Genomic DNA, 57,174 nt, shown 5'->3' on the forward strand with positions numbered 1-57,174 from the left:
GTCGCTGCCGCGCAAGCTCGACCAGGTCGCGGTCTGCCAACTCCTCGATCAGCGCCTCGAACAGCTTCGGCGTCACCATGTAGAAGGCAGGACGATTGTGGTTGAGAACCGCCACGGGCTTTTCCCCGGCCGTACGCAGGACCTGTGCGGGGTTCTTCTTGAACTCGGACATGCTGACCGAGAAATCGGCATAGATCGCATCCACAGCCACCTCCTTTAAAGAGCTACAAATATAGCTCCGTTTATAGCTCAAATAAAGGCGAGAATCGAGAAAAACGGGGGCAGACCCCGATTATCCCTTTAGCCGTCAGCCTTGCTCGCTATGGCTCAGATCAAGGCGAGCATCGGGGACGCCCCCCGCCGAACGACGACGCGTCACGCCTTGACCGCGCTGTCGTCCCGTCGTTCCAGATACGAGGCCAGCGCCTCGAAGAGCCGGTCGGTGCGTCCGCTCTCGTCTACATGTGGGAAAATCGGGGACAGACCACGATTAACCCATCCCGATCAAGCCTTCCCGCCCCTGTGCTCGTCAGGACCACCGCCGATGGGGTGCCGAAATGTGGAATGCCTTGTTCAACCTGTTCGTCGCGGCGGTCGTCGCGCCCGCGGCAGCGCTGATCGTGATCGCCTGGAGCGGAAAGCTCGGCTGGCCGCCGCTGCCGGGTTTGATCGTCGCCGTGGCGGCAGGCCTGGGCATCATCAGCGATCGAATCCGCAAGCCATGAGCCGCTGACCGCGATGCACCGGGGCGGCGTCCCATCGTCCCGCGTGGCTGCACGCACGCGCCGACCCCGCGCAGCACTTGAGAACTTCGCCGCAAACACGTTCAATACCGGCCTTCCGAGGCCGCCCCTCCACGACACGCCGACGCGACCCGCCTCGGCCACCGCCAAGCCTTCCGCGCCCACAAACCGCCGCGAGCATCCATGAGCATCCAGACCGTCCCCACCCGCCCCTTCCCCGGCCAGCGCCCCGGCACCTCCGGCCTGCGCAAGAAGGTCGCCGTCTTCCAGCAGCCGCACTACCTCGAGAACTTCGTGCAGGCGGTGTTCGACACCCTGCCCGGCCACGAAGGCCAGACCCTGGTGCTGGGGGGTGACGGCCGCTTCCACAACCGCGTCGCGGTCCGCACCATCCTGCGCATGGCGGCGGCCAACGGCTTCGCCCGCGTGCTGGTGGGCCGGGGTGGGCTGCTGTCGACGCCGGCGGTGAGCGCGGTGATCCGCGGTCGTGGCGCCTTCGGCGGGCTGATCCTGTCGGCCAGCCACAACCCGGGCGGACCGGAGGGCGACTTCGGCATCAAGTACAACGCCGCCAACGGCGGCCCCGCGCCGGAGAAGCTCACCGAGGCGATCTACGCGCGCAGCACGGAGATTGCCGAGTACCGCATCGAGGACGCGGGCGCGGACATCGACTTCGACACCCTCGGCACGCGCACCCTGGGCGGCATGACCGTGGAGGTGATCGACCCGGTCGCCGACTACGCCGAGCTGATGCAGCAGCTCTTCGACTTCGACGCCATGCGCGCCTGGTTCGCCGCCGGCCACCGCATGCGCTTCGACGCCATGAGCGCGGTGAGCGGGCCGTACGCGCGCGCGATCCTCGAAGGCCAGCTCGGCGCCCCCGCCGGCACCGTGATCAACGGCGAGCCGCTGGAGGATTTCGGCGGCCACCATCCCGACCCCAATCCGGCGCACGCCGCCGAGCTGATGGCGGCGATGTCCGGCCCCGGCGCGCCCGACTTCGGCGCGGCCTCGGACGGCGACGCCGACCGCAACATGATCCTCGGCCGCGACTTCGTGGTCACCCCGTCCGACAGCCTGGCGGTGCTCGCCGAGCACGCCACCCGGGTGCCCGGCTATCGCACCGGGCTGGCCGGCATCGCGCGCTCGATGCCGACCTCGCGCGCCGCCGACAAGGTCGCCGCGGCGCTCGGCATCCCCTGCCACGAGACGCCCACCGGCTGGAAGTTCTTCGGCAACCTGCTCGACGCCGGCCAGGCCACGCTGTGCGGCGAGGAGAGCTACGGCACCGGCTCGAACCACGTGCGCGAAAAGGACGGCCTGTGGGCGGTGCTGTTCTGGCTCAACCTGCTCGCCACCACCGGGCGCTCGGTGGAAGACCTGGTGCGCGCGCACTGGGCGCGCTTCGGCCGCCACTACTACTCGCGCCACGACTGGGAGGGCATCCCCAGCGAGCGCGCCGACGCGCTGATGGCCGAGCTGCGCGCGAGCCTGCCCGCGCTCGCCGGACGCGACTGCGGCGACGGCCTGCGCATCGCCAGCGCCGACGACTTCGCCTACACCGACCCGGTCGACGGCTCGGTCAGCACCCGCCAGGGCGTGCGCCTGCTTTTCGCCGACGGCAGCCGCATCGTGTTCCGCCTGTCGGGCACCGGCACCGAGGGCGCCACGCTGCGCGTGTACCTGGAGCGGTTCGATGCCGACCCGGCCCGCCACGACCAGCCGGTGCAGCAGGCGCTCGGCGCGCTCATCCGCATCGCCGACGAGGTCGCCGGCATCCGCAGGCACAGCGGCATGGAAGGGCCGACGGTGGTGACCTGACGGCCAGCCGGCGCTGCCTCGCACCAGTCTGTTCACAAGGCGCCGCGCAACTTCCGGCACTGTCTGGACGGTGCGATGCGCGGCGCTTCAGCGCGCGGCACCGTCTCAACGACGCCTGCGCCACATCAACGCCGCTGGTGCCGGGCCGCAGGCGGCGCCGGCGGTGGCGAGAAGCGCGGCCGGAAGACGAACAGTTCGCCGCCGTTCGCGTTGGCGGTCCACAGGCTGCCGTCCGCACCGAGCGCGAGCGCGAGGTTTTCTTCCGGCCCGTCTGCGAAGCGCTGTCCGACGAACAAGGCCCGCCCGTCGGGCGCAAAGCCGTGGAGCGTGCCGCTGCACCAGAAGAAGAGGTTGCCTGCGCCATCCATGACCGGATTCGAGCTCGCGCACAGCCCGTCACCGAAGCGCCGGCCGGCATCGCCCGGCCCGAATCCACGCACGTTCAGCGTGCCATCCTGGACGAAGCACACGCGGCCGTCGGGCGCCAGCACCGGCTGCGTGCTCGTCCCGCCGCTCGCCTGCCAGCGCGGCGCGCGCCCGGCGAAGGCCCACACGGTTCCCGTGCCGTCCTCCGCGTCGTAGCCGGAGAAGATCCACTCGCCCGCGCGCATGCCGGCCACCGGCAGGTGATGCCTCCAGCCGGACCCGGCTGCGCCGTCGCCGAAGGCGAGGCGCTCGGCCTCGGCGGGGTCGTGCAGATCGACGAGCACCGCGCCCTCGCCGTTCGGGACCGCCACGTATCGGCCATCGATGCTCAGCGCCGGGCTGCCCGGCGTGATTGTCCCCGCATCCTCGTGCAGTCCGAAGAACAGGAAGGGGCGCAATCGCGCGTCGAGGCCGAGCACGCCATCCACGCCATCCCCGAGCACGAGGTAGAGGCTGCCGTCCTCGCCCACGGTCGGTTTGGTGAAGGGCGCCAGGCGCACCGGCATCTGCGGGGCGAGCTCCGGTAGCACAAAGCGGTGGCGCAAGGCGCCGCGGGCCTCGAGGTCCCAGGCGCGCACGGCATCCTCGGTGACCAGATAGAGCAAGCCCTGCGGGCCGATGACCGGCGCGCGCTGCACGACCCCGCCGCCGATCTCGCTCGACCACAGCAAGGCCCCCTTGCCATCGAGCACGACCAGAAAATTGCGCTTGCCCCGCTGCACTGCGATCACCTGATCGCGCCACAGCAGCGGACGCTCTGCGAGCAGGCCGGGGCCGGCGTCCTCGCCGACGGCGGGCAAGGGCAGCGCTTGCAGTTCGAAACCGCTCGGGCCGTGCGCCGGGTTGGAATCGCCACGGCCGCTGTGGCCGGCGTCGTGCTGCGGCTGGTGCCAGCCCTTCGTGGCTGCGGCCGCCGCCGCGTCGGGCGCGTACTGGATGACCAGGCGGGGCGCACTCGAGGCGTGCCGAATCGTGTCCTCCGCCGGCGCCCGGCCGTGCAGCAGGCTGCTCGCCCTGGCGGTGGCGGTGTAGAGCTCGAGCTCCAGGCGACGGGCCGGCGCCGCGGCCGCCTCGGCGACGGCCTCGCACAGGCGGCCGTTGTCGGGGTTCAGGGACACCGGACGGTCGGGTCTCAGGTCGCGCAGCGCGGCGAGCGGACGTGTCTCGCCCACGCGCCGCACCGCCAGCTCGACCACGGCGGCGACCGCCTCGTGCTCGCGCACATATCGCACCTCGCTCGCCACCACGCGCAGCACGCAGCGCCGCATCTGCGCCGCCGACAAGCCGGCGGGCAGGCTGCCGAGGTCGAAGGCCAGCCTCACGCCATTGCCGGGCAGAAGCCAGTAGTGCTCCCCCCCGATCGCCGCCAACGCAGCGGTCGCCGCCTCGGTCGTCGATGCAGGCTGGGGATCGAGCGCCTCGAGGAGGGTCGTGGAGACCGCCGAGCTGCCCGCAAACGCCACGCTCCCCGGTTTCGCCGCAGCCACCGTGCGCTCGGCCGCCGGCAGCATGGCGGGCACCAGCGCAAGCAGCGCCAGGCAGATGTGCAGTGATCGCAGCTTCATCCCGTCCTCCCCTTGCGCATCCCGGAGGCGTCGCGCCTAGGCCGGGAAGTACAGTCGCAGCGCACGGTCCGCCGCGCATTCGTTCTCCGCGGCGTGCAGGTGGACCACCAATGCGCCGGCGCGTAGCGCCTGCACCTGGACATCCTCGATCTCCGCCGGAACCAGGCGCTGCAGATCCCCGCAGGGCAGCACCGCCCAGCGCTTGGCGGGCGCATCCACCAGGCGCAGCGCGATGGCCTCGACCCGCTCGGCGTCACCGCCATCCGGTTCGCCGCAACGGTCCAGCCATGCGAAGACGTGCAGACTGCACCCGTCGCTCACCAGCGCGGCGGCAAGCACCCGCCCGTCGATCAGGTCACCGAGCAGGAAGCTGCGCTCCCAGCGCTGGCCGTCGAAAGACCACAGGTCGAAACACTCGCTGCGTTCCTGGTCGGACTCCCGCCCCGGTTCGCAGCCCTCCTCCGCGGCACGCTTCGATCCTGTCCTGCCGAACAGCCACACCCGCCCACCATGAACCGCCGGCTGGGCGGCGCCGCGCGGACGCTCGCGCGGCCCCCCCGCTGGCTGCTCCTTCCAGTCCAGGGCCGGCCCCGCGGCGTTCTCAGCAGGCTTCTCGTCCTCGGCAAGCTTCTGCGTCGCCGCCCAGGCGTCGTCGAGCGGCGCGCCGGCGGAGTCGATGCCGCCGAACACCCACAGGCGTTCCTCGAAAACCGCCACACCGTGTGCCCGCCGGGCGCACCAGGAGGCCTCGCCGTGATCCCGCCAGCGCGGTTCGCGGGCACCGACGTCGAGGCTCCAGACCTTGTTTCCGCAGCGCCCCTCCGCGCCGGACATGCCGCCAAAGAGCCACAGGCGACCGCGGAACAAGGCCCCGGGCAAGCGCTCGCAGCCAGGCGGGAAGGCCACGAACGGGCCTGCCCCCTCAGTTGCCACCGCAGTTGCCCCCTCGGTCACCCCCTGCGCACCCACCGGCTCCCAGGGCCCCAACGCATGGTGCGTGCGACACAGCAGCACGCGCGAGCCGCCCACCCCGGGCAACGCGACGCTCGCGTACAACTTGCCGCCGGCAATTCCGAACAGGCGCAGCGGCACCGCTTGTGCGCTCGTATCGGCGAGGGCGGGCATGGCCAGCCTGCGGCCCTCCCGCGTCGCCAGCACGCAGGGCCAGCGCTGCCAGCCCGGCCGCAAGGCGCGCACGCGCAATCTCGCCTCGTGACGCTCGCCCGCTCCGTCCCAGCCCCGCAGCACGAACTCGGCATCCGCAACCCCCACCACGACGCGCCGCCCCCCTTCGTCCGGGACACCTTCGGCGATGCACAGGCCGTCACGCAGCAAGCTCAGGCCCGCCAGCCCGCAGGTGCGCCAGCGCAGCTCGACGACGTCGCCGGGCAGGTTCACCGCGGCCTGGTCCGGCACGCAGGCAAAGTCGAGCACGCCCGCGGCCGATGCACGCTTGGCGAGCCGCAGCGCAATCGCCGCCGTGGCGGCCGCATCGCCGCTCGCCTGCAGCCCGAGCGCGAGCGCCGCAAGGCCGGGCTGCGCGTCCGAGACCGCGCCCGACAGGACCACCTCGAGGGCGTCGCCGGGCCGCAGCAGGACTTCGCCGCGGCGCAGCAACCATAGCTCGCAGCGCTCCGGCCGCTGCGGCGGCAGCCGCCACTGCGCCACCCAGCCCGCCGGCGCCTGGCAGGTCCAGCGCCGCAGTTGCGCCGCGCTCCGCACCAGGTCGCCCTCCCCGCCGCCGACCCCGCCACGCAGGACGAGCGCCGGCCAGCGCGTGCGCGCAAGCGCCGCGTCGCCGCGGTAGTCGATCCGCAGCGTCAGCCGATTGGCTGCCGAACGCGCGCCGACGACGAAGTCGCCCAGGCTGTCGAGGCGGGCCAGCAGCCCCATGGCGTCGTCCGTCATGCCCGCCTCCGCAGTCGCAGCGCCACCTCGGCGATGCGGCACGCCGGTGGCGAGTCGCGGTCCGAGGTGGCGAGCCGACGCCATGCGCGCAGGCGGTAGCGGCCGGCCTGCGGATGCGCCAGCACCCAGGTCGAGGGCAGGGGCGCCACCGCGGTGCACAGCAGGACGCGCCCGTCCGGTGCGCTCAGCTCGATGGCGTCGGCGCCGCTCACCGTCCACACGAGCGTGGCGGGCACGCCCCTGGGAAGCTCGAAGCCCTCCGCCGCATCCTGCGCGGCCCCGCCCGCCGACGCGGCGGTCGCAGCTTCGACCACCCCGAAGCCGTCGATCGCCAGCGCGACCGCTTCGAGCCGCAGCCAGCCCTCGGCCAGCGCGAGCCCGGACGGGAAGGCGACGCTGCCGCTCGCCGCGGTGTCGATGATCTCGCGCTCCTCGCGCACGCCCACGCGCGGGTGATGGTTCCACGACCACTGCCCATAGAGGTCCGACGGCCGCGGCATGCGCAGCTCGTCGCGCGCACCCAGCACCGGGCCGGTGAAGAACATCAGCGAACGCGCACGCACGCGCTCGCACGCGCCGGGCGGCCGGAAGCTCGCGCGCGGGAGGACCGCGCTGGTCACCGTGAAACCGCGCTCCGGGTCCATCAGGAGGATGAGCTCGAGCGGGCGCTCGATGCTGACCACGGGCTGGGCCCGGTCGCGCAGCTCGGGCCTTCCCCCGCCGGTGCGCAGGCCCCAGGCCGGGTGGAAATGCCCCGGCTCGTCGGCCAGGAAGAAGCCCGCGAGCCCGTCCCCCGCGCTGCCGTCGAAGTCACCCAGGCGCAGCGGAAACTCGATCGCCCCGACTCCGCCACAGTGGCCTCCACCCTGAACACTCGCCGGGTCGTGGGCAGGTGCGCCATCGAGCTCGAGCCGCAGGCGCGCGCGCAGCAGCGCCAGCGGCCGTCCGACGAGAAGCCCGACAGCGGGGTCGTCGGCGTCGGGCAGGAGTTCGCCCGCCGCCTGCTGCAAGGTGTCGAGCAGGTCGGCGAGACGCGCCCCGCTCGCCCCCTGCCAGCGCAGCAGCTCGCGCACGACTGCACGGACGACCGGATCGGCGCCGCTTTCGGCCAGAGGATCGGCCGGGTCGAGCATGGCCTCGCCCTGCGCCTCCGCTGCCGTGGCGGCGTGCGGACCGCGCGTCGTGACCCAGCGGAAGCCGTCGATCCGGCGGGCGCGTCCACCGACGCCGTGCGCGTCCGCCTTGCCGCGCATCGCCTGCAGGGCCCCGAGCAGATTGCCCGCGCCGTCGAGCACCACGAGCGTGCCACCGACCCGATCGGGAAGGATCCAGCCGCACGGCTCGCCCTCGCCGGGCTCCTCTGCGGCATCGTCCTGCTCCCGCGCGGTTCCGCCCGGCTTGCTGCCCTCGTCGCACCCACTTGCAGGCCATTCCACCACCAGGCGGGCGGCCTGCACCAGACGCGGCTCGAACAGCGCAGCCCCGCCGGGCCCGCGCAGGCGTTGCGGCAGCAGCACCGGAAGGGCACCGCCGCCCTCGGGCCGCAGCTCCATGAACTGGCCGAAGGCGTCGATCACCCGCAGGCGCTCGATGCGCAGCAGGCCGGCGCGCAGCGGCAGCAGGCTCGCGTTGCGCAGCGGCGACAGCCATTCTGCAGCCTCGAGCTGTGCGGCATGCGGCGCGGGACGCAGCGGCCCCGCCGGGCCGTCGGCCTCGAGCGGGGGAAGTTCAGGTCGTGCGCAGCGGGCGAGCAGGCCGTCCATCAGGCCGTCGAGGTTCTGCCCGAGGACGTCGATCGCGGCCACCTCCATTCCGGCCTTGGCCAGGCGGCGCCGCAGCGCGTCGGCCACGCCGGGGGTCATCAGCGAGGTGCCGGTGAAGACGTGCTCGCGCCCGGGGACCGCCTCGACGCTGCGCTCGAACCCGTTGCCGCGCGCATCGAGCCGCCACCCCGCGAGCGCCTCGGCCCCCTCCCCGGCCCCGGCGAGCTCGCTCCACGACACCCGCCACTGCAGCAGCAGCGGCAGCCAGGGGTTGCCACACCAGCGCGTGCAGGCGATCGCCGCGGGGGCCAGGTCCGCGCTGCCGGGAGCGCCGGTTCCGGACCCGCCGGCGGGTGGCGCGTTCGAGGGGCCGGCGTCGGTTGCATCTGCACGGGGAACGACTGTCCCGTCTGCACGCGCGATGCGCATCGCCTCGCGCAGCAGGCCCGCCGCGGGTGCCGGAATGCCACGGCGCTGCAGATCGAGACCCGCCATCGCGCCGATCACGGCCTCATCCTTGGCGGCGGCAGGGCCGCCCTCGGCGAGGCGGGTACTGGTCCGGCAGTGCAGCCGACCATCGGCGCGATGGCGACCGTCGGTGCCATGTCGCCCGGGGTCGGCAAAGGCCGCTCCGGCGAGCAGCAGGACCGGGTCGCGCGGGCGATGGAAGCGCACACCGTCGACCCGTCGCAACTCGTGGCCGGGCAGCAGGCACTCGACCAACGCGCGCACGCGCTCGAGCGGACGCCCGCGCGGCATGCCCTGCGCATCGACCCGCTCGGCGAGGCGCTCGCGTTGCAAGGCGATCCTCGCGCGCAGCACGGACTCCTCGGCGCGCCAGCGCTCGACCGCCTCGGCGTCGCAGTCGAAGCTGGCCAGGCCGCGCTGGTACCAGGCGAGGTAGAACGCCTGCCCGAGGCTGTCCAGCTCGCGCGCGACGGCGTCGGCCGCGCGCTGCTGTCGCTCCAGGGCGGCGAGCGCACGCCGCACGATGCCGGGGATGGCCTTGCGTGCAGGGCGCCCGGCACGCAGCGGGGCCGGCTCGCGCTCGGCGATCTCCCAGCCGGAGGCGCGCGACAGCGGCTGAAAGCGGCGCACATGCAGTTCGTGGGCGAGGCGCTCGGCCCCGCCCGGATGCTCGAGCAGCGGATCCAGGTCGTGCTGCAATGCCTCGAAGTAGGCGGCGTGCTCGGCCGGCACGCCGGGCTGGGCGCCGAGCAGCGCCGCCATGGCCTCGGCGCCGTCCTCGCCCAGGGCCGCGCGGAAGGGGGCATCGCGCGGCGGGCCGCCGTACACCGCTGCCGGGCCGCGCCAGCGCAGCCCGGCGAGGAGGCCATGGCACAGGATCTGCCCCGGCAGGTGGTGCCAGGCCGTGTCGAGCTCGGCCTTGCGCGCCTGCGCCTGGCGCCGCGCCTCGACATACTCGCTCGCGAGCCAGCGCGCCGCGTCGCGCGGCACGGCACCGCGGCGACGCTGTGCGACGCGGCGGGCGTGCGCGCTGGCCTGCAGCGCCCGATCCTCTGCCTCGAGCCGCTCCTCGTGCTTGACCAGGAGTTCATCGAGCCCCGGATACACCCATGCGCAGCCCTCGAAGAAGGCCTTCCATGCATCCCAGTCGCGCGCCGAGCGCGCCTTGTCCAGGCAGACGGCGAGCGGATCCTCGTCCTTGGCGGCGGAGCACCAGCCGAGCACGAGGTAGTGGAGTTCGCCCTCGTGCAGGGCGCACACCTCCCCGTCGTGGAAGCCGAGCACCCCGCGCCCGTGCGGGAAGCTCGCCGCGAACACCGGATCGCCATAGCCGAGCGCGGTGATGCCGGGCTGGCGCACGGGGTGGTGTTCGGACCAGGCCTCGAGCGGCACGCAGCGCCCCAGGTGCACGAGCAACTCGTCCGGCCCGAGTGGCGCCGACGCGTCGGCGACCCTGCGCGGCCACGCACGCCCCGCGCGCACATCGACCAGCGTGTCGCTCTCGACCACCCAGCCCCGGCACGCGGCATCGGCAGCCCCGAAACGCAGCACGAGCCAGCGGTTGGGAATCGCCGGCATGCGCTGCCCGACGGCCTCGCCCTCGCCCGACTCCGGGGCGTGGGTGAGGCCGTCGGGCAGCGACCAGTGCAGATAGACCCCGGGTGCGAGCGCTTGCGGCGTCTCCTGGAAAGGCTCGCGGGCGAGCAGGCTGCCGAGGCAGGGCCCCCCCTCGGCGAGCGCGGAAAAATCGGCCGCGAGATCGATCGCCGCACTCGCCGCGCCCACCGCGAGCGCCTCGACGTTCATCGGTACGAGCAGGAAGGGACGGTAGGGGTCAGCCGACACGCGCGCCTCCGGCAACGATCTGGAAACGGAAGGCCCCCGCCGCCTCGATCATCTGCATCGCAAAGGCGCCGGGGCCGAAGGGCTGCGCGGCGACGACTCCGTCGGGCACGGCGCCGCCAGCGGCGGCAGGTGCGGAGGCGGACGCGGTCGGCACGACGCCGGGCGCAGACACCGAACGGAGCACACCGGCGAGCGCATCGATGTCGATCACCCCCGGGGCCCCAAGGACATTCGCGCCTGGCTCCGGCACGCCGCGCATCGGCACATCGATCGGGCGCCCGACGAGCGCCGCGCCGGTCTGCGGGTTGCGCCGCGTGCGCGTGAAGCCACTGCCACCGACCGTCGGGCTGAGCCCGAAGTGCAGGCCCTCGCGCGGCTGGCGGATCTCGACCGTGTCCGGCATGCCGTTGAAGAGCGCGAGCATGACGTCGTCGGCCAGCTGCTCGATGCGCAGCGCAGGCAGCTTGTTGCCCCCCTGCCACGCCTCGACCTCCAGGCCGCGCCAGCCCTCGACCACCGCCGAGCGCAGCAGGAAGCCACCGAGCGGCCAGTCCAGGCCGGCAGGCGACGCTGTCGAGACCTTTTCCGAGGCTTTTGCCGAGGCCGTTGCGCGCCCCTCGCATTCGGCACGCAGGCGCGCGCGCACGCTCGCCGCGGCGCGTCCGGCCTCCCCCGCGGCGCCCACCTCGATGGGCAGGTCGGTCTCCGCGGCGGGATCGCCCACCGTGGGCGACAGGCAGAAGCGCATCACCCGGTTGACCAGAAGATCGCCGCAATCCGCGTTGCCCACGCTGCATGCCCCCTGCACCAGCGCCTGGATCCAGTTCGGGTCGAGGAAGAAGAAGCGCAGGGTCTCCGGCGGCAGCATGTCCTCGTCGGGCACCAGGTTGTGCAGCGGCACGCCGTAAAGCAGCACCAACCGGCCGAGCCAGGCGCTGGCCTCGGCGAGCATGGCCTCGAGTTCGGTCGCCCGCAGCACCGGTGCTGCCACGGGCGCCGACGCCGCGGGCACGATGGGGGTCGGCCCCGGCCCGAGGCCGGCACGTCCGGCCCCGACGCCAGCCTCGATCGCCTCTGCGCAAGCCAGCGCAAGCGCCTCGCGCAGCCGCCCGGGCCGCCCGCCATCGTCGGGCTCGCCGCGCACGCCCGCGCAGCGCACGAGGCTGGCCAGGCGGGCGGCGTGGCGCAGCTCGGCGAGCCGCCGCCGCAGGCCCAGCCGCGCACGCTCGAGCGCGAGCACGAAGCCGCGGTTCTGCAGTGCGAGCAGGCGACCGAGCTGCCAGGCACCGGCGTAGGCGGTGTCGAACATGCCGCACTCGGGGTCGTAGCGCAGGAGCTCGTCGCTGCAGCGCACCAGCCGCTGCACCAGGCGCGGCTGCGGGTATTCCAGAGGCACGAGCGGACCGCGATACCAGGACACCGTCCGCTCACCGTGGCGGAGCCGATGATCGAACGCAGCGTAGCCGCGGGCGAGCGCGCCATGCACCAGCGCGGCCGGCGTCGGAGCCTCTCCGGGCAGGCGCGCCGGCGCCGATTCGGCCGCCAGGGCCGGCTCGGGCAGTGGCAGGTGGAGCCAGGCGTCGACCCCGGCTGCCGTCCTTTCGGTCCCCGCTCCCTCGCTCCCGGCGCGCTCGCCCGCGATCCGTGCGCGCTCGAAGGCCCCCGCATCGAGCCCGCGCATCCGTGCCTTGAAGTCGCCCTTGCCGACGCACTCGAAACGCCAGCTCGCGAGCACCGCGAGGCGCACGCTGGTGTAGCCGTCGAGGCGGCTGAAGTCGGCGAGCACATCCGCGAAGCCCTCCAGCGAGACCAGGAAGGCATGATGCGCGCCCCCCGCGGCCGGCATGCGATTGCCGATCGCCACCGCATACCAGCCCTGGTCGTGCCCGCGGAAGATCTCCTTGTCGCCGGTGTCGATCAGCCGGGCATGGGCCAGCCAGGGCAGGTCTGCATCCCGGGGTGCGATCGCGGCGAACAGATTCGCCGGCAGGTCCAGCGCCTGGCAGCGCTCGCCAGCGTGGCGGGCCAGCAGCCGCTCGTGGTCGGCCCCCTCCTGGCCGAGTGCGGGGACCCGGATCCGGGCAGGATTCCGGCCCTGCGGGTCGCGCGCGAAGAGCAGGCTGTCCTCCTTGCCGTCCGCACCGCCGCACACCGGCAGCGGACGAGGCGGGACACAGGCTGCCACCGCCCTGCCCTCGCCCTGTTCCACGCCGGCGAGCAACTCGTCCTCGCCGAGCAGCAGCACGGCGAGCCAGGGTCGTGGCGGATCGCCCTGCGGCCCCCCGTCGAGCGTGCGCTCCCAAGGCAGCGTGCGGCGGGTGAACACCACGTGTGGCAGCGCGTCGGCGAAGGCGCCGGCCGCACCCGGCGGTGGATAGGTGGCGTGGATGTCCGCCGGCTCGAGGCGGAAGCGCGGCCCATCGACGCTGAACAACAGTTCGGACGCATAGGGCACCGAGTGCATCGGCAAGGGAACGAGGGGGGCCGCGCGTACCTCCTGATTCATGCGCAGGCGGTAGTCGCCCGCCGCGAGCGCGGGCAGGCAGGCATCGGCGAAGCGGATCTGCCCGGGCCCGACACTTGACGACGGAACGGCGGCGGTCTCTTCCACGACAGCGGAATCTCCCATATCGAGGCGATCAGATCTCGGCGAACATGCGCGGCACGTCCTGGCCGATCCGCGCCATCAGGGGCTCGACGTCGAGGACGTGCTCGGGCGCCGCGGCGAGGATGGGCAGTTCGGCGTCGGCGCTCAGCTTGCGCACGCCGCGGCCGGCGTTGAGGCAGTCCACGATCGCCCTGCGGCGCTCGACCACGACGCCCGCCATGAGGGTGTCGCCCAGCCTCGCCGCGCTCCCGGGCAGGGCCGTCGCCGGGCGGAGCGCACCGACATCGCTGCAGGGATACTCGACCCGATCGTACGCGAAGGTCTCCAGCTCGAGCGCCGGGCCGACCCTTGTGTCCGGATCGACCCGGCCGCGTAGTTCGATGCCCACCGGCGCGCCGTCGATGAGGGTTTTCCCGGACAGGATGTCGATGCCGGGCGGGCGCGGACTCCACAGCGCGCTGGGGACACTGACGGTGAGGGGCGCGAGGTCGAGTTCGGCCTGCGCGTCTCCCCGGACGCTGCCATCCGGGTGGAGCGCCTCGAGCGTGAGCTCGATCCGTGAATGAAAGCGCCCCAGGCCCATCGGTTGCACGCCCAGCTGCGGCCAGGTACCACCCCCGCGCGGGTGCAGCTCGCGGCCGTCGAAGCGCAGCTCGGTCGCCGGCACGCTGCTCTGGCAGCGCAGGTGCAGGCGATGCGCCTGCAGCACCGGGCGCCGGGGCGCGCTGCCCGGGGGCGCGGCGGGCGTATCGAGCAGGCCATCCACGACCGCGATGCGGGTGACGTCGGGGTTGCCGAGGAAGCTGTGCGCAAACGAGCGCTCGGGGTCGTCCGACTCCCAGACCATCGGCGGCGGCAGGCTCTTGGGCGGCCCGAAGCCGACCGTGAAGCTGACCACGTAGAGCGAGATACGCACGCTGCCGGCGAGCGGCGGACCATAGAGCGCGATCGCCGCGCCGAGCTCGATCGACAGGCGGATGCGCACGAACCAGATCTTGATGTTCAGCTGCACGCCCAGCGAGACCGCAACCGCGGCCTCGTAGTGGAGCGGCTTCCACTGCATCAGGAAATCCGCGCGCGCGACCAGCCAGGCGCGGATGCCGCCCGAAGCGTAGACGATCGACAGGCTGCCGCCGGCCATGATCGCCGCGGGACACAGGGCGAAGTAGCACTGCCCGCTGATCGTGACCTGACCGATCTGGCAGTTGAACTCGACCCGCTCCGGTCGCGGGTAATGCGCCGGAACCTGGAAGGATGGATGGTAGCCACCCACCGAGACGACGAAATCACCCGCATGCGGGCCCGCGTACCAGGCGAAGAAGGCGAAACCGCCGCGCAGGCGGAAATCGCGTCGCAGCACGAAGGAGTTCTCGGTGAGCCGGCCCTCGACCGCGACCAGGCCGTCGTCGGGCGCGATCACCACACGCAGTTCCATCTCCACGCAGGCCATGGCAGCCTCGCCGCCCGCCTTGCGCGGCAGCTGCAGGCGCGACAGGCCGAGCACGCCGATCTCCAGGCGGTTGCCGAAGGCGACCGACAGCATCGCCACCGACTCCACGATGCCGAAGGAGGTGAAGCGCACGCCGCCGGCGATCCACATGCTGTCGCGCTCGGGGGCGAGCCAGGTGTCCACCAGCGCGCCGATGCGACGCGGATCCGCATCCTTGCCGAGGTAATCCGGCTCGGCCGCGGCGCGCAGCAAGGGGAAGCTGTGCACCTGCTCGATCGGCGGCAGGGTGAGGCGGCGGTGGATGCCGATGCCCAGGCACAGCCCGGTGACGAAGAAGAAGGGCGGACCGCCGATCTCCTTGTGCAAGGCGGCGAAGGCGAAGAAGGAGTGCGCGCCCTCGATGCGCTCGTAGGAGCCTATCGCGCTCACGCTGAGCACCGGCGTGCTCACGCGCAGGCTGCCGTCCAGGCGCAGCGTCTCTCCCGGCGCGCGCGTCAACCCGCCGCTGATCGCGATCGCCCCGGTCTCGAGCCCGAGCATCGCGCCCTCGAGCCGGACGCCGAGGCCGTCCATCGCCGCGTGGGGCCCCTTCAGCAACGCCGCGATCGGGCAATCGACGCCGAAGCCGACCAGCTCGAAGGACAGGCCGCCGATGCGCAGGCCGGCATCGAGGGCGATGGCGAGCCGCGAGGACTCGTAGACCAGCCCGACGCGGCGGAAGCTCAGCGGACCGATGCGCTTGTCGATGCGCTTCCAGAACGCCTTGCCGCGCGCCGGCAGGGGTGCTTCGGGCGCGGGCGATGCGAGCGCGGGGGCGGCTGCGGGGGCAGGCTCGGCGGCCGGGGCCTGTGCGTCGAGGGTATTGCCGGTGTCGTGCCCGAAACCTTCGAGCAGATCGACGCCACCGATGAGCACTCGCCCCGACAGGTTCAGCCCCGCGTGCAGGCTGCGGCCCTCCCCGGCGCGCTCGACGAGGGGCGCGAAGGCGCCCGGCGCGGTCGCCGGCTCGAGGTGCAGCCCGCTGCAGTCCCGGCTCGCATGGAAGACGCCGAGCCGCTCGACCACGATCCCGCCGATCAGCTCCGAGAGGCCCTTGTCACCGATCGGCCGCGGTTCGAGCTCGAGCTCGAAACCCGCCACCAGGCCGCCTTCATCCTCCGCACGCCCGGGGACGGGAAGGAGCTTCGCGACGACGATCCGGGTGTGGCCGACCCCGACGCCCAGGGTGGTGTTCAGCACGACGCAGGGCGTTGCGGTACTGCGATAGGCGAGCTCGACCGCCTCGAAATGGATCGCCGCCAAGGCCCCCCCGCCCAGGGCATCGAGCGCCGCGCCGGGGCCGGCGAAGGCCTCGCCGAGACCGGCGAGCAGGCCGCCCAGGGTGTCGGTCTTCTCGCCGCGCAGTGTCCCCGCGAGGCCCGTCAGCCCGCCACCGGTGAGCGTCCCGCGCAACGCAAGTGGACGGCCGCCTACCCTGAGTTCGAGTTCGAGCTCGACCGTCGTCGGCGTGGCCGGCCCGGCATCCTCCGTCGTGCTCACCCCGCGGCTCCGCGGCAAGGCGGATGGATCGCCCTCATCCGACGGCTGCCGGCGTGTCGGCTGCGCCCGCTCCCTGCTCCCCCCCTTCCTCGGCGGTCGGCGCGGGGGGCGCATTCACGTCCTTGGGGTCCTTCTGTTCGGAAGGAGAGGACGGCAACGCGGACACGGCCTTCCAGTAGGTTTCCAGTTCCTCCTGGCAAGCCTCCGGGCATTTCAACACCCGCAAGGACACGCCCTCGACGTCGAACAGCTTACCCAATTCAGGACTATTGGTCAGCGCCGCGATGAGGCCCCCCTTCTGCTCATCGGAACACTTCAAGGCAATGCTCAGCAGCATCGGTCCGCTATCGCGGTAATAGAAGGCCGCGCAGTCGAGTTCAGCCCTCTCCATCACATTGGACAAGGATTCGGGAACCGTCGCGCCCTGGGTGCCGAGATAGTCCTTGAGATGTTCGAACTTGACCTTCAGTGGATGGGTGAGACAGACCGAAGTCCCCCCGCCTTGCACCGTCCCCGTTTCGCCGGGGTTATCGATGAGCAGGCTGGCCGGATGACCATCCGTCGCCAGATCGATGCTGGCACGGAAGTGCGTCTTGCCGTCCGCGCCGGCATTGGGCGAGAACAAGCCTTCGCCGATGCCGATCGGGGCCCCGGCGGGTGCTGCGGCGACGGGGACTTGCGAATCGCTTTGCTTGGGAACGGTCTTGGGCATGAGGAAGACTCCTGTCGGAATGCATGCGATGAGAAAGCCGCAACACGCGCGACGCCCTTGCCACGGAGCATCGGCGCTTTTATTCAGCATAGACGGCCCGACTCGGAGCATCCAGTCGCACTTCTGCGTGCGCTGGACGACGGTGCTTGCTCACGCCTGAAGACTGTATAAAATATCAGCTTCGGAGAAAGGCAAGCATGAACACCGATCAACTCTCCCTGTTTGCAGCACAGGCGTCGTCGGCGTCTCCATCGCTTCCGCAGCGCCGAACGCGCAAGCCACGGGCGGCTCCGCATACGGACGCGGTCATGCCAATGCCGTCCGACGCGCCATCCCTCACCATCTCCATCGCGCTCGAGCTCCCGCTCGATGCGCCCCGTACCGATACCACGCCCACGGCCCTCATGACGAACCCCAGCCTCCCCGACCCCGCCCGGGACGAAGCCCAGACCCTCTTCACTCCGCCCCAGCCCGACGTGCCCGCCTTCCGCAGCGACCGTCTGTGGCAGCTCGACGGCTGGACCGCGCGCGTGATCAAGAACGAGGACGACGACGGCTGGGCGGTCGAGATGCTGCAGGACGGCGAGGCCGAGCCGGCGCTGGTGGGCCCATGGACCATGGGGCGCGACAAGAAGAACCCCAAGCCGCTCGACCAGTCCGCCTTCAACACCCTGGTCAAGACCGCCGGCGAGGTCCTGCAGCGTCACCGCCAGCAGGCGCACGCGATGCTGCACAAGCGTCTCACGGTGTTCGCGCTCGACGCGCAGTGGGACGTCCGCCTCGACATCACCCCCGACGAGTACGAGCCCTACGCCACGCTGAGCGCCTTCGACGCGCTCGGCGAAGAGGTCGCGCAGGTGCGCGTTCCGCCGGACTTCCGCCTCGGCGTGGCGAGCGCGACCGCCTGGATCACCGGCGGCTTCGCCCGCCCGACACAGGCCACGCGCGGTTTCGAAGGCTGGAGCGAGTGATCAGGCAAGCGCACCTTGCCCGGCTGTTCCCCCCGACGCGGATTGGCCCCGAACCGCCGATCGCGACTTGCACCGCTCCTGCGGGAATCTCGGCAGGCGTAGTGGTCATGTAGGAGCGACGCAAGTCGCGATCGGCGGTGCGAAAGTCGATGAGCGTCGGCAGGCCCGCAGCGGCTGCGATCGCGACTTGCGTCGCTCCTACGGAAAACCGCTGCGCTTCCGGAGCGGCGACGTGGGCGACACAAGTCGCGATCACGGCGCCCGCGCCCGCCTGGCGCACGCACCAGTGCTGCCCTGGCGCAGCTTCCGACGCCACACCCACGCATACACCGCCAGGTTGACGAGCACGACGAAGCCGGCGAGCGCGAACTGCAGCTCGCGGGTGAGCGCGGCGGGATAGATCAGCGGAAGAACATAGTGCTCGATGAAGCCGCCCGCATAGCCGGACTGGCCGGCCAGCACGCGCAGGCGGTTCTCGAGCGGGGTGAGCGGACACAGGCCGCCGCTCGCTTCGATCCACGCGGCCCAGGCGACCGCGGGCAGATGCAGCCAGGGGGCAAGCCGCCAGCGCAGCGCGAGCAGCCCGCCCAGCACGGCGAAGGCGATGAAGCCCAGGTGAAGCAGCAGCACCGCGTCGGCGGCGAGGCGATAGCCCATGGCGCGGCGAGCTCCAGGCCTGGGGATGGAACGGAACGCGGAAAGCGGCGCGGAAACGCGGCTCGACCGAGGTCGATAACGCGGCGCGCACGGGTCGCCCCCTGCGCGCCGGGGCACATCCTCAGTCGATGATGGTCTGCGCCTCGCCTTCGCGGCGGGTGTCGATGACGCCGATGCGATACACGGTCTCGCCCGCGGCGGCGAGCTTCGCCTCGGCGGCCTCGGCGTCGGCTGCCGACACGATCACCACCATGCCGATGCCGCAGTTGAACACGCGATACATCTCGTCCTGGTTCACCCCGCCGGCGAACTGCAGCCAGCGGAACATCTGCGGCAGCGCCCAGGTGTCGCCGTCGATGCGCGCGGTCAGCTCCTCGCGCAGGATGCGCGGCACGTTTTCGGTGATGCCGCCGCCGGTGATGTGGGCCATGCCCTTGACCACGCCGGGCATCGCGCGCATGAGCTCGAGCATGGGCTTGACGTAGATGCGGGTGGGTTCCATGACCACGTCGCGGAAGGGACGGCCGTGGAAGGGCGCCATCATGTCGGTGCCGGCGCGCTCGACGATCTTGCGGATCAGCGAGTAGCCGTTGGAGTGCGCGCCGCTCGAGGCCAGGCCGAGCACCACGTCGCCGGGGACGATCCGGCTGCCGTCGATGATGTCGGCCTTCTCGACCACGCCGACCGCGAAGCCGGCGAGGTCGTATTCGCCCTCGGGGTACATGCCGGGCATCTCGGCGGTTTCGCCGCCGATGAGCGCGCAGCCGGCGAGCTCGCAGCCGCGGGCGATGCCCTGGACCACGTCGGCGGCGGTGTCGACGTCGAGCTTGCCGCAGGCGAAGTAGTCGAGGAAGAACAGCGGCTCGGCGCCCTGCACCAGGATGTCGTTCACGCTCATCGCCACCAGGTCCTGGCCGACGGTGTCGTGCTTGTCGAGCTGGAAGGCGAGCTTGAGCTTGGTGCCGACGCCGTCGGTGCCGGACACCAGCACCGGCTCCTTGTACTTCTTCGACAGCTCGAAGAGTGCGCCGAAGCCGCCGATGCCGCCCAGCACCTCGGGGCGCATGGTGCGCTTGGCGAAGGGCTTGATGCGCTCGACAAGCGCGTCGCCGGCTTCGATGTCCACGCCGGCGTCGCGGTAGGAAAGGGAGGGCTGGGGATCCAGCGGTTCGGGATGATGGTCGGCCAAGATCGTTCCTTCGGGCTCGCAGGCTGCCGGGCGTCGCCGCATGCCCGGAGGGACCGAGCTTGAGGCCGCAACGCCAAGTGGCTACATTTACGTGTTCTGCGGGCGGTTTTCGCCCGCGCCAAGCCCGCGATTTTACTTTAAATGAAGCCTCCCCGCGTCGATCGCCTGCAAACCGTCGCCTGGACCGCGACCGGCGCCGCCCTCGTCGCCCTGCTCTGGCTGCTCGGACCCATCCTCACCCCCTTCGTGGTAGGGGCGGTGTTCGCCTACATCTGCGACCCGGCGGTCAACTGGATGGTCGCGCGCCGCGTGCCGCGGGCACTGGCGGTGCTGCTGGTGATCCTCGCGCTCGGCCTGCTGCTGATCGCGCTCGCGCTGATCCTGGTACCGATGGTCTATCGCGAGGGCGTGCTGCTGGTGCGCCGCCTGCCCGAGCTGGTGCAGATGTTCAACCTCAACGTCGCGCCGCTGCTCGAGGCCCGCCTCGGCGTAGACATCAGGCTCAACGCCGAACAGTTCCAGCAGCTGATCGCCGACAACTGGACGAGCGCGCAGGAACTGGTGCCGGCGGTGCTCGCCCACCTCAAGACCGGCGGCATGGCGGTGCTCGGCTTCCTCGCCAACGTGGTGCTGATTCCGCTGGTGATGTTCTACCTGCTGCAGGAGTGGCCGCGCATCCTCGACGAGCTCGAGCGCATCGTGCCGCGCCCCTGGGTCGACGGCACCAAGCGCGTCCTCGGCGACATCGACTCGGTGATGTCCGAGTTCCTGCGCGGCCAGCTCTCGGTGATGCTGCTGCTGGCGGTGTTCTACAGCGCCGGCCTGTGGCTGGCCGGGCTCAACTTCTGGCTGCCGGTGGGCGTGCTCACCGGCCTGCTGGTCTTCATCCCCTACGTCGGCTTCGGCGGCGGGCTGATCCTCGCCATCGTCGCCGCGCTGCTGCAGGCGCAGGGCTGGCCGCCGCTGGCCGGCGTGGCAATCGTGTATGCGCTTGGTCAGGTCGTCGAGAGCTTCGTGCTCACGCCCTACCTGGTGGGCGAACGCATCGGCCTGCACCCGCTCGCGGTGATCTTCGCGCTGATGGCCTTCGGCCAGCTCTTCGGCTTCGTCGGCGTGCTGGTCGCGCTGCCGGTGAGCGCCGCGCTGCTGGTAGGCCTGCGCGAGGTGCGCGAGGCCTGGCTCGCCAGCCCGGTGTATCTCGGCACGCAGCCGCGGCCGATCATCGCGAGCGAGCGCGAGCGCCCATGAAGCAGCTCGTCCTCGACATCCGCCCCGACGCCCCGCCCACGCTCGAGAACTTCGTCGCCGGCGCCAACGCCGAGCTGGTCGCCACCGTCTCGCTGCTCGCCTCGCCCGCCACCGCCGAACAGCTCCCGGCGCGCCACATCTACCTGTGGGGCGCGCCGGGCAGCGGACGCAGCCACCTGCTGCGCGCCGCGGTCGACGCCGCGCGCGCCGCCGGCCGGCCCGCCCACCTGCTCGCCGCCGCGACCGTCGAGGACCACCTGCCCGAGACGCCGGGCGCACTGCTCGCGATCGACGACGCGGACCAGCTCGGCGCCGCCGCGCAGATCGCGCTCTTCAACGCCTTCAACCGCGCCCGCGCGAACGGCCAGTCGCTGCTGCTGTGCGGCCCGGCCGCCCCGCTCGGCCTGGCGCTGCGCGAGGACCTGCGCACCCGCATCGGCCAGAGCCTGATCTACGAGGTGAAGCCGCTCGACGACGACGCGCGCGCGGAGATCCTCACCACCCTGGCGGCGCGGCGCGGCCTGCGCCTGGCCGACGAGGTGGTGGATTTTCTGCTGCGCCACGGCCGCCGCGAGCTCTCCAGCCTGCGCGAGGTGCTGGACGCGCTCGACCGCGCCTCGCTCGAGCACAAGCGCCCGATCACCCTGCCGCTGCTGCGCGACATGATCCAGCAAGGGCTGGAAATCTGACCCCGCGGGGCCGCCGTCCGACGCGCGTCACGCCCTCTTCGAATCCTCATCCAACCGATCCATCTTGCGGAGCCCGATCGTGAATCTCGTCCTCTTCGACCTCGACAACACCCTGCTCGCCGGCGACTCCGACTTCGCCTGGGCGCAGTTCCTCATCGGCAAGGGCGTGCTCGACCGCGAGGTGCAGGAAGCGAAGAACATCGCGTTCTACGAACAGTACAAGGCCGGCACGCTCGACATCTTCGAATTCCTCGACTTCCAGCTCGCCCCCCTCGCCCGCCACCCGCGCGCGCAACTCGACGCCTGGCACTGCGAGTTCATGGCGCAGTCGATCCGTCCGATGATCACCGCCAAGGCGCGCACGCTGGTGCGCGAGCACCTCGACAGCGGCGCCCTGGTCGCGGTGGTCACCGCCACCAACGCCTTCGTCACCGGTCCGATCGTGCGCGAGTTCGGCATCCCGCACGTGGTGGCCACCATCCCCGCACAGCAGGACGGTGCCTTCACCGGCAAGCCGCGCGGCATGCCGGCGTTCAAGGCGGGCAAGATCGAGCGCGTCGACGCCTGGCTGGAGTCGCTCGGCCTGCACATGGGCAGCTTCGAACACAGCTGGTTCTACAGCGATTCGCACAACGACCTGCCGCTGATGCAGCGCGTCACCGACCCGGTCGCGGTCGACCCCGACGACACCCTGCGCGCCCATGCCGAGGCCGCCGGCTGGCCGGTGATCTCGCTGCGCTGAACTGGTCGTTGATCTCGCTGCGCTGAAGATTCGCGACTTGCGTCGCTCCTACACCGCCCCGCACCCGCCGACGCTCATCGCCTCCCGCACCGCCGATCGCGACTTGCGTCGCTCCCACATCGCGGCTCCGGGTGCGCGACGGTTCGCGTAGGAGCGACGCAAGTCGCGATCGCCACCACCCCGAAGACGCACCGGTTTCCCGTGGGAGCGACGCAAGTCGCGATCGCCACCGCCCCGAACACGCACCGGTTTCCCGTGGGAGCGACGCAAGTCGCGATCGCAGCCGCCCCGGAAGCGCGCAGCCTTTCCGCAGGCGGGACGCGAGTCGGGAGTGCCATTTTGCCGAATCCCCACCGCTCCCCTCCGCCTTCGCGCAGCGTACGGACGTTTCGATCGGTTATCATTGCGCGCTTATGCAAGCACGACTCCTTTCCCGATGATCCGCAAGCTGCTGCGCAAGGTTTTCAAGCGCCCGGCCACCCCCGCACGCCACGAACCCGCCCTCATTCCCGTCGAACGCCACGGCATCCGCCGCGAGCAGCTGTCGCCGGCCGCGCGCAAGGTATGCGCGGTGCTGCAGGAGAAGGGCTTCAAGGCCTTCGTCGTCGGCGGCGCGGTGCGCGACCTGCTGATCGGCCACCCGCCCAAGGACTACGACGTCGCCACCAGCGCCACACCCGAGGAGGTGCGCGCCGCCTTCCGCCGTTCGCGCATCATCGGCCGGCGCTTCAAGATCGTGCACGTGATGAGCGGGCCGGAGACCATCGAGGTCTCCACCTTCCGCGCCAGCCAGGACGCCGAGAGCGCCGACACCGACGAGCACGGCCGCGTGCTGCGCGACAACGTCTTCGGCAACCAGCAGGAAGACGCCACCCGGCGCGACTTCACGGTCAACGCGCTGTACTACGATCCCGGCACCGAGACCATCGTCGACTACCACCACGGCGTCGCCGACATCCAGCAGAAGACCCTGCGCATGATCGGCGACCCGCGCACGCGCTACCGCGAGGACCCGGTGCGCATGCTGCGCGCGGTGCGCCTGGCGGCCAAGCTCGGGCTGACCATCGACCCCGCAGCGCGCCAGCCGATCCGCGAGATGGGCCCGCTGCTCGAGAACGTGCCGGCGGCGCGGCTCTTCGACGAGATGCTCAAGCTGCTGTTCTCCGGTCACTCGCTGAAGTGCCTGCAGCAGCTGCGCGCTGAAGGCCTGCACCACGGCCTGCTGCCACTGCTGGACGTGATCCTCGAGCAGCCGATGGGCGAGCGCTTCGTCACCCTGGCACTGGAGAACACCGACGAGCGCGTGCGCGAGGACAAGTCCGTTTCGCCCGGCTTCCTGTTCTCCACCCTGCTCTGGCACGAGGTGCTGAAGACCTGGGACAACAAGAAGGCCGCCGGCGACCATAGCCAGCCCGCACTCTTCGAGGCCATGGACGAGGTGCTCGACGCCCAGGCTGGCAAGCTCGCCATCACCCGCCGCATCGCCGGCGACATCAAGGACATCTGGGCGCTGCAGCCGCGCTTCGACAAGCGTGCCGGCAAGGCGCCCTACCGCGTCATCGAGCAGCCGCGCTACCGCGCCGGCTGGGATTTCCTGCGCCTGCGCGCGCAGGCCGGCGAGATCCCGATGGAGATCGTCGACTGGTGGGACGACTTCGCCCACGCGGGCCCCGACCAGCGCGAGGCCCTGCTGCGCCAGGCGCCGCCCGACGCCGCACCCGCGGCGAAGAAGCGCCGCCGGCGCAAGCGCAAGCCGGCCGGCGAGACCCCCGCGGCGGCGGACGCCGCCGTCGTCGATCCGTCCTGAGCGCTCGAGCTTGGTCCGCGCATACGTCGCCTTCGGCGCCAATCTCGGCGACCCGGTCGCCGCGTTCACCGAAGCCGTGCAGCGCCTCGATGCGCTGCCCGTCACCCGCGTCGTCGCGCGCTCCTCGCTGTACCGCAGCGCGCCGGTGGGCGTCGAAGGCCAACCCGACTACCTCAACGCGGTGATCGCGCTCGACACCGCGCTCGCGCCGCGCCCGCTGCTGGAGGCCCTGCTCGCGATCGAGCACGACAGCGGCCGCCGCCGCGACTTCCCGATGGCGCCGCGCACGCTGGACCTCGACCTGCTGCTGCACGGCGACGCGGTGATCGACGAGCCCGGCCTGCAGGTGCCCCACCCGCGCATGCACGAGCGCGCCTTCGCGTTGCTGCCGCTGGCCGAGATCGATCCCGCCGCCAGCATTCCCGGCCGCGGCGCGGTCGCGGCGCTGCTGCCCGCGCTCGCCGGCCAGGCGATCGAACGCGTGCCCACCCCCGCCGACAGCGCCCGCCACCCCTGACCCGCTCGCCACCGCCCCGCCCTCCGTCCGCCCATGGCCGCCTGGATCCAGTCCGTCAGCTCGATTCCCGTGTGGATGCAGACCGCGCTGCTGCTCACCGCCTCCAACGTGTTCATGACCTTCGCGTGGTACGGCCACCTGAAGAACATGCAGACGAAGGCCTGGTATGTGGCCGCACTGGTGAGCTGGGGGATCGCGCTCTTCGAATACCTGCTGCAGGTGCCCGCCAACCGCATCGGCGCCACCACGCTCAGCCTCGCCCAGCTCAAGATCATGCAGGAGGTGATCACCCTGCTGGTCTTCGTGCCCTTCGTCGTGCTCTACATGAAGCAGCCGCTCAAGCTTGACTACCTGTGGGCCGCCTTGTGTATGCTCGGCGCGGTGTATTTCATCTTCCGCAACTGACGCACGCTCACCGGAAAGGCAGCCCAGCATGCTCGACAAGGCCCGCTACATCGTCGTCGAAGGCCCGATCGGCGCCGGCAAGACCTCCCTCGCCCGCCGTCTGGCCGACCGCCTCCAGGCCGAGGCGGTGTTCGAGCAGGCCGAGCTCAACCCCTTCCTCGGCCGCTTCTACCAGCAGTCCGAGCGCTGGGGCCTGGCGACCCAGCTCTCCTTCCTGTTCCAGCGCATCGACCAGCTCTCCACGCTCGGCCCCATCGAGGGCGAGCGTCGTGTGGTGGCCGATTTCCTGTTCGACAAGGACCACCTCTTCGCCGAGCAGAACCTGTCGCCCGACGAACTCGCGCTCTATCGCCGCGTGCATGACGGCCTGCAGCCCGCCAACGCGCCCCGTCCCGACCTGGTGATCTACCTGCAGGCGCGCCCCGACACCCTGATGGAGCGCATCCGCAAGCGCGGCCTGGATGCCGAGCGCCGCATCACCGAGCTCTACCTCGAGCAGGTGGCCGAGCGCTACACGCGCTATTTCTACCAGTACGACGCCGCACCGCTTTTCATCGTGGATGCCGGAAAGCTCAACCCGGTCGACCGCGACGAGGACTTCGAACTGCTGCTCGAACGCCTGCGCGAGATGCGCAGCTACCGCGAGTTCTTCGGCTACGCGGATTGAGCGCAGTCGGCGGGCGCGCGCCGACGATGGCTGCCCGTGCCCGGCACGGGCCGCGAGGCTTGTGCAATGCACCAGTTTGGCCGACACTGCCGCCTCCCAACAGGAGCGATGAATGAGCTATCTCCAGGACCAGAAGCCCGTCACCCTCTTCGAACTCGGCAGGATGCGCGCCGAAGGGCGCAAGATCGCGATGCTCACCGCCTATGACGCGAGCTTCGCCGCGCTCCTCGGCCGCGCCGGCGTCGATTCCATCCTGATCGGCGACTCGCTCGGCAACGTCCTGCAGGGACAGAGATCCACCCTGCCGGTCACCCTCGAGCAGATGGCCTACCACACCGAATGCGTGGCCCGTGCCGGGGCGCGCCCCTTCGTCGTCACCGACATGCCCTTCGGCAGCTACCACGAGAGCCGCGAACAGGCGATGCGCAACGCCGCCCGCCTGATGGCCGCCGGGGCGCAGATGGTCAAGCTCGAAGGCGGCGAATTCATGGCCGAGACCGTGCGCTTCCTCGTCGAGCGCGGCGTGCCGGTGTGCGCGCACATCGGCCTCACCCCGCAGGCGGTGCATCAGCTCGGCGGCTATCGCGTGCAGGGCCGCAGCGAGGAAGGCGCGGCGCGCCTCAAGGCCGACGCGCTCGTGCTCGAGCAGGCCGGCGCCGCACTGATGGTCATGGAAATGGTGCCCGCCACGCTCGCCGGCGAGATCACCGCCAGCCTCTCCAGCATGGCGACGATCGGCATCGGCGCAGGCGCCGCCTGCGACGGCCAGGTGCTGGTGCTGCACGACCTGCTCGGCGTGTTCCCCGGCAAGACGGCGCGCTTCGTGCGCAACTTCATGGAAGGCGCGGCGAGCATCGAGGAAGCGGTCGCGCGCTACGCGGCCGCGGTCAAGGACGGCAGCTTCCCCGCTCCCGAGCACTGTTACTGAGCCCGCGTCGCGCACGCGAGGAACCGCAAATGCAGATCCACGAAAACATCGACAGCCTGCGCGCCGCACGCGCGGGCGCCGGACGCGTCGCCTTCGTGCCCACCATGGGCAACCTCCACGAGGGCCATATCGCCCTGATGCGCCAGGCGCGCGAACACGCCGACTGCGTGATCGCGAGCATCTTCGTCAACCGCCTGCAGTTCGGCGCCGGCGAGGACTTCGACCGCTATCCGCGCACCTTCGCCGCCGACTGCGAGAAACTCGCCGCCGCGGGAGTCGAGCACCTGTTCGCGCCCGACGAGTCGGTCATGTACCCGCAGCCGCAGCGCTACCACGTCGATCCTCCCGCAGAGCAGGTGTCGATCCTGGAGGGCGAGTTCCGCGCCGGCCATTTCCGCGGTGTCGCCACCGTGGTCATGAAGCTCCTCAACATCGTACGCCCCGAGGTCGCGCTGTTCGGCAAGAAGGACTACCAGCAACTCATGGTGCTGTCGAACATGGTGCGCGAACTGGCGATGCCGATCGAGGTCGTACCGGGTGAGACGGTGCGTGCCGAGGACGGCCTCGCGCTGTCCTCGCGCAACGGCTACCTGAGCGCGGACGAGCGCGCGCGCGCGCCTCTGCTGCATCACCTGCTCGCAGGCATCCGCGCCGCGGTGCGCACCGGCGAGCGCGACTTCGCGCGGCTGCAGGCAGACGCGATGGCCCGCTTGAGCGCAGCAGGATGGGCGCCCGACTACGTCGCCGTGCGCCGCCGCCTCGACCTGCAGCCGCCGGTGCAGGAAGACGACGTGCTCGTTGTGCTCGCCGCGGCGAAACTTGGCCGCACCCGGCTGATCGACAACCTGGAAATCTGAAGCGGGAGGCTGGATCCGGGTTCGCCCGCGCTTGCATCGGCGGACGGATCTGGTTAAAAACCGTAAAACCCGCAAATAAAGGCCCGGCCGCGACCTGCGGCGCGCATTTCAACGAAGAAGGGGGAGTGGAAAGATGATGACGACGGTAAAACAGATCCTCGAGGCGAAAGGCAGCACCTTCCATGCGGTGCGCCCGACCGACTCGGTCTTCGACGCGCTGTCGCTGATGGCGCAGTTCGACATCGGCTGCGTGCTGGTCACCGACAGCGACAAGCTGGTCGGGATCTTCACCGAACGCGACTATGCCCGCAAGGTCGTGCTCAAGGGGCTGGTGTCGCGCGATGTGAAGGTCGGCGACCTGATGACGCCCAACCCTTACACGGTCGGCCTGACGGGCACGGCCGACGACGTGATGGCGACGATGACCGCCAAGCGCTTCCGCCACATCCCGGTGGTCGAGGAAGGCAAGGTGCTCGGCATCGTGACGATCGGCGACATGGTGAAGTCCATCGTCACCCAGCACGAGAAGACCATCAAGCAGCTCGAGAGCTACATCGCCGGCGACCTCGCCGCGGAGTGAGCCGCGCGGCGACATCGCCGCCGAACAAGCAGACGCCGGAGCCGACGGGAGTCGGGTCCGGCGTCGTCGTCTGCGGGATGCATCGCGGGGCGCGCGGGAAGGCTGCGCCAGCGTGGCCCGGAAGCGCGCTCATCGCGACTTGCGTCGCTCCCACAGAAACCGCCTCGGCTTTCGAGCCGCGCTGTGGGAGCGACGCAAGTCGCGATTGCTGTGGTCGAGCTGCGCCGGCGCGGCCCCCCGGCGCACGGATCGCGACTGGCGTCGCTCCTACGAACCCCCTCGGTTTGTCGACCCGCGCTGTGGGAGCGACGCAAGTCGCGATTGCTGTGGTCGAGTTGCGCCGGCGCCGCCCCCCGGGCGCACGGATCGCGACTGGCGTCGCTCCTACGAACCCCCTCGGTTTGTCGAGCAGAGCGGACGCCTCGTGGCTCAGTCCCCCACCGCCTTGCCGACGATCTCGGCCACGTCCGCCGACAGCCCCGGCGTGGCGAGCACGCGTTCGAGCTGCGGGCGGATGCTGGCCTGCAGCGCAGGCGTGAAACGACGCCAGTTCTCCAGCGCGCGGGCCATGCGGGCGGCGACCTGCGGGTTGCGGGCGTCGAGCGCGATCACCTGCTCGGCCCAGAAGGCGTGGCCGCTGCCGTCGGCGGCGTGGAACTCGCCCGGGTTGGCGCGGAAGAACGTGCCCAGCAGGGCGTAGACCTTGTTCGGGTTCGACAGGCTGAAGGCGGGGTCGCTGAGGAGCACGCGCACGCGCGCCAGCGCCGGCTCGGCGGCCTCGCCCCAGCGCCAGGCGCCCGCCTGCAAGGCGAACCACTTGTCGAGTACGAGGGCGTCGTCGCGATGGCGGTCGTGGAAGGCCTGCAGCGCGGCGGTGCGCGCCGGGCTCGTGCTGTGCACCAGCGCGGCGAGCGCGCCGAAGCGCTCGGTCATGTTGGTGGCGGCGGCGAAGCGTGCCTCGGCCCGCGCCAGGCCCTCGGCTACGCCGGCGGCGGCGAGGTAGCGCAGGGCGAGATTCACCAGCGCGCGACGGCCGGCGTCGCCCGGGTGGTAGCGATATTCACCCGCTACCTGCAGGCGCTCGACCACCTCCAGCCAGTCGGCGGCGAGGGTGGCGCCGAGCGCGCGCATCATGCGCACCAGCGCGCCGCGCAGCGCGGCGGGATCGGCGGGCGACATGCGCTCGAGCAGATAGGCCTCGCCCGGCAGCGCGAGCGCCTGGGCGCGGAAGGCGGGGTCGAGCGCGGCGTCGTTCAACAGGGCGCGGAAGGCGCGGACGAAGGCCTCCGGCACCGTCGCCGCGGGGTCGGCCGCGAGCGCCAGTGCGACGCGCTCGGCGTAGCGCTGCGCGGCGTCCCAGCGGTTGCAGGGGTCTGCGTCGTGCGCCATGCGGAAGGCCAGGCGCGCATCATCCTCGTCGAGTTCGAGGATCACCGGCGCGGAGAAGCCGCGCAGCAGCGAGGGCACCGGCTCGGCGGCGAGGCCGACGAAGCGGAACACCTGCGCCTCCTCGGTCAGCTTCAGTACGCGCGTGGTCGCCCCGGCCTGGGCCTCGCCCTCGAGCCGCAGCGGCAGGTCGCGCCCGTCCGCACCGATGAGGCCCAGCGCGACCGGAATTACCAGCGGCAACTTGACGTGCTGGCCGGGCGTGGCCGGGGTCGATTGCGCCAGGGTCAGCGTGTAGCTGCCGTCGGCCGCGTTCCACTCCCCGCTCGCCTTCACCCGCGGCGTGCCGGCCTGCTCGTACCAGCGCATGAACTGGTCGAGGTCGAAGCCGTTGTTGGCCTCGGACATGACCTCGACGAAGTCGTCGCAGGTCACCGCCTGGCCGTCGAAGTAGCTGAAGTAGAGGTCCATGCCGTTGCGGAAGCCCTCCTGCCCGAGCAGGGTGTGCAGCATGCGGATGACCTCGGCGCCCTTCTCGTAGACCGTGGCGGTGTAGAAGTTGTTGATCTCCTGGTAGCTGTCGGGGCGGATCGGGTGCGCCATCGGCCCACCGTCCTCGGGGAACTGCGCGGCGCGCAGCACGCGCACGTCGTCGATGCGCTTGACCGCGCGCGCCGAGGCCGCGCCCTCGGGGCCGGCCGCGCGCGCCAGCATGTCGGCGGAGAACTGCTGGTCGCGGAAGACGGTGAGGCCTTCCTTCAGGGTGAGCTGAAACCAGTCGCGGCAGGTGACGCGGTTGCCCGTCCAGTTGTGGAAGTACTCGTGCGCGACCACGCTCTCGACGTTCTCGTAGTCGAGGTCGGTGGCGGTGTCGGGCTTGGCGAGGATGAACTTGGTGTTGAAGATGTTCAGCCCCTTGTTCTCCATCGCGCCCATGTTGAAGTCGGCCACGGCGACGATCATGAAGCGGTCGAGGTCGAGCTCCAGGCCGAAGGTCTCCTCGTCCCAGCGCATCGAGTGCACCAGCGAATCCATCGCGTGTTCGACGCGGTCGAGGTTGCCCTCCTCCACCCACACCTGCAGCAGCACCTCGCGGCCCGACATCGTCTCGACCTTGCGTTCGAGCGCGACCAGCTTCGCCGCGACCAGCGCGAACAGATACGAGGGCTTGCGGAAGGGATCCTCCCACTTGGCGTAGTGGCGCCCACCCGGCAGCAGGCCCGCGTCGACCAGGTTGCCGTTGGAGAGCAGCACCGGGCAGGCCTCGCGGTCGGCTTCGAGCGTGACGGTGTAGCGCGCCATCACGTCGGGACGGTCGGGGAAACAGGTGATGCGGCGGAAGCCCTCGGCCTCGCACTGGGTGAAGAAGCCTCCGTTCGACAGGTAGAGGCCCGAGAGCGTGGTGTTGGCGCGCGGATTCACCCGGGTGACGACCTCGACCACGACGCGATCGCCCGCAGCGTCGATCTCGATGACGCCGCCGTCCTCGCGCAGCGCTTGCGGGGCCTGGCCGTCTACGCTCAGCGACACGCGCTCGAGCGCCTCGCTCCATAGCCGGATCGGGCCGTCGGCGGCGTCGCGCTTGCGCACGCAGGACATTCGGTTGGTGACCAGGGTGGCCTCGGGGTCGAGGCGGAAGTGCAGGTCGACGGTCTCGACCGTCCACGCCAGCGGCCGGTAGTCGGCGCGCTGGATCGTCGGGGCATGTTCGGTTTTCATTATGTTCTCCATCGGCGCCTCGCGGGCGCGGCAAGGGCGCGAGTGTACGCCCTGGCGGGCGAGCCGCACAGGGCGGGCATGCCTGGCGCAAAGCTGCGGTCAGGACCGGTCAGGACGACGGGACCACGGCGCGAGCGGCGCCAGGCTGCCCGCGGCGCGGCTCAGTCGGGCTTGCGGTCGCAGACCAGCACATCGGCCGTCGAACGCGCGAGAACGTGCTTGGTGACGCTGCCGAGCAGCATTTCGCCGAGCAGGCCGTGGCCGCGCTTGCCGATCACGATCAGGTCGCAATCCTGTTCCTGCTCCTGCTCGAGGATCTGCGTCGTGGCCTCGCCGTGGACCACGATGCGGCGCACGCGGTTCTCGTCCACCCCCGCGCGCGCGACCAGCTCGTTCATCTGCGCACCCGCCTCGCGGCGCGCGTTGACGCGCAGCGAGGACAGCGCGCTCTCCTCCACGCCGGCATAGCGCAGCTTGCCCTCGAAGGGCACCTCGAAGGCGTGCAGCAGCACGAACTCGGCCTGCGGGGCCACGCGCCGCGCGAACTCCAGCGCCTCGAGCGCGCGTGCCGAGAAGTCCACCGGCACGAGCACGCGGCGATAGGGCTCGTGGGCGATCTGCTTGACCACCAGCATCGGGCGCACGGACTTGCGCAGCACGCGCTCGGTGGTGGAGCCGATCAGCAGCTCGCGCATGAAGCCTGCGCCGCGCGCCCCCATCACCAGCAGGTCGGCGTCGATCGCCTCGGCGTGGGCGACGATCTCGCCGAGCACGCCACCCACCGCCAGGTGCAGCTCGGGCGTCACCCCGTGGCGCTTGTGCATCTCGGCGGCGAGCGCTTCGACCTCGCCGCGCACCTCCTCGAGCAGCTTCTCCTGCAGCCCGACGGAGTCGGTGTCGAGCAGCTGGCGCAAGGTGTCGAGCGCGCCGGAATTGACCACGTGCTGCAGCGACACCCGCGCACCGAGCTCGGCCGCGAGCAGGCAGGCACGGACCACGGCATGACGGGCGAGCGCCGAGAGGTCGGTGGGGGCGACGAGGGTGCGGATCGGGTTCATCGTTCGGTCTCCTGGGGCCGGTCGGGCGCGTTCGCCCGCGGGCTCGCCGCGGGCTGCGCGGCGGCCGGATCCTGCGCCGGCGTTGCGGACTGCGTGCCGGCAGCTGCGGGTGCGTCCGTGCGGTGAGCGTCCTCGTAGGCGATCTCCACCGCGAAGGCGCGCGCCGCGTAGTCGGCCGCATCGTTGAAGGGGTTGAGCACGCGCTCCACCCCGGCGGCGCCGAGCGCGGCGCCATGGATGTCGTCACGCACCACGCCGGCGATGCGGCCCTTGAAGCCGGCCTCGCCGAGCGCGTGCAGGAAGGCGCGGTTGGAATCCCACTGCGGGAAGGTGGTCACCACCCAGCGCGCATCGGCGAGCGGCAGGGATTCGAGGAAGCCGGGGTCCTCACCGTCGCCGAAGCGCACCGGCAGGCGCTGACGGCGCAGCTGGCGGACGATCTCGGGGTCGAAATCGACGCCGATCACGGCGATGCCGGCCTGGCGGAGCTGCCGCATCAGGCGCGCGCCATAGCGGCCGAGGCCGAACACCACGATGTCGGGCTGCCCCGCCGCCCTGCCCTGGCGCTCGACCGCGAGCTCGCGGAAGGGGCGCGCGCGCTCGAACACGCCGAGCAGCGGCGCGAGGCGCTCGTAGAGCGGCTGCGAGTACAGGATCATGTAGGTGGACACCATGATCGTGACCAGCCCGACCAGGGTGGTGAGACCGAGCGCCTCTACACCGACGTGACCAAGGGTGATGCCCATCGCCACGAACACGATGGAGAACTCGCTGATCTGCGCCACGGTGAGGCCGGCAAGGAAGCCGGTGCGCTTGCGGTAGCCCATGTAGCCCATGATCGCCATGACGATCAACGGGTTTCCGATCAACACGAAGAGCGACAGGATCACCGCCGGCCAGAGCTCACCGCCGAGCGTGGAGAAATCGAGTTTGGCACCGAGGTCGACGAAGAAGAACAGCAGCATGAAGTCGCGGATGCCGGTCAGGCGCGCGTTCATCGCCTCGCGGTAGCTCGTCGAGGCGAGCGAGAAGCCGGCCAGGAAGGCGCCCGCCTCCTTGCTGAAACCGGCCAGCTCGCCGAGCGCGGCGAGCCCGGTGCCCCAGGCGATGGCGAAGATCAGCAGCAGTTCCTGCGTGCGCGCCATCGCGTGCACCAGCCAGGGCAGCACGTAGCGCATCAGCACGAACATCAGCACGCCGGCGCCCACCAGGCGCAGCGCCAGGTGCCCGGCCACGGCGAGGATGGCGTCGTCGCCGTGGCCGCGCAGCGCGCTCATGGTCATCATCGCCAGCACCACGGCGACGTCCTGCACGATGAGGAAACCCACCGCGATGCGCCCGTGCAGGGAGTCGAGCTCGCGCTTGTCCGAGAGCAGCTTGACCACGATGATCGTGCTGGAGAAGGTCAGCGCCACCGCGACGTAGAGCGCGTCCATCAGGCTTTTGCCCATCAGCACGATGATGAGGAAGCCGAACACGATGGTGAAGCCGAGCTGGCCGAGGCCGGTGGCGAGCGCGACCGGGCCGATGTGGCGGATGTGATGCAGGTCGAGCTTGAGCCCGACCACGAAAAGCAGCACGGTGACACCGATCTCGGCGAGCAGGGCGACCTCGTCGTGCGCGGTGACGATTCCGAACACCGCCGGGCCCACCAGGATGCCGACCACGATGTAGGCGATCAGCATCGGCTGGCGGAGGCGCACCGCGAACGCTCCGGCGAGGGCGGAGACGATCAGCAGCACGGCGAATTCGGCGTAGGGCCCGTGGGCCAGCATCCCGGCCATCGTTCGATCCTCGTGTCACCCGGCGAGACACCCGGATACGGGGGCGCGCGGAGCGGAACCAAAGCCTTCGCACGAATGGTACCCGATCCGCGCCGCCAGGGCCGGCGGACGAAAAGGCGCGCGCGGAAACTCGGGAAAGCGCCGGATCAGGCCTTCGCGGGTGCGGGCAGCAGCACGATGCAGGTGCCGGCCAGGCGGTCGTGGAGGAACTGGCGGTCGCGATCGACCAACGCCCACGCCAGGCCGATGCCGCCCAGCAGCACCGAGGGCCAGGCGAGCGCATAGCGCAGCCAGCAGCGCCCGAGCGAGGCAATGCGCCCGTCCGCACCGGTGACGATCTTCAATCGCCAGGTCTGCATCGCGAGGGTCTGCCCGCCGCGCCGCCAGTACCACACGAAATACCCCCCGAGCACGCCGAACACGTGCAGCCAGAGCAACCAGCCGGGCGGGGCGAACCCGGCGGCGATGCCGAGCATCAGGTAGGGAACGAGGAAGGTGAGCGCGAGCACGCCGAGCATCAGCATCGATTCGTACAGCATCGAAGCGAGGCGCCGGCGCAGTCCGGCAAGCTCGGCGGAGGGGCGGTCGGCTGGGCCTGCACCGGCCGTGTCCTTGAGGGAGGAAGCATCCCGTGCCGGGGGCTGGGCGGCGCGCGCCCCGTCGGGGACGGCCTTGCCGGCCCGGCTCTTGCTGCGCGTCATGAGTCGATCCAGGCCGCCGCATGGCGGCGGCGCAAAAAGGGAAAACGGTAGGGGAACCGGGGAGGAGCGCGTGCGCGAGGACCTGCGCTGCGGCCGCCGGCGGCGGGATCGCGATCGCGGCCCCGCAGGACAACGTCAATCGCGCGCGCGTCGCCGCAGGCGCTCCCGGCCACCGCCTGCAGCCTTGACCAAACCGCAAGCGGCCGGTAACGTTCTGCGTTTATCCAAACCCCAATAGAGCGAGTTCGCGATGGTGCTGTCCGGAGCCGAAATTGTAATCAGGTGCCTGCAGGAAGAAAAGGTCGAGTATGTCTTCGGTTACCCGGGCGGCGCGGTCCTCTTCCTCTACGACGCGCTCTTCCAGCAGGAAACGGTCCGCCACGTGCTGGTACGCCACGAGCAGGCCGCCGTGCACGCCGCCGACGGTTTCGCGCGCAGCACCGAGAAGGTCGGCGTCGCGCTGGTGACCTCCGGCCCGGGTGCGACCAACGCCGTCACCGGCATCGCCACCGCCTACTGCGACTCGATCCCGATGGTGATCATCTCCGGCCAGGTGCCGGTCGCCGCGATCGGCCAGGACGCCTTCCAGGAAGTCGACACGGTCGGCATCACCCGCCCGTGCGTCAAGCACAACTTCCTCGTCAGGGACGTGCGCGACATCGCCGCGACGATGAAGAAGGCCTTCCACCTCGCCCGCACCGGCCGCCCCGGCCCGGTCCTGGTCGACATCCCGAAGGACGTGTCGATGCAGCGCTGCGAGTACGAGTACCCGAAAGAGATCTCGATGCGCTCGTACAACCCGGTGACCAAGGGCCACTCGGGCCAGATCAAGAAGGCGGTGCAGCTGCTGCTCGAAGCCAAGCGCCCGATGATCTACACCGGCGGCGGCGTGGTGCTCTCCAACGCGGCCGAGCAGCTCGTCAAGCTCACGCGGCTCCTCGGCTACCCGATCACCAACACCCTCATGGGCCTCGGCGGCTACCCCTCGAGCGACCGCCAGTTCCTCGGCATGCCGGGCATGCACGGCACCTTTGAAGCCAACATGGCGATGCACTACTCCGACGTGCTGCTCGCCGTCGGCGCCCGCTTCGACGACCGCGTGATCGGCAATCCGGCGCACTTCGCCGAAGAGCCGCGCAAGATCATCCATGTGGACATCGACCCCTCGTCGATCTCCAAGCGCGTGCGCGTCGACACTCCGATCGTCGGCGACGTCAAGGAAGTGCTCGACGAGATGATCCGCCAGATCGAATCCGGCGAGGCGCGCCCCAACCCCGAGGCGCTGGCCTCGTGGTGGAAGCAGATCGAGCAGTGGCGCGAGCGCAAGTGCATGGTCTACAAGAACTCGGACGAGATCATCAAGCCGCAGTTCGTGATCCAGAAGCTGTGGGAAGTCACCGGCGGCGACGCCATCGTCACCTCCGACGTCGGCCAGCACCAGATGTGGGCGGCGCAGTACTACGGCTTCGACAAGCCGCGGCGCTGGCTCAACTCGGGCGGCCTGGGCACGATGGGCGTGGGCATGCCCTATGCCATGGGCGCCAAGCTCGCCAACCCCGACATGCAGGTGGCCTGCGTGACCGGCGAGGCTTCGATCCAGATGAACATCCAGGAGCTCTCGACCTGCAAGCAGTTCCGCCTGCCGATCAAGATCTGCAACCTCAACAACCGCTACCTGGGCATGGTGCGCCAGTGGCAGGAGCTGTTCCACGGCGGGCGCTACTCCGAGTCCTACATGGACTCCTTGCCCGACTTCGCCAAGCTGGCCGAGTCCTACGGCCACGTCGGCATCCGTGTCGACCGGCCGGCCGACGTCGAGGGTGCGCTGCGCGAGGCCTTCACCACCCACAAGGACGAGCTCGTGTTCCTCGATTTCCAGATCGACCAGACCGAAAACGTCTATCCGATGGTGCAGGGCGGGAAGGGTCTCACCGAGATGATCCTGTCGGCCGAAGACCTTTGATCGCCTCCTACCGAATCCGGAACACATCACCATGCGTCACGTCATTTCCCTCCTGATCGAAAACGAATCCGGCGCGCTGTCGCGCGTGTCCGGCCTGTTCTCGGCGCGCGGCTACAACATCGAATCGCTGACCGTGGCTCCGACCGAGGACTTCTCGATGTCGCGGATGACCATCGTCACCACCGGTTCCGACGAGATCATCGAGCAGATCACCAAGCAGCTGAACAAACTGGTCGAGGTCGTCAAGGTCGTCGACATCTCCGAGGCCGCCCACATCGAGCGCGAACTCATGCTGGTCAAGGTGCGCGCCACCGGCAAGGACCGCGAGGAGATCAAGCGCACCGCCGACATCTTCCGCGCCCGCATCATCGACGTCACCGACGCCTCCTACGTCGTCGAACTCACCGGCAACCAGGGCAAGCTCGACGCCTTCATCGGCGCGATCGACCCGGCACTGATCCTCGAGACCGTGCGCTCGGGCGTCTGCGGCATCGGCCGCGGCGACCGCGTGCTCAAGGTCTGAGCTCCCCCCTCCCCCGCTCCACATCGAACCAAAGGAAAGACATGAAGGTTTACTACGACAAGGACGCCGACCTCTCGCTGATCAAGGGCAAGCAGGTCACCATCGTCGGCTACGGCTCGCAGGGCCACGCCCATGCCCAGAACCTGCGCGACTCCGGCGTGAATGTCACCGTCGGCCTGCGCAAGGACGGCAGCTCGTGGGCCAAGGCCGAGGCCGCCGGCCTGGCCGTCAAGGAAATCGGCGAAGCCGTCAAGGCCGCCGACCTCGTCATGATCCTGCTGCCGGACGAGACCGCGCCCCAGGTCTATCGCGACGACATCGAGCCGAACATCAAGAAGGGCGCCGTGCTCGCCTTCGCCCACGGCTTCAACGTGCACTACAACCAGATCGTGCCGCGTGCCGATCTCGACGTCATCATGGTCGCCCCCAAGGGCCCCGGCCACACCGTGCGCTCCGAGTACCTGCGCGGGGGCGGCGTGCCGACCCTGATCGCGATCTACCAGGACCGCTCGGGCAAGGCCAAGGACATCGCCCTGTCGTACTCCGCTGCCAACGGCGGCACCAAGGGCGGCGTGATCGAGACCAACTTCCGCGAAGAGACCGAGACCGACCTCTTCGGCGAGCAGGCCGTGCTGTGCGGCGGTGCCGTCGAGCTGGTCAAGATGGGCTTCGAGACCCTGGTGGAAGCCGGCTACGCCCCCGAGATGGCCTACTTCGAGTGCCTGCACGAGCTCAAGCTGATCGTCGACCTGATGTACGAGGGCGGCATCGCCAACATGAACTACTCGATCTCGAACAACGCCGAGTACGGCGAGTACGTGACCGGGCCCGAGGTCATCAACGAGCAGTCGCGCGCTGCCATGCGCAACGCGCTCAAGCGTATCCAGACCGGCGAGTACGCCAAGATGTTCATCCTCGAGGGCAAGACCAACTACCCGAGCATGACCGCCTACCGCCGCCTCAACGCCGACCACCAGATCGAGAAGGTCGGTGGCCAGCTGCGCGACATGATGCCGTGGATCAAGGCCAAGGCCCTGGTCGACAAGTCGAAGAACTGATCGCCCCGGCGTTCGGTCCAAGGGCCGGTACCGCACTCGCGGTGCCGGCCTTTTTCATTGCTGCGCCCGATCGCCCGCGCAAGCGCACGCACCGCAGGATCGTCATGCGGCGGCGCGGGCGCTTTTGCAGCCGGCACGGCGCGCGCGTACGCTAAAATGACGATCCTGGAATCCACGGAGGCGACGCCCAAGGTGCCCGATAACGAACACGCCCCGCTGCCCTTGTCCGACAAGCGCCGCCGCGGCATCTACATCCTGCCGAACCTGTTCACCACCGCAGCGCTGTTCGCCGGCTTCTATGCGATCGTGCAGGCGATGAACCAGCGCTTCGAGTACGCCGCGGTGGCGATCTTCGTCGCCATGGTGCTCGACGGCCTCGACGGCCGCATTGCCCGCCTCACCAACACCCAGAGCGAGTTCGGCGCCGAGTACGACTCGCTCTCCGACATGGTCTCCTTCGGCGCCGCACCGGCGCTGGTGATGTACGAGTGGGCGCTGCAGGACCTCGGCAAGCTCGGCTGGGTCGCCGCCTTCATCTACTGCGCCGGGGCCGCGCTGCGCCTGGCACGCTTCAACACCAACATCGACGTGGTCGACAAGCGCTACTTCCAGGGCCTGCCCAGTCCCGCGGCGGCGGCCCTGGTCGCCGGCATGGTGTGGGTGGGCATCGACAACGGCTTCGCCGGCAACGAGCTGCGCTGGTACGCCGCGGTGCTGACCATCTTCGCCGGCGTCTCCATGGTCAGCAACGTGCTGTTCTGGAGCGGCAAGAGCATCAACCTGCGCAAGAGCGTGCCCTTCATCGTGCTGATCGCGCTGGTGCTCGCCTTCGCGCTCATCTCCAGCTACCCGCCCGGCATCCTCTTCGGCCTCTTCCTCGCCTACGCCGGCTCGGGCTACGTGGTCGCCGCGCTGCGCTGGCGCCGGCGCCGCACCCATCGCGCCGAACCCGCCGCACCCCAGGCGGCCGCGTACACCGCACAAGCCGGCGACGCCGCCGCCGCGCCCGTCGAGGGCGCTTCATCCGACCCCGGGAGCAAGCCATGAAAGACAAGCTGATCATCTTCGACACCACCTTGCGCGACGGCGAGCAGAGCCCCGGCGCGTCGATGACGCGCGACGAGAAGCTGCGCATCGCCCGCCAGCTCGAACGCATGCGGGTCGACGTCATCGAGGCCGGCTTCGCCGCCGCCTCCAATGGCGACTTCGAGGCGGTGCGCTCGATCGCCGAGGCGATCAAGGAATCCACCGTGTGCTCGCTGGCGCGCGCCAACGAGCACGACATCCGCCGCGCCGGCGAGGCCATCCGGCCGGCGGCGCGCGGCCGCATCCACACCTTCATCGCCACCAGCCCGATCCACATGGAGAAGAAGCTGCGCATGACGCCCGATCAGGTCGTCGAGCAGGCGGTCAAGGCGATCGGCTGGGCGCGCGAATACACCGACGACGTCGAGTTTTCCGCAGAGGATGCCGGCCGCTCCGAGATCGACTTCCTGGTGCGCATCTTCGAGGCCGTGATCGACGCCGGCGCGAAGACCATCAACGTGCCCGACACGGTCGGCTACAACGTCCCCGAGCAGTTCGCCGCCACCGTGCGCACGCTGATCGAGCGCGTGCCCAACTCGGACAAGGTGGTGTGGTCGGTGCATTGCCACAACGACCTCGGGCTGGCCGTGGCCAACTCGCTCGCCGCGGTGCGCACGGGCGCGCGCCAGGTCGAGTGCACCATCAATGGCCTGGGCGAGCGCGCGGGCAACGCATCGCTCGAAGAGATCGTCATGGCGGTGCGCACCCGCGCCGACATCTTCCCGGTCGAGACCGGCGTCGACACCACGCAGATCGTCCCGGCCTCGAAGCTGGTTTCGCAGGTCACCGGCTACCCGGTGCAACCCAACAAGGCCATCGTCGGCGCCAACGCCTTCGCGCACGAGTCCGGCATCCACCAGGACGGCGTGCTCAAGCACCGCGAGACCTACGAGATCATGCGCGCCGAGGACGTCGGCTGGGGCGCCAACAAGCTCGTGCTCGGCAAGCTCTCCGGTCGCAACGCCTTCCGCGCCCGCCTGCAGGAGCTCGGCATCGAGATCGAGAGCGAGGAGCACCTGAACCAGGCCTTCGCGCGCTTCAAGGAGCTCGCCGACCGCAAGTCGGAGATCTTCGACGAAGATCTCACCGCGCTGATGCGCGACGAGGCGGTGACCCCGGCGCCCGAGCAGTACCGCCTGGTGTCGACCCGCTTCCACTCCGAGACCGGCGAGACGCCGGTGGCCGAGATCACCCTGTCGATCGGCGGCGCCGAGAAGCACGCCCGTGCCAACGGCTCCGGCCCGGTGGACGCCGCCTTCAAGGCGATCGAGACGGTGGCGACGACGGGAAGCGAGCTGCTGCTCTACTCGGTGAACGCGATCACCAGCGGCACCGACGCCCAGGGCGAGGTCACCGTGCGCCTGTCGCGCGACGGCCGCGTGATGGACGGACAGGGCGCCGACACCGACATCATCGTCGCCTCGGCCAAGGCCTACCTGAACGCGCTCAACAAGCTGCACGTGGGAGCCGAACGGCTCAACCCGCAGGTATGAGGGCGTAAGGCGTCAGGAGCGAAGGGCGGGTGCGGAACTTGCCGACCCCGCCCCGCCCGCCTCACTGCGCGCGGGAGGGAGCCGTCGCACGGGCATGCAGCATCGTGCTGGTGAACAACACGACCGCGAGGAAGACCTCGACGAGGGCGAACACGCCGGTGAGCCCGGGGTCGGTGGCGCGCAGCACACCCTCGGTGAAATACAGCAGCGACAGCATCGACAGCCACTGCGAGGTGTAGCGGCGGCCGCGCAGCACGCCGAACACCGCCGGCAGAAGCGGCAGCGCCTTCAGCATCATCCACGAGCCGCCCGGACGCAGCGGGGCGAGCCAGCCCTCCCAGATCACGCACAGCGCGATCAGCGCCAGCAGCGCGACGCTCGACACCACGCTCAGCATGCGCGCGTTCATCGCGACCCCGCCAGGCGCATCGCCACCTCGGCAAGGCGCCGGCCCTGCGCCTGCGCGAGCGCGATCTCCTCTGCGCTCGGCGCAGAATCGCCCTCGCTCCCGGAGACATGACTCGCGCCATAGGGCGTGCCGCCGCTGCGCGTCTCGCCGAGCGCCGGCTCGGAGAACGGCAGGCCGAGCACCAGCATGCCGTGATGGAAGAGCGGCAGCATCATCGACAGCAGCGTGCTCTCCTGCCCGCCATGCAGGCTGGACGAGGACGTGAACACGCAGCCCGGCTTGCCCTCGAGGGCGCCGTTGAGCCAGGCACCGGCAAGTCCGTCGAGGAAGTACTTCATCGGCGCCGCCATGTTGCCGAAGCGCGTCGGGCTGCCGAGCGCCAGGCCGACGCACTCCTCCAGGTCGGCGACCTCGACGTAGGGCGGCCCGGACGCCGGGATGTCGTCCTCCACCGCCTCGCACACGGCGGACACCCGCGGCACCGTGCGCACCCGCGCCACCGCGCCCGGCACCTGATGGATGCCGGCGGCGATGTGCTCGGCGAGCGCGCGCACCGAACCGCGGTGGCTGTAGTAGAGGACGAGGATTTCGTGCATCGGATGCCAGTTCCGGAAGGGGAGCGGATTATATCGCGCGGCGTCGCCGGCCACCCGCAGCCCGAAGGCGCACGCGGGCAATGCGCTCAGATCGGATAGGGATCGATCTCGTACTGGAAAAGTTCGACGCTCGGCGTCTGCAGGTCGAGCCCGAGCGCGCGTGCCTGGGCGACATAGACCGTCTGCGTCCCGCGTACGAAGACGAAGCGGCGCGAGGCGTAGGTGCCGGCGACCGCGAGCATCGCCGGATGGCGGCGCAGCGGCTCCATGATCGGCAGCGCGAGCGCGGGCGAGAGCTGCTGCACCGCACGCCCGCGAAAGCCGACCATGACCGGATGGAAGGACTGCCCGATGATCTGCAACCCGACCTCCACCTGCCCCGGGCAATCGCTGCGCACCCAGCGCACGATGCACACCGACCAGGCCTGCTCGGGCTTTCGCCGCAGGGCCAGCGCGCCGCCCGCCTCGATCTCGCCGCGCACGCCGGCCACACTCATGATCGCAAGGCCGCCCGGGCTTTCGTTGAGGACCATCCACTCCTGCAGCAACGCAGGGTCATCCCTTCCCCCACTGCCCAGATCCCACACCGATTGCAGGCCGATCCCGACCTGAACCACGTATTGATGCTGGCGCCGCGGCTGCCCCCGCACCGGCGCCGCCATCCAGTGGCTGCGAAGGCGGCGCAGCAAGGCCACCGTCTCGAGGGGTGAAAGGCCAGGCGGAAACAGCGCCTCCTCGGCATCCAGCGACTCGACTTCGCCCTGCATGCCCGCGAGTTCTGCCGCGGTCATGCGCGCCGTCACCCACTCTATGCACTCGCCCAGCTTCTGCGCCATCGGGCGCGGATTGAAGCTCCACAGATCGCCGCCGAGCACCGACTCCGAGGGCGCCGGCCGCCGCGCCACGGATTGCGGCCCCAGGTCGGCGCCGAGGTCGATCCACCACGCCGATGCGCTCGTGTCGCCGGTGCCGCGCGCGAGCACCGCGGCGCCGAGAACACGCGCATCGAGAAAGTCGTACAACCAGGCGATCTCGCGGCCGGTAAGCCCCTCGGGCTGTGCGACCGCGACGGCCAGCAGACGCAGGTAGGCACAGCGCAGGGGATCGTCCGCGGCAGCCGCGGCAACCTCATGGTGCGCCGCGAAGTCGTGCGCCAACCGCCAAGTCCCCGCGGGAGGCGCAGCCGCCGCCAGCGCGCTCAGCACGAAGATCTCGGTCACCACGCCGATCGCGTATTCGCAGAGCTCCGCTCCGCCCCCCGGCCGCGCCCTTCCGGCGCGCCCGGCTGCAGCCGAGACGGCCGTGGCGACATCGAGCGCGAGCACGCACAACTGCTCGTTCGCCTCGAACAGCGGCACGTCCACCGGGAGCTGTCTCGCGAGCAGCAAGGGCCGCAGCCGGCCACCGATGTCGCCCATGCGCTCGGCCAGCGCGCACAACAACGCGTCGCTCGTCGCCGGACCGGCAGCGGTGCCGCCAAAAGCGTCGTGCATGCGCGCTCGCAGCGCGGCGAGGTCATCCTCCACGGCGTCTGCAGGCTCGCTGTCGAGCCAGCGCAGCAGCGACTGCTCGGCATCGGACGGTGTCGAAGGCGCTTCCATGGTCCCCGGAGAAACATTGCTCGGGTCACATTCTATCCCCATCCCGCGCACACACGCCGCAACACTGCGGACACCCGGCGCCGGTACGCGGAAGATGTCGAGGAATCGCTCGTCGGCCGCAATAAAACCTTGTCCGCGACGGGCGACTCCCCTATAATCCGCGGTTTTTCGCATCCACCGATCAGGAACATCCAGATGGTCGTCATTCGCCTTGCCCGTGGTGGCGCCAAAAAGCGCCCGTTCTTCAACATGGTCGTTGCCGATTCGCGCAACCGCCGCGACGGTCGCTTCATCGAGCGCGTCGGCTTCTACAACCCGATCGCCTCGGGCGCCGAGAAAGGCCTCGTGATCAACGCCGAGCGCCTCGCCTACTGGCAGCAGAACGGCGCCCAGCTCTCGCCCACCGTCGCTCGCCTGGTCAAGCAGGCCGGCACGGCCGCGGCCTGATCGACTTCGATCAGCGGCCGAGCGGCGCATGATCGTACTGGGGCGCATCGTCGCCCCTTTTGGCGTTCAGGGCTGGATCAAGATCCATCCCTTCGGTGACGACCCCGCCTCGTGGCGGAATATGTCGCACTGGTGGCTGTGCAGCGACGACGACGCGCCCGCCGAGGCGTGGAAGCAATACACGTTGAGCGCCTGCCGGCCGCACGGCAAGGGGCTGGTGGCCGCACTGGCCGAGATATCCGACCGGGGCGCCGCCGAGGCGATCGACGGCTTCTACATCGCCGCGCCGCGCGAGGCGCTGCCCAAGCCTGCCGAGGGCGAGTACTACTGGGGCGACCTCGTCGGCCTGGCGGTCGAGAACGAGGCGGGTGAAGCGATGGGCACGGTCGCAGGGTTGATCTCGACCGGCGCGCACGACGTGTTGCAGGTGCGTGAAGGCGAAGGTGAAGAGGGGGTCGAACGCCTGATCCCCTTCGTCGCCGCCTACGTGCTCGACGTCGACCTGGCCACGCGGCGCATCCGGGTCGCCTGGCAGAAAGACTGGTAACACGGGACTGTGGAAGGCCGGTGAATCCGCAGAGCCCGCAAGGCGAAACACAGCAGGCGAGCCCTTCGGGCGTTGCAGGCGGCCCGCGTCGATACGACGTGATCACCCTCTTCCCCGAGATGTTCGCCGCGCTCACCGGCAGCGGCATCACGCGGAGGGCGATCGATCGCGGGCTGTACGCGCTCGGGTTCCACAACCCGCGCGACTTCACCAGCGATCCGCATCGCACGGTGGACGACCGCCCCTACGGCGGCGGCCCCGGCATGGTGATGCTGGCCGAGCCGCTGATGCAGGCGATCCGCGCCGCACGCACGGCGCAGGAAAGGGCGCTCGGACGTAGCGGGCGGGTCATCTACCTGTCGCCGCAGGGGCGCAGGCTGGAGCAGGAGGTGGTGCTGGAACTCGCCGCCGAGCCCGCGCTGGTGTTGCTGTGCGGGCGCTACGAAGGCGTGGATCAGCGCCTGATCGACCGCGAGGTCGACGAAGAGCTTTCGCTCGGCGACTTCGTGCTGTCGGGCGGCGAGCTGCCGGCGATGGTGCTGCTCGACGCGATCGTGCGCCAGCTGCCCGGCGCACTGAACACCGCCGGCTCGGCGCAGGAGGATTCCTTCGCCGACGGCCTGCTGGACTGTCCGCACTACACGCGGCCGGAGCGGTACGAAGACGAACGCGTGCCCGAGGTGCTGTTGTCGGGCAACCATGCGGCAATCCGCCGCTGGCGCCTGAAGCAGTCGCTCGGCCGCACCTGGCTGCGCCGCCCCGACCTGCTCGCGGCGCGCCAGCTCAGCAAGACCGAATTGAAACTGCTTGAAGAGTTCAGGCAGGAGCAAGCCGGGACGCAGGACGCACTGGAACCCCAGCGCGGCTGAGCGTCCTTTCACAAACGGCGCGCATCAGGTTGCGACCTGCTCTGCGGCCAGGCCGACGCAAGAGGCGAAGGCCGATAACATCGACGGAGTATCTGCAATGAACCTGCTTCAGCAACTCGAACAGGAAGAAATGGCCCGCGTCTCGCAGGGCAAGACCATCCCCGAGTTCGGTCCCGGCGACACCGTGATCGTCCAGGTGAAGGTCAAGGAAGGCAACCGCGAGCGTCTGCAGGCCTATGAAGGCGTGGTCATCGCCAAGCGCAACCGCGGCCTGAACTCCTCCTTCATCGTCCGCAAGATCTCCTCGGGCGAGGGCGTCGAGCGTACCTTCCAGACCTACTCGCCGCTGGTCGCCGGCGTCGAGGTCAAGCGTCGCGGTGACGTGCGTCGTGCCAAGCTGTACTACCTGCGCCAGCGCTCGGGCAAGTCGGCGCGCATCAAGGAAAAGCTGGACTACAAGGCCGCCGCCGCCAAGCGTGCCGCCCAGCAGCAACAGGAAGCCTGATCGCTCCGGCGTTCGCTTCATCGAAACGGGCCTTCGGGCCCGTTTTTTCGTTCACCGCAGCCGCGCGGCGGGGCTTGGCAGGCGCGGCCACGCCGGCCCGTCGATCGCGACTTGCGTCGCTCCTGCGGCGCGGCTGCGGCGCTGGGAGTCCGTTGCAGGAGCGACGCGAGTCGCGATTGCGACGCCTGGACACGCGCCGGGACGCCTCCTCCGTGGCCCCCTGCTCAGCGCCGTTCGACGCGATGCATGAGCCAGAACGCGGCCGCGAGGAAGATCAGGCTGGGCGTCAGCGCAGCCATGAAGGGCGGCCAGGCGTTGATCATGCCGAGGTTGGAGAACAGGCCGTTGAGGAGGTGGAAGCCCACGCCCAGCATCACCCCCATGAAGATGCGCGCGCTCGCGCCGCCCATGCGGTCGTGGATGAAACCGAAGGGCATCGCCAACGCCATCATCACCAACGCGGTGAAGGGGTAGATCAGCTTCTTCCACAGCGCGATCTCGAAGCGGTCGGCGTTCTGGTTGTTGTCGCGCAGGTGGTTGATGTAGGTCCACAGGCGACCGAAGGGCATGTGCTCGGGCGACACCATGAGCACCCCCAGCACCTCCGGCGTCAGCTCCGAACGCCAGCGGATTTCGGGCAGGCGCTCGATCTCGGTGCGATCGCCGTGGAAGCGCGTACGCTGCACGTCGAGCAGCTTCCACTCCCCGCTGCCGTCGAACACGCCGGTCGCCGCTTCGGCGATCGATTCGAGCGCGTAGTCTTCATCGAAGGCATAGATGCGCGCACCGCGCATGCTGCGGTCGGGCATCAGCGTGCGCACGTTGAGCACGAGCCGGCCGTCCTTCACCCACAGGCCCGAGCGCAGTTGCTGCGAGACGGTCGCCTGCGTGGCGGTGAGCTTCCACTCCTCCGCGGCGGCCTCCGCGGGCGGCGCCACGTATTCGCCGACCAGGAAGATCAGCACGGCGAACACTCCGCCGATCAGGCCGAGCACGCTCGTCAGCAGCGCGTTCGACATCCCCGAGGCTCGCATCACGGTGATCTCGGAGTTCTTCGCCAAGGTCGCCAGCGCATACAGGGTGCCGATCAGCACCGCGATCGGCATCAGCTCATACACCCGCGCCGGCAGGGTGAGTCCGACATACACCAGGGCCTGGTAGAGCGTGTAGCCGCCCTTGCCCACGTCCTCGAGCTCGTTGATGAAGTCGAAGAAGGCGAACAGGCCGAGAAAGGCCACCAGCACCAGCGCACTGGCGGCGAAGATCTCGCGCGCGAGATAGCGCAGCAGAACCGGACTCACCGGACTCCCCTCCTGCCGCCGGGCGACATCCTTCGGGAGGGCGCCGAGCGCCTCCCTTCGGGCGGCCGTGCGGGTGCGCTCATGCACGCCTCCGCCAGAACGGCGAGATCGCCAGGCGCTTGTGGAACATCAGCGCCAGCACCGCCAGCACCACCACGTGGGGCAGCAGCAATCCGGCCACGAAGGGCAGCTTGCCCTGCGCAACCCAGGACTGGAACACGGAAATCGCGTTGCTGTAGAGCAGGTACACGAGCAGCGCCACCAGCAGGTTGTTCGCACGCCCGGCGCGCGGATTGACGAAGGACAGCGGGATCGCCATCAAGGCCAGCAGCAACGCGACCGCCGGCACGCCGAAGCGGCCGACGAGTTCGCCGAGGCCGCGCGGCTCGGGCTGCGCGAGCAGCACCGCGGTCGGAAGCGCGCGGATGCGTGCCTGCTGGCCCGCGACCTGCTTCTGCTCGACCTGCACTTCGTAGCGATCGAACTCCATTACCCGGTACTCGGGCGTACCCGGGGTCCCGTCGTAGCGCCGCCCTTTCTCGAGCACGACAAAGCGCCGGCCGTCCGCATCGCCGCGCAGGTAGCCTTCGGCCGAGGCGATCACCACCAACTGGCCGCTGCGGGTCTGCTCGCTGACGAAGACATTGCGCACCCGGCCATCCTCGCCGGCGCCGACCTCGACGAAGAACACCCGCTGCGCGCTCGCGGACTCGCGGAAGACGCCGGGCGCGACGCGATGGGTATCGTCGCGATTCTCCAGGCGCTCGCGGTATTCCGCGCTCTTCTGCTGTGACCACGGCGTCAGGTAGAGCGAGCCGCCACCGGCCACCAGCACGACGGGCAGCGCGAACATCAGGACCGGCCGGATCCAGGCGGTGAGGGGCACACCCGAGGCGAACCACACCACCATCTCGGAATCCCGGTAGCTGCGCGACAGCGACACCAGGATGGCGATGAACAAGGTGAGCGTCAGCACCGTGGGCAGCTGCGCAAGCGCGCCAAACCCGATCAGCGCCACCACGGCATCGGGCGGCACGCGCCCGCCCGCCGCCTGGCCGAGCAGGCGGATGAGCACGGTGGAGATCAGGATCGCGAACAGCGCCACGAAGACCGCGGCGGCCGTCTGCGCGAATTCCCGTTGCAGGGCGCGCCGGAAGATCATCGGGCGGGGGTCGATACCGGGATGAGGCCGGGCGGCAGGCCGCGGCGGATGTGGATGGGAAGCGTTTTTGACGCCCCGGTTGCGAACGCGCCATAATCTTCGGCAATCGAAACCAGGCATCCAAACAAGGAAAAACGCATGGAATTTACCATAAAGACCGGCAGCCCGGCCAAGCTCAAGACTGGCCTGCTGGTACTCGGCGCGTTTGCCGAAGGCCGTCTCCCCGCCCTCTCGGCCGCGGCCGACGGTGCTGCCGAAGGCCGCCTGGCCGCCCTGATCAAGCGTGGCGACCTCGAGGACAAGGCGGGCGCCACGCTGCTGGTGCATGACCTGCCCGGCGTGCACGCCGAGCGCGTGCTGCTGGTGAGCCTGGGCAAGCACGACGAGTTCGGCGACAAGGCGTACCGCGACGCGCTCGCCGCCGCGGCGAAGGCGATCTCCGCCGGGCCGGCGAAGGACGCCGTGGTCGCGCTCGCCGACGCAGAGCTCTCCGGTCGCGACATGGCGTGGCGGCTGCAGCAGGCCGCGCGCATCCTCGCCGACGGCGCCTACCGCTTCGACGCACTCAAGTCCGACAAGAAGACCCGGAAGGAGCGTGGCGCGAAGAAGCTCTGCCTGCTGGTGAGCTGCGAGCTCGGCGCCGAGCTCGACACCGCCGTCCTGCAGGGCCACGCGATCGCCAGCGGCATGGCGCTGGCGAAGGACCTCGGCAACCTGCCCGGCAACCACTGCACTCCCACCCACCTGGCGGAAACGGCCGAGTCCCTGGGCAAGCAGTACAAGTTCGACGTCGAGGTGCTCGAGCGCGACGACATGGAGAAGCTCGGCATGGGCTCCTTCCTGTCCGTGGCGCGCGGCTCGCACCAGCCGCCCAAGTTCATTGTCATGCACTACAAGGGCGGCAAGGCCAAGGCGAAGCCGGTCGTGCTCGTCGGCAAGGGCATCACCTTCGACACCGGCGGCATCTCGCTCAAACCCGCAGCCGAGATGGACGAGATGAAGTTCGACATGTGCGGCGCCGCGAGCGTGCTCGGCACCTTCAAGGCGGTCGCGCAGATGGGCCTGCCGATCAACCTGGTCGGCCTCGTCCCCACGACCGAGAACATGCCCGGCGGCGGCGCCACCAAGCCCGGCGACGTCGTCACTTCGATGTCGGGGCAGACCATCGAGGTGCTCAACACCGACGCCGAGGGCCGCCTGATCCTGTGCGACGCGCTCACCTACGCCGAGCGCTTCAAGCCCGAGTGCGTGATCGACATCGCCACGCTCACCGGCGCCTGCGTGGTCGCGCTCGGCAAGATCCCGAGCGGACTGCTCGCCAACGACGACGAGCTCGCCGCCGAGATCCTGCGCCGTGGCACCGAGTCGGGTGACCGCGCCTGGCAGCTGCCGCTGTGGGACGAATACCAGGAACTGCTCAAGAGCAACTTCGCCGACATGGGCAACATCGGCGGCCGTTACGCCGGCACGATCACCGCGGCCTGCTTCCTGTCGCGCTTCGCCAAGGCCTACAAGTGGGCCCACCTCGACATCGCCGGCACCGCCTGGGTGTCGGGCGATGCCAAGGGCGCGACCGGCCGCCCGGTGCCGCTGCTGAGCAGCTTCCTGATCGGGCGCGCCCGCGCCCATGCGGCCTGAGCGCCGGCCGGCGGCCGCCATGGCCCCGCGCGTGCAGTTCTATCACAACACCCCCGACCGCCTCGCGCTCGCGCACGAGCTGGCCGCCGGGGCGCACGCACGCGGCCGCAAGGTGGCACTGCGTTGCACCGACGCGACCCAGTTGCGCCGACTCGACCAGGCGCTATGGACCGCGGTGCCGCTCGACTTCGTGCCCCACGTCGGCGTCGGGTCGGCGCTGGCCGCGGAGACCCCGGTGGTGCTGGGCGCAGCCGGCGAGCCCTGCCCGTGGCCGCACGCCGACATGCTGTTCAACCTCGCCGACGACGTTCCCGCCGAGGCGGAAGGGTTTCGCATGGTCGTCGAGATCGTCGGCCGCGACGCCGCCGAAGTGCACGCCGCCCGCCTGCGCTGGGCCGCCTACCGGCAGCGCGGTTACGAACTGAAGGCCTTCGACGCCGAACGCAGGGTGGCGCTGTGAGAGGCTGGGAAGACGACTCCGACGACGAACTCGAGCGCGCCGACGACCTGCTCGGCCAGGCCGACGCGCTGCTGCGCCGCCATCGCGGGGACGCCACGCCAGCCTCCCCCCGCACACCATCGCCGGGCGGCGCGGGCCCCGCCGAGCCCGCCGATGCCGCGCCGGCGATCTCGCCCGCGACCATGCAGGCCTTCGACGACGACGACCTGCCGATCCTGACCGAGGTCGTCGACGACCTCGATCTGCCTGCGGAAATCTTCCAGCCGGTCGAGGCGCCGTTCGCGGCGGCCGCGGTGGCGAGCACGGCGGCCATGCCGTCCTTCGTGCGCAGCCTTGCAGCGGCGCAATTCACGCCTGCGGGGGAGCCTGCCGCGTCGACAGTGCGCGATGCAGCGCCGGAGCCCGTCACGCAGCCCGAACCGCCCGCGCCGCAGACACCCCACCCGCAGTCCGCGCCCTCCGCCGCCGAATCCGCGGCGGCATCGCCACCGGCACGGAGCGCCGCGGCGCAAGAGCAGCAGCTCGCCGAACGCCTGGTCGAGCTCGACACCGCGATCGCGCGCGAAATCGACGAATGGGCCGCGCGCGAGCTGCCGCAGATCATCGCCCGCGAACTCGAGCGCCTCGGCGAGCGCATCCAGGACGAAGCCCTCGCCCACCTGCGCGCCACGTTGCTGCCCGGGATCTCTGCACGCGTCAGCAGCCTGTTCGACGACCGTCCCCACGACGTTCCGCCTGCCCGGTAGGAGCGACGCGAGTCGCGAACGGGACCGCTGCCTTGTGCTGCGGCCGGACGGCCACCGCAATCGCGACTCGCGTCGCTCCCACGGCGGACCACCGCGGTTCGGCAGGGGAGAAGGGCGCGACACCGCCCCATGGCGCGCTCGTACCGGGGCGCCGGTGCTCCATCCGCTATAATCCGCGCTTTGCCTTCACGCGCGTAGAACACCATGGAACTGGCCAAGAGCTTCGAGCCCGCCGACATCGAACGTCGCTGGTACCCGGAATGGGAATCCCGCGGCTTTTTCGACGCCGGGCTCGACAAGTCGAACCCCGCCGCCTTCTGCATCCTGCTGCCGCCGCCCAACGTCACCGGCACGCTGCACATGGGGCACGGCTTCAACCAGACGATCATGGACGCGCTCACGCGCTACCACCGCATGCGCGGCGACAACACGCTGTGGCAGCCGGGCACCGACCACGCCGGCATCGCCACCCAGATCGTCGTCGAGCGCCAGCTCGACGCCCAGGGCGTCAGCCGCCACGACCTCGGCCGCGAGCGCTTCCTGGAGAAGGTGTGGGAGTGGAAGGAATACTCCGGCGGCACCATCACCCGCCAGATGCGCCGCCTCGGCACCAGCCCGGACTGGAAGCGCGAGCGCTTCACGATGGACGAGGGCCTGTCGCGCACCGTCACCGAGACCTTCGTGCGCCTCTACAACGAGGGCCTGATCTACCGCGGCAAGCGCCTGGTGAACTGGGACCCCAAGCTCGGCACCGCGGTGTCCGACCTCGAGGTGGTGTCGGAGGAAGAGGACGGCAAGCTCTACCACATCCTGTATCCGTTCTCCGACGGCCCCATCGGTGACCTGCAAGGCCTGACGGTCGCCACCACCCGCCCCGAGACCCTGCTCGGCGACGTCGCGGTGATGGTGCATCCCGAGGACGAGCGCTACGCCCACCTCATCGGCAAGACCGTCGAGCTGCCGCTCACCGGCCGTCATATCCCGATCATCGCCGACGACTACGTCGATCGCGAGTTCGGCACCGGCTGCGTGAAGGTCACGCCGGCGCACGACTTCAACGACTACGCGGTGGGCCAGCGCCACAAGCTCGACACCATCGTCGTGCTCACCCTCGAAGGCGCCGTGCCCGCGGTGGCCGAGCGCTACACCGCCGACGGCGTCACCCTGGAGGGTGTGCCGATGCCGGCGGGCGTCGTCGGGCTCGACCGCGTACCGGCGCGCGAGAAGGTGGTCGAGGCGCTCGAGGCGCTCGGCCTGCTGCTCGAGGTCAAGGCGCACAAGATGCAGGTGCCGCGCGGCGACCGCACCGGGGTCGTCATCGAGCCGATGCTGACCGATCAATGGTTCGTCGCCATGAGCAAGCCGGGCGCGGACGGCAGGTCGATCACCGACAAGGCGCTCGAGGTCGTGGCCTCGGGCGAGATCAAGTTCTACCCCGAGAACTGGGTCAACACCTACAACCAGTGGCTCAACAACATCCAGGACTGGTGCATCTCGCGCCAGCTGTGGTGGGGCCACCGCATCCCGGCCTGGTACGACGAGGAAGGCCGCATCTACGTCGCCACCTGCGAGGAAGAGGCGATCCGCGCCTGGAAGGCCGACCTGCAGCTCGGCATCGACGCCCTCGACGCCGAGGTGCAGACGCGCCAGCGCGAAGGCCAGACCGCCGAGCAGTACCCCGAGATCGCCGAGCGCCTCGCCCTGCTCCACGCCCGCCACGACGCCGGCCGCCTGCGCCAGGAAGACGACGTGCTCGACACCTGGTACTCGTCCGCGCTGTGGCCGTTCTCCACGCTCGACTGGACCGCCGAGTGGCCGGAGAAGAGCAACGACGCGCTCGACCTCTACCTGCCCTCCACCGTGCTCGTCACCGGCTTCGACATCATCTTCTTCTGGGTCGCCCGCATGGTGATGATGACGAAGCACATCACCGGCAGGATCCCCTTCAAGCACGTGTATGTGCACGGCCTGATCCGCGATGCGGAAGGCCAGAAGATGAGCAAGTCCAAGGGCAACGTGCTCGACCCGATCGACCTCATCGACGGCATCGCGCTCGACGAACTCATCAAGAAGCGCACCTTCGGCCTGATGAACCCGAAGCAGGCGCAGAGCATCGAGAAGAAGACGCGCAAGGAATTCCCCGAGGGCATCCCCGCCTTCGGCACCGACGCGCTGCGCTTCACCTTCGCCTCGCTCGCCAGCCCTGGCCGCGACATCAAGTTCGACCTCGCGCGCTGCGAGGGCTACCGCAACTTCTGCAACAAGCTGTGGAACGCCACCCGCTTCGTGCTGATGAACTGCGAGGGCCAGGACTGCGGCATCGGCGAGACCGTCGCCTGCTCCACCGAGGTGCTCGACTTCTCCTTCGCCGACCGCTGGATCGTGTCGCGCCTGCAACGCACCGAGGCCGAGGTCGCAGAACACTTCGCGGCCTACCGCTTCGACCTGGTCGCGCGTGCGGTGTATGAGTTCGTCTGGGACGAGTACTGCGACTGGTACCTGGAGCTCGCCAAGGTGCAGATCCAGTCGGGCACCCCGGCGCAGCAGCGCGCCACCCGCCGCACGCTGCTGCGCGTGCTCGAGACCGTGCTGCGCCTGGCACACCCGCTGATCCCCTTCATCACCGAAGAACTCTGGCAGACGGTCGCCCCGCTCGCCGGGCGCAAGGAAGGCGACAGCATCATGCGCGCGCGCTACCCGCAGGCCGAGCCCAAGCGCATCGACGAGGCCTCCGAGGCCAAGGTCGCCGAGCTCAAGGCGATGATCTACGCCTGCCGCAACCTGCGCGGCGAGATGAACATCTCCCCGGCGCAGCGCCTGCCGCTGGTGGCCGCGGGCGACAAGGCGGCACTGGCGCTGTACGCGCCTTACCTCGCCGGCCTCGCCAAGCTCGCCGAGGTGCAGGTCGTGGACGAGATCGGCGCCGACGAGCTCGCCCCGGTCGCGGTCGCAGGCGAGACCCGCCTGATGCTGAAGGTGGAGATCGACGTCGCCGCCGAGCGCGAGCGTCTGGGCAAGGAGATCGCCCGCCTGGAGGGCGAGATCGCCAAGGCCGAAGGCAAGCTCGGCAACGCCAGCTTCGTAGACCGCGCGCCGGCCGCGGTGGTGCAGCAGGAACGCGACCGCCTGGCGGGCTTCAAGGCCACGGTGGGCAAGCTCAAGCCGCAGCTCGCCAAGCTGGGGGGCTGATGGCCGCACGGAGGGCGCGCGTGCATTCCGTTCAAATGCGCGTCGCGCTTCCTCCGACGCCGGAATCGCGACTTGCGTCGCTCCTACCAATGCCGTAGCGCTTCGCTTCCTCCAGCGCCGAAATCGCGACTTGCGTCGCTCCTACCGAAAGCGCCCGTGGGAGCGACGCGAGTCGCGATGCGGCGCCCCAGCCCGCGCGGAACTCCGGCAAGCGCCGAAAACTACTTCCGCTTCAGGAAGAACTCGTAGGCCTTGTCGGACGTTTCACCCTGGCCGAGCAACTCGTTGCCGGTCTGGCGCGCAAACGCCTGGAAATCCTTGATCGACCCGGGATCGGTCGCCAGCACGCGGACGATCTGTCCGCTCTGCATCTCGGACAGCATCTTCTTGGCCCGCAGGATCGGTAGCGGGCAGTTGAGCCCGCGCGCATCCACTTCCTTGTCGTATCTCATCCCCGCTCCCTGGTTGGGTCGTGTTGAAGGCGGCCGATTCTAAAGGATGGCATTGCGCCCCGGAAGGCGCGCCCGTCACGCTGCGCGACATGCGGCGCGAGGTCGTTCAGCGCTCGCGCTTTTCCTCGAGCAGGCGCTGCTTGAGCTCGCGCAGGCGCGCATCCACCGCCGACAGGGTATAGAAGTCGCCATCGCTGGCCCTGCGCGCGATCTCAAGCTGCTCGATCGCGGCCGGCAGGCTGCCGCGCAGGTAGTACACCTCGGCCTGGGTGCGGTGCTGCTCGGTGCGCTGTCCGAGGGCCGCGTAGGCGCGCGACAGCAGCTGCCACAGGCGCGGATCACCGCTGCGGTTGTCGATGCGGCGGCGCAGTTCGGTCGCGGCGACGTCCGCCCGTCCGCCGAGGATGCGCGCATCGGCGAGCGCGTAGCTCACGCTGCGGCTGGACGGAAACTGCTTCTGCGCGGCCTCGAGGATGCGGATCGCGCCCCCGGCGTCGTTGCGCGCGAGACGGATCTCCGCCGCCAGCCCCTCGACCCAGGCCAGGCCCGCCGCCTTCGCGCGCAGCGGCTGCAGGCGGGCCTCGGCCTCGTCGAGGCGACCGGCGCGCATCAGCGCACGGGCGAGACCGTAGGCGAGCGCCTCGTCCTTGGGCTCGCGCGCGAGGCGGTCCTCCAGCTCCTGCACCGCCTCGGCGGGCTGGCCGGCGTTGGCGCGCAGCTTGGCACGCGCGAAGCGGAAATCCGCCGAGTCCGGCACCTGGCGATAGCGCATCGCCGCGACGCGGTTCTCCATGTCGGCGATGCGCTCGGTGGTCAGCGGGTGGGTGCGCAGGTAAGCCGGCGCGTTGTTCTCGTACACACGCGTGTTGCGTTGCAGGCGCTCGAAGAAGCCGGGCATGCCGCGCACGTCGAGCCCGGCCTTGTCCAGGGTCTCGAGGCCGGCGCGGTCGGCCTCGCGCTCGAAGGCGCGGGTGTAGCCGAGTTGGGACTGGATCGCCCCGGCCTGGCCGGCAGCGATCGCCGCGGTGCTGACATCCGAGTTGCTGCGCGCGGCCAGCACCGCGACCAGCATCGAGGCGATCATCAGCATCGCCGACTGGCTCTGCTTGCCGACGATCTGCGCGATGTGGCGCTGGGTGACGTGGGCGATCTCGTGGCCGAGCACCGAGGCGAACTCGGACTCGCCCTCCGCCGCCAGGATCAGCCCGGTGTGCACGCCGATGAAGCCGCCCGGCAGCGCGAAGGCGTTGAGCGTGGCGTCGCGCACGACGAAGAAGTCGAAGTCGAGTCCCGGGTTGTTGCTCACCGCGGCGAGGCGCTGGCCGAGGCGGTTCACGTACTCCTCGACCTCCGCATCGTCGAGATAGGCCGCGTCACGCCAGCGGATCTCGCGGATGATCTGTTCGCCGATCTTGCGTTCGGCCGCGGGAGAGAGTTCGGACGCGGCCACGTCGCCGAGATCGGGCAGATCGGCGGCGAGCACGGGGGCCGGCGCAGGCAGGGCCAGCGCGAGGCTGAGCAGCAGGGCGAGGGGTCGGCGCATCATCGGATGCTATGATACCCGCCGATCCGCGCCCGTTCCCCCGCCGATGTATCGACGTGTAGCGGCGCCTCCCGCCGCGTGGCGATTGCCGCCGCGGCACACCCGCATCTTCTGCCCTGCCCCACCATGAGCACTCCGGAATCCAGTCCGCTGACCCACTTCGACGCCGACGGCCAGGCCCACATGGTCGACGTCGGTGCCAAGGCCGAAACCCGCCGCGTCGCGGTCGCCACCGGCCGCATCCACATGCTGCCCGCCACCTTCGACATGGTGAAGTCGGGCAGCGCGAAGAAGGGCGACGTGCTCGGCATCGCCCGCATCGCCGCGATCCAGGCCTCCAAGCGCACCAGCGAGCTGATCCCGCTCTGCCACCCCATCCCGCTCACCCGCGTCGCGGTCGAGTTCGAGCTCGACGCGGCCGCGCACGCCATCCGCTGCACGGTCACCGCCGAGACCGTCGGCCGCACCGGCGTCGAGATGGAGGCGCTCACCGCGGTCAACGTCGGCCTGCTCACCATCTACGACATGTGCAAGGCGGTGGACCGCGGCATGCGCATGGAGGGCATCCAGCTGATGGAGAAGCTGGGCGGCAAGTCGGGGCACTGGAAGGCGTGAGGGGGGCGCGGCGTCGGGCGTGAGGAGCGAGGCCTCAGGCGCCGGGCGGCGGCTGGGGGCCTGCATCACGCCGCGCGAGACGCGCGAAGACCAAGGGGAAGGCGCCGGTGCCGGCGAGCGCGATCGCCGAGACGAGGAAGGCCAGCCCGGCCATCGGGTCGGACAAGGCGGGGTGCAGGAGCGCGCCGAGACCGGCGAAGCACAGCAGCGCGGCCCCG

General features: G+C 70.3%; 48 protein-coding genes (2 of these 48 cut by a window edge). 27 read left to right on the top strand and 21 right to left on the bottom strand.

Annotated elements, in window-relative coordinates:
* Positions 1-205, bottom strand: the 5' portion of a protein-coding gene (locus ACZ5PP_RS05500) for a type II toxin-antitoxin system prevent-host-death family antitoxin (RefSeq protein WP_012585652.1). It extends 47 nt beyond the left edge of the window; only the first 205 of its 252 coding nucleotides appear in the window; the start codon lies at positions 203-205; its stop codon lies beyond the left edge, outside the window.
* 364 nt (positions 206-569) lie between these two features.
* Between ACZ5PP_RS05500 and ACZ5PP_RS05505 the strand changes: the two genes are divergently transcribed.
* Positions 570-725: a hypothetical protein gene (locus ACZ5PP_RS05505; protein ID WP_169316027.1), complete on the top strand. Its 156-nt coding sequence runs from the start codon at positions 570-572 to the stop codon at positions 723-725.
* Positions 726-926: 201 nt separating this feature from the next.
* Complete coding sequence (locus ACZ5PP_RS05510) at positions 927-2,564, top strand: alpha-D-glucose phosphate-specific phosphoglucomutase (protein ID WP_464826848.1); 1,638 nt, start codon at positions 927-929, stop codon at positions 2,562-2,564.
* 125 nt (positions 2,565-2,689) lie between these two features.
* Here the strand turns inward: ACZ5PP_RS05510 and ACZ5PP_RS05515 are convergent, their stop codons facing one another.
* Genes ACZ5PP_RS05515 through ACZ5PP_RS05540 form a run of 6 tightly spaced genes read right to left on the bottom strand, consistent with a single transcriptional unit; the run spans position 2,690 to position 16,848 of the window.
* Entirely contained in the window at positions 2,690-4,555 is a 1,866-nt protein-coding gene (locus tag ACZ5PP_RS05515) for a hypothetical protein (RefSeq protein ID WP_464826849.1), read from the bottom strand.
* Positions 4,556-4,591: 36 nt separating this feature from the next.
* Positions 4,592-6,463 carry a hypothetical protein gene (locus tag ACZ5PP_RS05520; protein ID WP_464826850.1) on the bottom strand — a complete coding sequence of 624 codons (1,872 nt, stop codon included), beginning with the start codon at positions 6,461-6,463 and terminating at the stop codon, positions 4,592-4,594.
* A complete protein-coding gene (locus tag ACZ5PP_RS05525) occupies positions 6,460-10,539 on the bottom strand; it encodes a hypothetical protein (protein WP_464826851.1) in 4,080 nt (1,359 codons plus the stop codon). Before ACZ5PP_RS05525 ends, ACZ5PP_RS05520 begins: the two co-directional genes overlap by 4 nt.
* Positions 10,529-13,150, bottom strand: coding sequence for a hypothetical protein (locus tag ACZ5PP_RS05530; RefSeq protein WP_464826852.1), 2,622 nt, complete (start codon positions 13,148-13,150; stop codon positions 10,529-10,531). The genes ACZ5PP_RS05525 and ACZ5PP_RS05530 overlap by 11 nt, the downstream gene beginning before the upstream one ends.
* A 28-nt stretch (positions 13,151-13,178) precedes the next feature.
* Positions 13,179-16,136 carry a DUF6603 domain-containing protein gene (locus ACZ5PP_RS05535; RefSeq protein ID WP_464826853.1) on the bottom strand — a complete coding sequence of 986 codons (2,958 nt, stop codon included), beginning with the start codon at positions 16,134-16,136 and terminating at the stop codon, positions 13,179-13,181.
* 34 nt (positions 16,137-16,170) lie between these two features.
* Positions 16,171-16,848 carry a hypothetical protein gene (locus tag ACZ5PP_RS05540; protein WP_464826854.1) on the bottom strand — a complete coding sequence of 226 codons (678 nt, stop codon included), beginning with the start codon at positions 16,846-16,848 and terminating at the stop codon, positions 16,171-16,173.
* 308 nt (positions 16,849-17,156) lie between these two features.
* On the opposite strand from ACZ5PP_RS05540, the gene ACZ5PP_RS05545 reads away from it, so the two are divergent.
* On the top strand, positions 17,157-17,819 hold the full coding sequence (locus ACZ5PP_RS05545) for a hypothetical protein (protein WP_464826855.1): 663 nt from the start codon (positions 17,157-17,159) through the stop codon (positions 17,817-17,819).
* A gap of 252 nt (positions 17,820-18,071) precedes the next feature.
* Here the strand turns inward: ACZ5PP_RS05545 and ACZ5PP_RS05550 are convergent, their stop codons facing one another.
* Entirely contained in the window at positions 18,072-18,476 is a 405-nt protein-coding gene (locus ACZ5PP_RS05550) for a DUF2784 domain-containing protein (protein WP_004322817.1), read from the bottom strand.
* Between the two features lie 121 nt (positions 18,477-18,597).
* Positions 18,598-19,665, bottom strand: coding sequence for a phosphoribosylformylglycinamidine cyclo-ligase (purM, locus tag ACZ5PP_RS05555; RefSeq protein WP_004322816.1), 1,068 nt, complete (start codon positions 19,663-19,665; stop codon positions 18,598-18,600).
* Positions 19,666-19,806: 141 nt separating this feature from the next.
* Between purM and ACZ5PP_RS05560 the strand changes: the two genes are divergently transcribed.
* The 10 genes from ACZ5PP_RS05560 (at position 19,807) to ACZ5PP_RS05605 (ending at position 28,105) form a co-directional block, all read left to right on the top strand.
* On the top strand, positions 19,807-20,913 hold the full coding sequence (locus tag ACZ5PP_RS05560) for an AI-2E family transporter (RefSeq protein WP_004322815.1): 1,107 nt from the start codon (positions 19,807-19,809) through the stop codon (positions 20,911-20,913).
* Positions 20,910-21,602 (top strand): DnaA regulatory inactivator Hda, encoded by a 693-nt coding sequence (gene hda, locus ACZ5PP_RS05565; RefSeq protein ID WP_012585660.1) that lies wholly within the window; start codon positions 20,910-20,912, stop codon positions 21,600-21,602. Before ACZ5PP_RS05560 ends, hda begins: the two co-directional genes overlap by 4 nt.
* Positions 21,603-21,681: 79 nt before the next feature.
* The gene (locus ACZ5PP_RS05570) at positions 21,682-22,344 is read left to right on the top strand and encodes a histidinol-phosphatase (protein WP_004300571.1); all 663 of its coding nucleotides are present in this window, start codon (positions 21,682-21,684) and stop codon (positions 22,342-22,344) included.
* A 436-nt stretch (positions 22,345-22,780) separates the two neighbouring features.
* A complete protein-coding gene (gene pcnB, locus ACZ5PP_RS05575; RefSeq protein ID WP_004300569.1) occupies positions 22,781-24,151 on the top strand; it encodes a polynucleotide adenylyltransferase PcnB in 1,371 nt (456 codons plus the stop codon).
* A 10-nt stretch (positions 24,152-24,161) separates the two neighbouring features.
* Complete coding sequence (folK, locus tag ACZ5PP_RS05580; protein ID WP_464826856.1) at positions 24,162-24,668, top strand: 2-amino-4-hydroxy-6-hydroxymethyldihydropteridine diphosphokinase; 507 nt, start codon at positions 24,162-24,164, stop codon at positions 24,666-24,668.
* A gap of 33 nt (positions 24,669-24,701) precedes the next feature.
* Complete coding sequence (locus ACZ5PP_RS05585; RefSeq protein WP_004300565.1) at positions 24,702-25,073, top strand: DMT family protein; 372 nt, start codon at positions 24,702-24,704, stop codon at positions 25,071-25,073.
* 28 nt (positions 25,074-25,101) lie between these two features.
* Positions 25,102-25,740, top strand: a complete 639-nt coding sequence (locus ACZ5PP_RS05590; protein WP_004300563.1) for a deoxynucleoside kinase — start codon at positions 25,102-25,104, stop codon at positions 25,738-25,740.
* A gap of 112 nt (positions 25,741-25,852) precedes the next feature.
* Complete coding sequence (gene panB / locus ACZ5PP_RS05595; RefSeq protein ID WP_464826857.1) at positions 25,853-26,668, top strand: 3-methyl-2-oxobutanoate hydroxymethyltransferase; 816 nt, start codon at positions 25,853-25,855, stop codon at positions 26,666-26,668.
* Positions 26,669-26,697: 29 nt separating this feature from the next.
* Positions 26,698-27,525: a pantoate--beta-alanine ligase gene (gene panC / locus ACZ5PP_RS05600; protein ID WP_004300559.1), complete on the top strand. Its 828-nt coding sequence runs from the start codon at positions 26,698-26,700 to the stop codon at positions 27,523-27,525.
* A gap of 133 nt (positions 27,526-27,658) precedes the next feature.
* Positions 27,659-28,105 carry a CBS domain-containing protein gene (locus tag ACZ5PP_RS05605; RefSeq protein WP_004300557.1) on the top strand — a complete coding sequence of 149 codons (447 nt, stop codon included), beginning with the start codon at positions 27,659-27,661 and terminating at the stop codon, positions 28,103-28,105.
* A gap of 429 nt (positions 28,106-28,534) precedes the next feature.
* Here ACZ5PP_RS05605 and pepN read toward each other — a convergent pair whose 3' ends face one another.
* From pepN to ACZ5PP_RS05625, 4 genes are all read right to left on the bottom strand, one after another.
* A complete protein-coding gene (gene pepN / locus ACZ5PP_RS05610; protein ID WP_464826858.1) occupies positions 28,535-31,210 on the bottom strand; it encodes an aminopeptidase N in 2,676 nt (891 codons plus the stop codon).
* 161 nt (positions 31,211-31,371) lie between these two features.
* A complete protein-coding gene (locus tag ACZ5PP_RS05615) occupies positions 31,372-32,268 on the bottom strand; it encodes a universal stress protein (protein WP_043746277.1) in 897 nt (298 codons plus the stop codon).
* The gene (locus tag ACZ5PP_RS05620; protein ID WP_464826859.1) at positions 32,265-34,052 is read right to left on the bottom strand and encodes a cation:proton antiporter; all 1,788 of its coding nucleotides are present in this window, start codon (positions 34,050-34,052) and stop codon (positions 32,265-32,267) included. Before ACZ5PP_RS05620 ends, ACZ5PP_RS05615 begins: the two co-directional genes overlap by 4 nt.
* Before the next feature lie 146 nt (positions 34,053-34,198).
* On the bottom strand, positions 34,199-34,753 hold the full coding sequence (locus ACZ5PP_RS05625; RefSeq protein WP_004300550.1) for an RDD family protein: 555 nt from the start codon (positions 34,751-34,753) through the stop codon (positions 34,199-34,201).
* 250 nt (positions 34,754-35,003) lie between these two features.
* Here ACZ5PP_RS05625 and ACZ5PP_RS05630 point away from each other — a divergent pair, with 250 nt between their 5' ends.
* From ACZ5PP_RS05630 to ACZ5PP_RS05650, 5 genes are all read left to right on the top strand, one after another.
* Positions 35,004-36,716 (top strand): acetolactate synthase 3 catalytic subunit, encoded by a 1,713-nt coding sequence (locus ACZ5PP_RS05630; protein WP_004300548.1) that lies wholly within the window; start codon positions 35,004-35,006, stop codon positions 36,714-36,716.
* Positions 36,717-36,747: 31 nt separating this feature from the next.
* On the top strand, positions 36,748-37,239 hold the full coding sequence (gene ilvN / locus ACZ5PP_RS05635) for an acetolactate synthase small subunit (RefSeq protein WP_004300546.1): 492 nt from the start codon (positions 36,748-36,750) through the stop codon (positions 37,237-37,239).
* Between the two features lie 41 nt (positions 37,240-37,280).
* Positions 37,281-38,297 carry a ketol-acid reductoisomerase gene (gene ilvC, locus ACZ5PP_RS05640; RefSeq protein WP_004300544.1) on the top strand — a complete coding sequence of 339 codons (1,017 nt, stop codon included), beginning with the start codon at positions 37,281-37,283 and terminating at the stop codon, positions 38,295-38,297.
* Positions 38,298-38,453: 156 nt separating this feature from the next.
* The gene (gene pssA / locus ACZ5PP_RS05645; RefSeq protein ID WP_004300542.1) at positions 38,454-39,344 is read left to right on the top strand and encodes a CDP-diacylglycerol--serine O-phosphatidyltransferase; all 891 of its coding nucleotides are present in this window, start codon (positions 38,454-38,456) and stop codon (positions 39,342-39,344) included.
* A complete protein-coding gene (locus tag ACZ5PP_RS05650; protein ID WP_004300541.1) occupies positions 39,341-40,876 on the top strand; it encodes a 2-isopropylmalate synthase in 1,536 nt (511 codons plus the stop codon). Before pssA ends, ACZ5PP_RS05650 begins: the two co-directional genes overlap by 4 nt.
* A 61-nt stretch (positions 40,877-40,937) precedes the next feature.
* On the opposite strand, the gene ACZ5PP_RS05655 is transcribed toward ACZ5PP_RS05650, so the two are convergent.
* The 3 genes from ACZ5PP_RS05655 to ACZ5PP_RS05665 all read right to left on the bottom strand — a co-directional run bounded on the left by ACZ5PP_RS05655 (position 40,938) and on the right by ACZ5PP_RS05665 (position 43,656).
* Entirely contained in the window at positions 40,938-41,285 is a 348-nt protein-coding gene (locus tag ACZ5PP_RS05655; RefSeq protein ID WP_004300539.1) for a DUF2069 domain-containing protein, read from the bottom strand.
* Positions 41,282-41,881: an NAD(P)H:quinone oxidoreductase gene (gene wrbA, locus ACZ5PP_RS05660; protein WP_004300537.1), complete on the bottom strand. Its 600-nt coding sequence runs from the start codon at positions 41,879-41,881 to the stop codon at positions 41,282-41,284. The genes ACZ5PP_RS05655 and wrbA overlap by 4 nt, the downstream gene beginning before the upstream one ends.
* A gap of 86 nt (positions 41,882-41,967) precedes the next feature.
* Positions 41,968-43,656, bottom strand: coding sequence for a hypothetical protein (locus tag ACZ5PP_RS05665; RefSeq protein WP_261788939.1), 1,689 nt, complete (start codon positions 43,654-43,656; stop codon positions 41,968-41,970).
* Between the two features lie 21 nt (positions 43,657-43,677).
* On the opposite strand from ACZ5PP_RS05665, the gene rpsP reads away from it, so the two are divergent.
* The 4 genes from rpsP (at position 43,678) to rplS (ending at position 45,850) form a co-directional block, all read left to right on the top strand.
* The gene (gene rpsP, locus ACZ5PP_RS05670) at positions 43,678-43,929 is read left to right on the top strand and encodes a 30S ribosomal protein S16 (RefSeq protein ID WP_004300532.1); all 252 of its coding nucleotides are present in this window, start codon (positions 43,678-43,680) and stop codon (positions 43,927-43,929) included.
* 28 nt (positions 43,930-43,957) lie between these two features.
* Positions 43,958-44,476, top strand: coding sequence for a ribosome maturation factor RimM (rimM, locus tag ACZ5PP_RS05675; RefSeq protein WP_004300530.1), 519 nt, complete (start codon positions 43,958-43,960; stop codon positions 44,474-44,476).
* Between the two features lie 119 nt (positions 44,477-44,595).
* Complete coding sequence (gene trmD, locus ACZ5PP_RS05680; RefSeq protein ID WP_464827047.1) at positions 44,596-45,345, top strand: tRNA (guanosine(37)-N1)-methyltransferase TrmD; 750 nt, start codon at positions 44,596-44,598, stop codon at positions 45,343-45,345.
* A gap of 97 nt (positions 45,346-45,442) precedes the next feature.
* Positions 45,443-45,850 carry a 50S ribosomal protein L19 gene (rplS, locus tag ACZ5PP_RS05685; protein ID WP_004300527.1) on the top strand — a complete coding sequence of 136 codons (408 nt, stop codon included), beginning with the start codon at positions 45,443-45,445 and terminating at the stop codon, positions 45,848-45,850.
* Positions 45,851-46,074: 224 nt separating this feature from the next.
* Here rplS and lptG read toward each other — a convergent pair whose 3' ends face one another.
* A complete protein-coding gene (gene lptG / locus ACZ5PP_RS05690) occupies positions 46,075-47,151 on the bottom strand; it encodes an LPS export ABC transporter permease LptG (RefSeq protein WP_004300525.1) in 1,077 nt (358 codons plus the stop codon).
* Positions 47,152-47,230: 79 nt separating this feature from the next.
* The gene (lptF, locus tag ACZ5PP_RS05695) at positions 47,231-48,313 is read right to left on the bottom strand and encodes an LPS export ABC transporter permease LptF (protein ID WP_004300523.1); all 1,083 of its coding nucleotides are present in this window, start codon (positions 48,311-48,313) and stop codon (positions 47,231-47,233) included.
* Between the two features lie 138 nt (positions 48,314-48,451).
* On the opposite strand from lptF, the gene ACZ5PP_RS05700 reads away from it, so the two are divergent.
* The 4 genes from ACZ5PP_RS05700 to ACZ5PP_RS05715 all read left to right on the top strand — a co-directional run bounded on the left by ACZ5PP_RS05700 (position 48,452) and on the right by ACZ5PP_RS05715 (position 54,346).
* The gene (locus ACZ5PP_RS05700; RefSeq protein ID WP_004300522.1) at positions 48,452-49,951 is read left to right on the top strand and encodes a leucyl aminopeptidase; all 1,500 of its coding nucleotides are present in this window, start codon (positions 48,452-48,454) and stop codon (positions 49,949-49,951) included.
* A gap of 19 nt (positions 49,952-49,970) precedes the next feature.
* A complete protein-coding gene (locus ACZ5PP_RS05705) occupies positions 49,971-50,411 on the top strand; it encodes a DNA polymerase III subunit chi (RefSeq protein WP_004300521.1) in 441 nt (146 codons plus the stop codon).
* Complete coding sequence (locus ACZ5PP_RS05710) at positions 50,408-51,157, top strand: hypothetical protein (RefSeq protein WP_004300520.1); 750 nt, start codon at positions 50,408-50,410, stop codon at positions 51,155-51,157. The genes ACZ5PP_RS05705 and ACZ5PP_RS05710 overlap by 4 nt, the downstream gene beginning before the upstream one ends.
* A 204-nt stretch (positions 51,158-51,361) precedes the next feature.
* A complete protein-coding gene (locus tag ACZ5PP_RS05715; protein WP_012585663.1) occupies positions 51,362-54,346 on the top strand; it encodes a valine--tRNA ligase in 2,985 nt (994 codons plus the stop codon).
* 221 nt (positions 54,347-54,567) lie between these two features.
* Here ACZ5PP_RS05715 and ACZ5PP_RS05720 read toward each other — a convergent pair whose 3' ends face one another.
* Both ACZ5PP_RS05720 and ACZ5PP_RS05725 read right to left on the bottom strand, forming a co-directional pair.
* The gene (locus ACZ5PP_RS05720) at positions 54,568-54,798 is read right to left on the bottom strand and encodes a sulfurtransferase TusA family protein (RefSeq protein WP_004300518.1); all 231 of its coding nucleotides are present in this window, start codon (positions 54,796-54,798) and stop codon (positions 54,568-54,570) included.
* Between the two features lie 106 nt (positions 54,799-54,904).
* Positions 54,905-56,344: a M48 family metalloprotease gene (locus ACZ5PP_RS05725; RefSeq protein ID WP_012585664.1), complete on the bottom strand. Its 1,440-nt coding sequence runs from the start codon at positions 56,342-56,344 to the stop codon at positions 54,905-54,907.
* A gap of 123 nt (positions 56,345-56,467) precedes the next feature.
* On the opposite strand from ACZ5PP_RS05725, the gene moaC reads away from it, so the two are divergent.
* Entirely contained in the window at positions 56,468-56,956 is a 489-nt protein-coding gene (gene moaC / locus ACZ5PP_RS05730) for a cyclic pyranopterin monophosphate synthase MoaC (RefSeq protein ID WP_012585665.1), read from the top strand.
* Between the two features lie 34 nt (positions 56,957-56,990).
* Here moaC and ACZ5PP_RS05735 read toward each other — a convergent pair whose 3' ends face one another.
* Positions 56,991-57,174 carry the 3' portion of a hypothetical protein gene (locus ACZ5PP_RS05735; RefSeq protein ID WP_004300505.1) on the bottom strand. Its footprint extends 68 nt past the window's final position, so the window shows 184 of its 252 coding nt (coding positions 69-252); its start codon lies beyond the right edge, outside the window — the gene reads right to left on this strand; the stop codon is at positions 56,991-56,993.

Source organism: Thauera sp. DNT-1 (assembly GCF_055393985.1).

Excerpts from the sequence above, each read along its gene's own strand:
- ACZ5PP_RS05510 (WP_464826848.1), top strand. The coding sequence starts at position 927 with ATGAGCATCCAGACCGTCCCCACCCGCCCCTTCCCCGGCCAGCGCCCC.
- ACZ5PP_RS05515 (WP_464826849.1), bottom strand. The coding sequence starts at position 4,555 with ATGAAGCTGCGATCACTGCACATCTGCCTGGCGCTGCTTGCGCTGGTG.
- ACZ5PP_RS05520 (WP_464826850.1), bottom strand. The coding sequence starts at position 6,463 with ATGACGGACGACGCCATGGGGCTGCTGGCCCGCCTCGACAGCCTGGGC.
- ACZ5PP_RS05540 (WP_464826854.1), bottom strand. The coding sequence starts at position 16,848 with ATGCCCAAGACCGTTCCCAAGCAAAGCGATTCGCAAGTCCCCGTCGCC.
- ACZ5PP_RS05545 (WP_464826855.1), top strand. The coding sequence starts at position 17,157 with ATGCCAATGCCGTCCGACGCGCCATCCCTCACCATCTCCATCGCGCTC.
- ACZ5PP_RS05550 (WP_004322817.1), bottom strand. The coding sequence starts at position 18,476 with ATGGGCTATCGCCTCGCCGCCGACGCGGTGCTGCTGCTTCACCTGGGC.
- ACZ5PP_RS05560 (WP_004322815.1), top strand. The coding sequence starts at position 19,807 with ATGAAGCCTCCCCGCGTCGATCGCCTGCAAACCGTCGCCTGGACCGCG.
- hda (WP_012585660.1), top strand. The coding sequence starts at position 20,910 with ATGAAGCAGCTCGTCCTCGACATCCGCCCCGACGCCCCGCCCACGCTC.
- pcnB (WP_004300569.1), top strand. The coding sequence starts at position 22,781 with ATGATCCGCAAGCTGCTGCGCAAGGTTTTCAAGCGCCCGGCCACCCCC.
- ACZ5PP_RS05585 (WP_004300565.1), top strand. The coding sequence starts at position 24,702 with ATGGCCGCCTGGATCCAGTCCGTCAGCTCGATTCCCGTGTGGATGCAG.
- ACZ5PP_RS05590 (WP_004300563.1), top strand. The coding sequence starts at position 25,102 with ATGCTCGACAAGGCCCGCTACATCGTCGTCGAAGGCCCGATCGGCGCC.
- panB (WP_464826857.1), top strand. The coding sequence starts at position 25,853 with ATGAGCTATCTCCAGGACCAGAAGCCCGTCACCCTCTTCGAACTCGGC.
- panC (WP_004300559.1), top strand. The coding sequence starts at position 26,698 with ATGCAGATCCACGAAAACATCGACAGCCTGCGCGCCGCACGCGCGGGC.
- ACZ5PP_RS05605 (WP_004300557.1), top strand. The coding sequence starts at position 27,659 with ATGATGACGACGGTAAAACAGATCCTCGAGGCGAAAGGCAGCACCTTC.
- pepN (WP_464826858.1), bottom strand. The coding sequence starts at position 31,210 with ATGAAAACCGAACATGCCCCGACGATCCAGCGCGCCGACTACCGGCCG.
- ACZ5PP_RS05615 (WP_043746277.1), bottom strand. The coding sequence starts at position 32,268 with ATGAACCCGATCCGCACCCTCGTCGCCCCCACCGACCTCTCGGCGCTC.
- ACZ5PP_RS05620 (WP_464826859.1), bottom strand. The coding sequence starts at position 34,052 with ATGGCCGGGATGCTGGCCCACGGGCCCTACGCCGAATTCGCCGTGCTG.
- ACZ5PP_RS05625 (WP_004300550.1), bottom strand. The coding sequence starts at position 34,753 with ATGACGCGCAGCAAGAGCCGGGCCGGCAAGGCCGTCCCCGACGGGGCG.
- ACZ5PP_RS05630 (WP_004300548.1), top strand. The coding sequence starts at position 35,004 with ATGGTGCTGTCCGGAGCCGAAATTGTAATCAGGTGCCTGCAGGAAGAA.
- ilvN (WP_004300546.1), top strand. The coding sequence starts at position 36,748 with ATGCGTCACGTCATTTCCCTCCTGATCGAAAACGAATCCGGCGCGCTG.
- ilvC (WP_004300544.1), top strand. The coding sequence starts at position 37,281 with ATGAAGGTTTACTACGACAAGGACGCCGACCTCTCGCTGATCAAGGGC.
- pssA (WP_004300542.1), top strand. The coding sequence starts at position 38,454 with ATGACGATCCTGGAATCCACGGAGGCGACGCCCAAGGTGCCCGATAAC.
- ACZ5PP_RS05650 (WP_004300541.1), top strand. The coding sequence starts at position 39,341 with ATGAAAGACAAGCTGATCATCTTCGACACCACCTTGCGCGACGGCGAG.
- ACZ5PP_RS05655 (WP_004300539.1), bottom strand. The coding sequence starts at position 41,285 with ATGAACGCGCGCATGCTGAGCGTGGTGTCGAGCGTCGCGCTGCTGGCG.
- wrbA (WP_004300537.1), bottom strand. The coding sequence starts at position 41,881 with ATGCACGAAATCCTCGTCCTCTACTACAGCCACCGCGGTTCGGTGCGC.
- ACZ5PP_RS05665 (WP_261788939.1), bottom strand. The coding sequence starts at position 43,656 with ATGCGAAAAACCGCGGATTATAGGGGAGTCGCCCGTCGCGGACAAGGT.
- rpsP (WP_004300532.1), top strand. The coding sequence starts at position 43,678 with ATGGTCGTCATTCGCCTTGCCCGTGGTGGCGCCAAAAAGCGCCCGTTC.
- rimM (WP_004300530.1), top strand. The coding sequence starts at position 43,958 with ATGATCGTACTGGGGCGCATCGTCGCCCCTTTTGGCGTTCAGGGCTGG.
- trmD (WP_464827047.1), top strand. The coding sequence starts at position 44,596 with ATGTTCGCCGCGCTCACCGGCAGCGGCATCACGCGGAGGGCGATCGAT.
- rplS (WP_004300527.1), top strand. The coding sequence starts at position 45,443 with ATGAACCTGCTTCAGCAACTCGAACAGGAAGAAATGGCCCGCGTCTCG.
- lptF (WP_004300523.1), bottom strand. The coding sequence starts at position 48,313 with ATGATCTTCCGGCGCGCCCTGCAACGGGAATTCGCGCAGACGGCCGCC.
- ACZ5PP_RS05700 (WP_004300522.1), top strand. The coding sequence starts at position 48,452 with ATGGAATTTACCATAAAGACCGGCAGCCCGGCCAAGCTCAAGACTGGC.
- ACZ5PP_RS05705 (WP_004300521.1), top strand. The coding sequence starts at position 49,971 with ATGGCCCCGCGCGTGCAGTTCTATCACAACACCCCCGACCGCCTCGCG.
- ACZ5PP_RS05715 (WP_012585663.1), top strand. The coding sequence starts at position 51,362 with ATGGAACTGGCCAAGAGCTTCGAGCCCGCCGACATCGAACGTCGCTGG.
- ACZ5PP_RS05720 (WP_004300518.1), bottom strand. The coding sequence starts at position 54,798 with ATGAGATACGACAAGGAAGTGGATGCGCGCGGGCTCAACTGCCCGCTA.
- ACZ5PP_RS05725 (WP_012585664.1), bottom strand. The coding sequence starts at position 56,344 with ATGATGCGCCGACCCCTCGCCCTGCTGCTCAGCCTCGCGCTGGCCCTG.
- moaC (WP_012585665.1), top strand. The coding sequence starts at position 56,468 with ATGAGCACTCCGGAATCCAGTCCGCTGACCCACTTCGACGCCGACGGC.